Source organism: Chryseobacterium sp. YR221, assembly GCF_900176315.1.
GTDB classification, from domain to species: domain Bacteria; phylum Bacteroidota; class Bacteroidia; order Flavobacteriales; family Weeksellaceae; genus Chryseobacterium; species Chryseobacterium rhizosphaerae.
Map to the genome: position 1 here is coordinate 288357 of NZ_FWXM01000005.1, position 56984 is coordinate 345340.

At 35.5% G+C, this 56984-nt stretch carries 57 protein-coding genes and 1 tRNA gene (1 of these 58 only partly in view); 38 read left to right on the forward strand and 20 right to left on the reverse strand.

From position 1 onward, the window contains the following. Positions 1-428, forward strand: partial view of a purine-nucleoside phosphorylase gene (gene deoD / locus B8967_RS16390; protein ID WP_047489445.1) — the 3' portion only. It extends 283 nt beyond the left edge of the window; only the last 428 of its 711 coding nucleotides appear in the window; the start codon falls outside the window, past its left edge; its stop codon occupies positions 426-428. A gap of 57 nt (positions 429-485) precedes the next feature. On the opposite strand, the gene B8967_RS16395 is transcribed toward deoD, so the two are convergent. The 4 genes from B8967_RS16395 to B8967_RS16410 all read right to left on the reverse strand — a co-directional run bounded on the left by B8967_RS16395 (position 486) and on the right by B8967_RS16410 (position 3054). Then, positions 486-1271, reverse strand: coding sequence for a TatD family hydrolase (locus tag B8967_RS16395; RefSeq protein WP_084086771.1), 786 nt, complete (start codon positions 1269-1271; stop codon positions 486-488). Continuing rightward, positions 1268-1591 (reverse strand): hypothetical protein, encoded by a 324-nt coding sequence (locus B8967_RS16400; protein ID WP_084086772.1) that lies wholly within the window; start codon positions 1589-1591, stop codon positions 1268-1270. Before B8967_RS16400 ends, B8967_RS16395 begins: the two co-directional genes overlap by 4 nt. Before the next feature lie 95 nt (positions 1592-1686). Then, positions 1687-2337, reverse strand: a complete 651-nt coding sequence (locus tag B8967_RS16405) for a hypothetical protein (RefSeq protein WP_084086773.1) — start codon at positions 2335-2337, stop codon at positions 1687-1689. A gap of 3 nt (positions 2338-2340) precedes the next feature. Continuing rightward, the gene (locus B8967_RS16410) at positions 2341-3054 is read right to left on the reverse strand and encodes a DUF434 domain-containing protein (RefSeq protein WP_084086774.1); all 714 of its coding nucleotides are present in this window, start codon (positions 3052-3054) and stop codon (positions 2341-2343) included. A gap of 191 nt (positions 3055-3245) precedes the next feature. On the opposite strand from B8967_RS16410, the gene B8967_RS22685 reads away from it, so the two are divergent. Beyond that, on the forward strand, positions 3246-4106 hold the full coding sequence (locus B8967_RS22685) for a DUF4822 domain-containing protein (protein ID WP_228406233.1): 861 nt from the start codon (positions 3246-3248) through the stop codon (positions 4104-4106). 80 nt (positions 4107-4186) lie between these two features. On the opposite strand, the gene B8967_RS16420 is transcribed toward B8967_RS22685, so the two are convergent. The 9 genes from B8967_RS16420 to B8967_RS16460 form a co-directional block, all read right to left on the reverse strand. Next, positions 4187-5233 carry an MBL fold metallo-hydrolase gene (locus B8967_RS16420; RefSeq protein ID WP_084086775.1) on the reverse strand — a complete coding sequence of 349 codons (1047 nt, stop codon included), beginning with the start codon at positions 5231-5233 and terminating at the stop codon, positions 4187-4189. A 10-nt stretch (positions 5234-5243) separates the two neighbouring features. After that, positions 5244-6824, reverse strand: a complete 1581-nt coding sequence (locus B8967_RS16425; protein ID WP_084086862.1) for a Na+/H+ antiporter — start codon at positions 6822-6824, stop codon at positions 5244-5246. Between the two features lie 245 nt (positions 6825-7069). Beyond that, positions 7070-7936 carry a helix-turn-helix domain-containing protein gene (locus tag B8967_RS16430; RefSeq protein ID WP_084086776.1) on the reverse strand — a complete coding sequence of 289 codons (867 nt, stop codon included), beginning with the start codon at positions 7934-7936 and terminating at the stop codon, positions 7070-7072. 115 nt (positions 7937-8051) lie between these two features. Beyond that, on the reverse strand, positions 8052-8723 hold the full coding sequence (locus B8967_RS16435) for a hypothetical protein (RefSeq protein WP_084086777.1): 672 nt from the start codon (positions 8721-8723) through the stop codon (positions 8052-8054). Between the two features lie 124 nt (positions 8724-8847). After that, positions 8848-10605: an alkaline phosphatase D family protein gene (locus B8967_RS16440; protein WP_084086778.1), complete on the reverse strand. Its 1758-nt coding sequence runs from the start codon at positions 10603-10605 to the stop codon at positions 8848-8850. Between the two features lie 167 nt (positions 10606-10772). After that, entirely contained in the window at positions 10773-12464 is a 1692-nt protein-coding gene (locus B8967_RS16445) for a HEPN domain-containing protein (RefSeq protein ID WP_143330535.1), read from the reverse strand. A 2-nt stretch (positions 12465-12466) separates the two neighbouring features. Further along, positions 12467-13075 (reverse strand): hypothetical protein, encoded by a 609-nt coding sequence (locus B8967_RS16450; protein WP_084086780.1) that lies wholly within the window; start codon positions 13073-13075, stop codon positions 12467-12469. Then, positions 13065-13793 carry a hypothetical protein gene (locus tag B8967_RS16455; RefSeq protein ID WP_084086781.1) on the reverse strand — a complete coding sequence of 243 codons (729 nt, stop codon included), beginning with the start codon at positions 13791-13793 and terminating at the stop codon, positions 13065-13067. The genes B8967_RS16450 and B8967_RS16455 overlap by 11 nt, the downstream gene beginning before the upstream one ends. A 346-nt stretch (positions 13794-14139) precedes the next feature. Continuing rightward, a complete protein-coding gene (locus tag B8967_RS16460) occupies positions 14140-15912 on the reverse strand; it encodes a helix-turn-helix domain-containing protein (RefSeq protein ID WP_179140075.1) in 1773 nt (590 codons plus the stop codon). Between the two features lie 196 nt (positions 15913-16108). On the opposite strand from B8967_RS16460, the gene B8967_RS16465 reads away from it, so the two are divergent. The 6 genes from B8967_RS16465 (at position 16109) to B8967_RS16500 (ending at position 23277) form a co-directional block, all read left to right on the forward strand. Further along, positions 16109-16306, forward strand: a complete 198-nt coding sequence (locus B8967_RS16465) for a hypothetical protein (RefSeq protein WP_084086783.1) — start codon at positions 16109-16111, stop codon at positions 16304-16306. 6 nt (positions 16307-16312) lie between these two features. Further along, positions 16313-18514 carry a prolyl oligopeptidase family serine peptidase gene (locus B8967_RS16470; RefSeq protein WP_084086784.1) on the forward strand — a complete coding sequence of 734 codons (2202 nt, stop codon included), beginning with the start codon at positions 16313-16315 and terminating at the stop codon, positions 18512-18514. After that, complete coding sequence (locus B8967_RS16475; RefSeq protein WP_084086785.1) at positions 18515-20758, forward strand: lantibiotic dehydratase family protein; 2244 nt, start codon at positions 18515-18517, stop codon at positions 20756-20758. 43 nt (positions 20759-20801) lie between these two features. Further along, on the forward strand, positions 20802-21650 hold the full coding sequence (locus tag B8967_RS16480; protein ID WP_084086786.1) for a thiopeptide-type bacteriocin biosynthesis protein: 849 nt from the start codon (positions 20802-20804) through the stop codon (positions 21648-21650). 1165 nt (positions 21651-22815) lie between these two features. Continuing rightward, positions 22816-23064 (forward strand): hypothetical protein, encoded by a 249-nt coding sequence (locus B8967_RS16495; protein WP_143330536.1) that lies wholly within the window; start codon positions 22816-22818, stop codon positions 23062-23064. Between the two features lie 57 nt (positions 23065-23121). Continuing rightward, a complete protein-coding gene (locus B8967_RS16500; RefSeq protein WP_084086790.1) occupies positions 23122-23277 on the forward strand; it encodes a YodC family protein in 156 nt (51 codons plus the stop codon). A 13-nt stretch (positions 23278-23290) separates the two neighbouring features. Here B8967_RS16500 and B8967_RS16505 read toward each other — a convergent pair whose 3' ends face one another. Together B8967_RS16505 and B8967_RS16515 are read right to left on the reverse strand one after the other, a co-directional pair. Continuing rightward, entirely contained in the window at positions 23291-24157 is an 867-nt protein-coding gene (locus B8967_RS16505; RefSeq protein ID WP_084086791.1) for a putative phage abortive infection protein, read from the reverse strand. 518 nt (positions 24158-24675) lie between these two features. Then, on the reverse strand, positions 24676-25551 hold the full coding sequence (locus B8967_RS16515; protein WP_084086793.1) for an Abi family protein: 876 nt from the start codon (positions 25549-25551) through the stop codon (positions 24676-24678). A 518-nt stretch (positions 25552-26069) separates the two neighbouring features. On the opposite strand from B8967_RS16515, the gene B8967_RS16525 reads away from it, so the two are divergent. Continuing rightward, positions 26070-26498 (forward strand): hypothetical protein, encoded by a 429-nt coding sequence (locus tag B8967_RS16525; RefSeq protein WP_084086795.1) that lies wholly within the window; start codon positions 26070-26072, stop codon positions 26496-26498. Between the two features lie 6 nt (positions 26499-26504). On the opposite strand, the gene B8967_RS16530 is transcribed toward B8967_RS16525, so the two are convergent. After that, the gene (locus B8967_RS16530) at positions 26505-26699 is read right to left on the reverse strand and encodes a hypothetical protein (protein ID WP_179140076.1); all 195 of its coding nucleotides are present in this window, start codon (positions 26697-26699) and stop codon (positions 26505-26507) included. Between the two features lie 216 nt (positions 26700-26915). Between B8967_RS16530 and B8967_RS16535 the strand changes: the two genes are divergently transcribed. Further along, positions 26916-27458, forward strand: a complete 543-nt coding sequence (locus B8967_RS16535) for a hypothetical protein (protein ID WP_084086796.1) — start codon at positions 26916-26918, stop codon at positions 27456-27458. A gap of 22 nt (positions 27459-27480) precedes the next feature. Here the strand turns inward: B8967_RS16535 and B8967_RS16540 are convergent, their stop codons facing one another. The 3 genes from B8967_RS16540 to mce form a co-directional block, all read right to left on the reverse strand. Further along, complete coding sequence (locus B8967_RS16540; RefSeq protein ID WP_084086797.1) at positions 27481-28725, reverse strand: tyrosine-type recombinase/integrase; 1245 nt, start codon at positions 28723-28725, stop codon at positions 27481-27483. 104 nt (positions 28726-28829) lie between these two features. Next, positions 28830-28903: transfer RNA gene (locus B8967_RS16545), tRNA-Ile, on the reverse strand. Between the two features lie 62 nt (positions 28904-28965). Next, positions 28966-29364, reverse strand: coding sequence for a methylmalonyl-CoA epimerase (gene mce, locus B8967_RS16550; protein ID WP_084086798.1), 399 nt, complete (start codon positions 29362-29364; stop codon positions 28966-28968). Between the two features lie 94 nt (positions 29365-29458). Between mce and rbfA the strand changes: the two genes are divergently transcribed. The 8 genes from rbfA (at position 29459) to B8967_RS16585 (ending at position 37614) form a co-directional block, all read left to right on the forward strand. After that, positions 29459-29818, forward strand: a complete 360-nt coding sequence (gene rbfA, locus B8967_RS16555; protein WP_027373534.1) for a 30S ribosome-binding factor RbfA — start codon at positions 29459-29461, stop codon at positions 29816-29818. A 3-nt stretch (positions 29819-29821) separates the two neighbouring features. Then, entirely contained in the window at positions 29822-31027 is a 1206-nt protein-coding gene (locus B8967_RS16560) for an ABC transporter permease (RefSeq protein WP_084086799.1), read from the forward strand. A gap of 80 nt (positions 31028-31107) precedes the next feature. Next, positions 31108-32886, forward strand: a complete 1779-nt coding sequence (locus B8967_RS16565) for an endonuclease (RefSeq protein ID WP_084086800.1) — start codon at positions 31108-31110, stop codon at positions 32884-32886. Positions 32887-32947: 61 nt separating this feature from the next. After that, on the forward strand, positions 32948-33685 hold the full coding sequence (locus B8967_RS16570) for a shikimate dehydrogenase family protein (RefSeq protein ID WP_047494395.1): 738 nt from the start codon (positions 32948-32950) through the stop codon (positions 33683-33685). A gap of 77 nt (positions 33686-33762) precedes the next feature. Then, on the forward strand, positions 33763-35565 hold the full coding sequence (locus B8967_RS16575) for a DUF349 domain-containing protein (RefSeq protein ID WP_084086801.1): 1803 nt from the start codon (positions 33763-33765) through the stop codon (positions 35563-35565). A gap of 64 nt (positions 35566-35629) precedes the next feature. Continuing rightward, positions 35630-36655 (forward strand): bifunctional diaminohydroxyphosphoribosylaminopyrimidine deaminase/5-amino-6-(5-phosphoribosylamino)uracil reductase RibD, encoded by a 1026-nt coding sequence (gene ribD, locus B8967_RS16580; RefSeq protein WP_084086802.1) that lies wholly within the window; start codon positions 35630-35632, stop codon positions 36653-36655. A gap of 61 nt (positions 36656-36716) precedes the next feature. After that, positions 36717-36881: a bacteriocin-like protein gene (locus B8967_RS22555; protein WP_179140077.1), complete on the forward strand. Its 165-nt coding sequence runs from the start codon at positions 36717-36719 to the stop codon at positions 36879-36881. A 127-nt stretch (positions 36882-37008) separates the two neighbouring features. Continuing rightward, positions 37009-37614 carry an IMPACT family protein gene (locus tag B8967_RS16585; protein WP_047494386.1) on the forward strand — a complete coding sequence of 202 codons (606 nt, stop codon included), beginning with the start codon at positions 37009-37011 and terminating at the stop codon, positions 37612-37614. Here the strand turns inward: B8967_RS16585 and B8967_RS16590 are convergent. Then, complete coding sequence (locus B8967_RS16590; RefSeq protein WP_047494381.1) at positions 37611-38321, reverse strand: zinc metallopeptidase; 711 nt, start codon at positions 38319-38321, stop codon at positions 37611-37613. The two genes, B8967_RS16585 and B8967_RS16590, sit on opposite strands and share 4 nt — an antisense overlap. A gap of 105 nt (positions 38322-38426) precedes the next feature. On the opposite strand from B8967_RS16590, the gene B8967_RS16595 reads away from it, so the two are divergent. From B8967_RS16595 to B8967_RS16685, 20 genes are all read left to right on the forward strand, one after another. Continuing rightward, complete coding sequence (locus B8967_RS16595; RefSeq protein ID WP_084086803.1) at positions 38427-39560, forward strand: GTP cyclohydrolase; 1134 nt, start codon at positions 38427-38429, stop codon at positions 39558-39560. 167 nt (positions 39561-39727) lie between these two features. Continuing rightward, positions 39728-39904: a hypothetical protein gene (locus B8967_RS22560; protein WP_167449357.1), complete on the forward strand. Its 177-nt coding sequence runs from the start codon at positions 39728-39730 to the stop codon at positions 39902-39904. A gap of 122 nt (positions 39905-40026) precedes the next feature. Continuing rightward, the gene (locus tag B8967_RS16600; protein WP_047494375.1) at positions 40027-40398 is read left to right on the forward strand and encodes an NADH-quinone oxidoreductase subunit A; all 372 of its coding nucleotides are present in this window, start codon (positions 40027-40029) and stop codon (positions 40396-40398) included. Positions 40399-40497: 99 nt separating this feature from the next. Beyond that, positions 40498-41058, forward strand: a complete 561-nt coding sequence (locus tag B8967_RS16605) for an NADH-quinone oxidoreductase subunit B (protein WP_002983540.1) — start codon at positions 40498-40500, stop codon at positions 41056-41058. Positions 41059-41064: 6 nt separating this feature from the next. After that, positions 41065-41559 (forward strand): NADH-quinone oxidoreductase subunit C, encoded by a 495-nt coding sequence (locus tag B8967_RS16610; RefSeq protein WP_084086804.1) that lies wholly within the window; start codon positions 41065-41067, stop codon positions 41557-41559. 59 nt (positions 41560-41618) lie between these two features. After that, positions 41619-42842 (forward strand): NADH dehydrogenase (quinone) subunit D, encoded by a 1224-nt coding sequence (nuoD, locus tag B8967_RS16615; protein ID WP_047494369.1) that lies wholly within the window; start codon positions 41619-41621, stop codon positions 42840-42842. A 104-nt stretch (positions 42843-42946) separates the two neighbouring features. Next, positions 42947-43456 (forward strand): NADH-quinone oxidoreductase subunit NuoE family protein, encoded by a 510-nt coding sequence (gene nuoE / locus B8967_RS16620; protein ID WP_047494364.1) that lies wholly within the window; start codon positions 42947-42949, stop codon positions 43454-43456. Between the two features lie 78 nt (positions 43457-43534). After that, entirely contained in the window at positions 43535-44893 is a 1359-nt protein-coding gene (gene nuoF, locus B8967_RS16625; RefSeq protein WP_084086805.1) for an NADH-quinone oxidoreductase subunit NuoF, read from the forward strand. A 5-nt stretch (positions 44894-44898) separates the two neighbouring features. Then, complete coding sequence (locus B8967_RS16630; protein ID WP_047494358.1) at positions 44899-45783, forward strand: hypothetical protein; 885 nt, start codon at positions 44899-44901, stop codon at positions 45781-45783. 41 nt (positions 45784-45824) lie between these two features. Further along, complete coding sequence (locus tag B8967_RS16635) at positions 45825-46823, forward strand: NADH-quinone oxidoreductase subunit G (RefSeq protein WP_084086806.1); 999 nt, start codon at positions 45825-45827, stop codon at positions 46821-46823. Positions 46824-46907: 84 nt separating this feature from the next. Beyond that, on the forward strand, positions 46908-47972 hold the full coding sequence (gene nuoH, locus B8967_RS16640) for an NADH-quinone oxidoreductase subunit NuoH (RefSeq protein ID WP_047494352.1): 1065 nt from the start codon (positions 46908-46910) through the stop codon (positions 47970-47972). Positions 47973-48122: 150 nt separating this feature from the next. Beyond that, the gene (locus tag B8967_RS16645; protein ID WP_040996950.1) at positions 48123-48680 is read left to right on the forward strand and encodes a NuoI/complex I 23 kDa subunit family protein; all 558 of its coding nucleotides are present in this window, start codon (positions 48123-48125) and stop codon (positions 48678-48680) included. Next, entirely contained in the window at positions 48680-49177 is a 498-nt protein-coding gene (locus B8967_RS16650) for an NADH-quinone oxidoreductase subunit J family protein (protein ID WP_047494349.1), read from the forward strand. The genes B8967_RS16645 and B8967_RS16650 overlap by 1 nt, the downstream gene beginning before the upstream one ends. Positions 49178-49180: 3 nt before the next feature. Beyond that, positions 49181-49510 carry an NADH-quinone oxidoreductase subunit NuoK gene (gene nuoK / locus B8967_RS16655; RefSeq protein WP_047494345.1) on the forward strand — a complete coding sequence of 110 codons (330 nt, stop codon included), beginning with the start codon at positions 49181-49183 and terminating at the stop codon, positions 49508-49510. A gap of 2 nt (positions 49511-49512) precedes the next feature. Beyond that, positions 49513-51426 (forward strand): NADH-quinone oxidoreductase subunit L, encoded by a 1914-nt coding sequence (nuoL, locus tag B8967_RS16660; protein ID WP_084086807.1) that lies wholly within the window; start codon positions 49513-49515, stop codon positions 51424-51426. A 2-nt stretch (positions 51427-51428) separates the two neighbouring features. After that, complete coding sequence (locus B8967_RS16665) at positions 51429-52922, forward strand: complex I subunit 4 family protein (protein WP_047494340.1); 1494 nt, start codon at positions 51429-51431, stop codon at positions 52920-52922. Between the two features lie 151 nt (positions 52923-53073). Beyond that, positions 53074-54453 carry an NADH-quinone oxidoreductase subunit N gene (locus B8967_RS16670; protein ID WP_047494337.1) on the forward strand — a complete coding sequence of 460 codons (1380 nt, stop codon included), beginning with the start codon at positions 53074-53076 and terminating at the stop codon, positions 54451-54453. A gap of 143 nt (positions 54454-54596) precedes the next feature. Beyond that, positions 54597-55676 carry a hypothetical protein gene (locus tag B8967_RS16675; protein WP_143330537.1) on the forward strand — a complete coding sequence of 360 codons (1080 nt, stop codon included), beginning with the start codon at positions 54597-54599 and terminating at the stop codon, positions 55674-55676. A 39-nt stretch (positions 55677-55715) separates the two neighbouring features. Further along, on the forward strand, positions 55716-56219 hold the full coding sequence (locus B8967_RS16680; RefSeq protein WP_047494331.1) for a DUF4280 domain-containing protein: 504 nt from the start codon (positions 55716-55718) through the stop codon (positions 56217-56219). Positions 56220-56236: 17 nt separating this feature from the next. After that, a partial coding sequence (locus B8967_RS16685; protein ID WP_228406235.1) for a hypothetical protein occupies positions 56237-56984 on the forward strand: 748 nt, incomplete at its 3' end.

Genomic DNA, 56984 nt, shown 5'->3' on the forward strand with positions numbered 1-56984 from the left:
ATACAGATCTTAAGCTTTTCGATATTTTGAATATTGAAAATGCAGCCAGCGAAAGTACATATGCTAAATATGCATGGGGAATTGAAGATGAGATTCTTCCTCACCAGGGAAATATCTTCAACACCATTAATGAAACTTCTAAAGAATTATCATTACACGCAAAAGCAATCAATATACACAGTAGTGATATTTTCTACAGAAAAGATCCTGAAACTCCTGCTATTGCTACAAAATACAATTGTCCTGCAGTAGAAATGGAAGCTTTCGGATTGTTTGCGAATGCTCAGCATTTAGGAAAAAATGCTGCTACTATCCTTACGGTAACTGACATTATCCCAACGCATGAAAAAATTTCTGCTGACGAAAGAGAGAAAGCCCTGAATCCAATGATGGAGCTGGCTTTGGAATCAGCATTGAAAAGTCTATAAAAGCGAATTCGCTTAAGAAATAAAAAAAGAGCTTTACTGTATCAGTAGAGCTCTTTTTTATAGCCTGAAAAACTTCCTGGCAACTTCTGTGGTTTCATCTGCAACTTCGGAAATACTCATCTTCTTCAGATAGGCAATGGATTTCGCAACATACGGTAAAAATGACGGTTCGTTCCGCCTGTTCTGAATTCTCGGCATATTCTTCGGAAGCATGAAAGGAGCATCTGTTTCAATCATCATCCTGTCTAAAGGTGTGTATCTGATGACATCTTCCAGGTGTTTAAATCGTTTTTCATCACTGATCGCTCCGGTAAAGCCTAAGTAAAATCCTTTATCGAGATATATTTTTGCTTCATCCAGTGTTCCGGTAAAGCAATGAACTACTGCTTCCGGTAATTGGGAAAGATATTCGTCTGTAATATCATTAAACCTTTTAAATGCTGATCTTTCATGAAGGAAAAGAGGTTTATTCACGTCTATGGCCAACTCAAGCTGAGCCTTATAGCATTTTTCCTGAACGGGTCTTGGGGAGAAATCACGGTCAAAATCCAGCCCGCATTCTCCTACTGAGATCACATGTTCCTGTTGTAAAAGTTTTCTAAGTTCGCTGATGCTTTCGTTATTAAAAGATTTAGCATCATGAGGATGGATTCCTGCTGTAGAAAATAAAATGTCCGGATAGTCTTCTGCTATTTCTGCAGATTCTTTACTTCCACGTACGCTTGTTCCTGTGAGAATCATACGCTCTACTCCGTTATCCAGAGCACGGTTAATAATTTCGTCATGTTCGTTATAGAACTGTTTATTGGTAAGATTTATGCCAATATCAATGTATGTGTTCATTTCTTTTTTGTTTTATTATTTTTCATATAAAAATATCTTGTTACATATTGGATTTTCACAGCATCTTTCAATTCTTTTTCTGTATAAAACCTTTTATAAACAGAGCGCTTCAATCCGTTAATTTCTTTTGTTATTTTGACCCATATGGTTTTTCTACGGGCTTTTTTAGTCTTCAGGAAACGTACTTCTTCTTTCAACTGATCTTCGATAGCAGATTTTTCGGTCCTCCGCCATTTTTTATTCCCATATTTCTGTAATTCACAGGAAATCTTACCCTCTTCTCCAGCTCTGAAATCTCCTTTGTTGTAAATATTCCTCATGGTTATTGAATAAAAATGATCATCAATAGGTATAATCGCTATTTAATTTCCGCAAAATTATCCGTTAACAGCGCAACCTTTTTACGCAGTAAAAATTATTCATTGATAAATTTTTCCAGAAAACCTATCAGTTTTGTTCCGCCGTGGCTCCATCGTATTCCGTGGCCTTCTTTTTCCCTGACTTCAAAGACCAAACCGTGTTTATAATGAAAAAATACATTCCACCAGGTTTGGTTTTCGAGAATATAGCAGATCTTCTTCATTACCTTCTCCTGCTTCTGTTGGTTATTGCCTTTGACTTCGCCCCAAAAATGATCATCCATTCTTCCGGTATGTTTTTCCCAGGCTCTCTGGGCAATGGTTATTTCATTGTTGAATGGTTCTTCGCATGCATTAATTAATACATGCTGAAGAGGAGGAATAGCATTCTCATCACGGATACTTGCCGGGGTAAGCCTTTGCCCCAATACAATAAGCCAATCTTCAAAGGAAGTTTCTTCTAATTTTATTGCTTTAACCTCATCAGAATTATTGCTTTCCAATAAGCGAATAATCCTATCAAAAATGTCATGGCGGTTTATTTTTATTTCTTCAGTAAAATAAGGCAAATCCCAATCCAGCCTATTTTCTTTATAGGCCCGGATATTTCCCTCCAGATTTTTCACATATTCTTTTTCTAAAATAGCCTGGTGTTTTTCTTTCCAGGAATCAGAAATAAAGGGAATATACTTTTCAAAGCCATCCATTCTTCACAATGTTTTTATAAGATTGACGGAAAGAGACTCTTCTTGAATCAGATATCCAATAAGATTAAACCATTGTTTACAGTGATCCAAAATCCATGCATCGGAAGAAATAATAATTTCTGAACTTTCTGCCAGAAATTTATCTGGATTAAGCTGGAGCTCACTCTCCCAATTCAGGTTGTTTTCTGAAGCAAATGCAAGGACCATCTGTTTTACTCTTCCACTGTTGGAAACCGGTTGGTCAAAAACCCAGACCAGCTTTTGAACTTTATTTTTTTGAAAGAAAGAAGCTACCAGTTCTACAGCTTTCAACGTCTGATTAACTCTTTTATAAGTTCCGTGAATTCCGGAAAGGTCGCGAAAACAACCGTCTGCACCTTCAAAAATATAAGCTTCGGAAAGCAGACTTTCCAACAAAATCAATACATTAAAACCATCAAGATAAATTATTCTGTCTTTTAATTCTGAACTCTTCAGTTGTTTTAAATTTCTCTCATGGATCTGCATATCGGAAGCTGATGCACCGCGTAAAGCCTGTATTTGTCTGGTCTTTAATCTATATCTGTTACCTACAAGTTCTGATCCTGCTTTTTCCGCATAACCTCTTGTCAGCAAATACTGCATATCCTGAACAGCCAGTTTCAGCTTACCGAGTTGCTTTTCTGAACCGAACAAGTTATCATCACCTGTATTTTTTCCACGGTTTCTGTTATTCATACTCAAAAATAGAATTTTTAAAGGTTTTTTACCTATAAACTTTTCCAAAAGAATCTTTTGCAACACCACAATAATATCATTTTGTTTACTTTATCATCCATCTGTTATATTTCCTACAACAAAAGAGATACTTTATACAATGTTTTGGTGTTGATTAGGAATAAGTTTGCAAAGACTTAAAAAATACCCTTATGAATACACTGAAAAAACTATGTTATCTGTGTGCAGCTATGCTTTTAACAGCATCTTTTGTATCATGTTCTGATAATGATGACGAAATTATTATAGAACAGCAGACTCCCTCACAGGTACTGTCTTCTACTCCATGGGAAACTACAGGAGCTAAAGATAAAAATGGAAATAATATAGCATTAACTGATGCCAGCGTAGCCGGATATGTAGGTTTTGCTTACTTCAAAGCAGATGGAAAATTTGCTATTTACGGGCTGGATGATATCTTAAGATCAAGAGGAACCTGGTCTGTAGATGCGCAAGGTAAAAAAAGAACTATTGCAGCACTTAATCCGGACGGCTCTACTATTTTCACCCGTGATGTTGATATTCTTGTCCTTAATAAGAATGAATTCACCTATAGAATCTATCCTAGTTCAGCGGATCCATCGCTTTATTATGACATCATTCATACAAGAACTTCTCATGCCGAACCGGGCAACGGACAGCTTACTTTAGCTTCTACTCCGTGGGAAACTACCGGTGCTAAAGATAAAGACGGAAATAATGTAGCATTAACCAATGCCAGCGTAGCCGGATATGTAGGATACTCTTATTTCAGAGCCAATGGAACATTCAAAATTGTAGGATTGGATGATGTTTTCAGATCTCAGGGGAAATGGTCTATTTCTGCTGACGGAAAGAAGAGAACTCTTATTGGGATCAACCCTGCTACCGGAGCAGTTACTTTTACAAGAGTAGTAGATATTCTTATCCTGAATGAGACTACTTTTACCTACAGAATTATTCCTGATGCAGCTAATCCGGCAGTATTCTATGACATTATACACACTAAGGTTACCCATAGTGAACCTCAGTAGTGATTATTTTTTTGATAATTAAGGAAGAACCTGCTCAATATGGGCAGGTTTTTATTTTAATTAATGATGTACAGAAAAGATCAGACATAGTTTTCCCACCATTTCTTCCAATCTGTTTTATCCAGGTTGTTTAAATTCACTTTCTCACCCATAGCAGGTAGGGTAATAGGCTGCCGGTTTTCTTCTGCATATTTTGAAACCTGCTCAAGTGGTTCATACCAGGCATGCTGTGCTAATTTAAATTTTGAATTATGAACAGGAATGAAGTTTTTTGCTTTCAGCTCTTTCACTTCTGTAATAATCTGTTCGGGTAAAGAGTGAATATAAGGCCATTTTTCATTGTACTGTCCACATTCCATTACTGCTAAATCGAATGGTCCATATTTTTCTCCAATTTCTGTAAAATGGTTGCCATAGCCACTGTCTCCTCCTAAAAACAGGTTCATAGTCGGGGTTTTTAATACAAAGGAAGTCCAGAGTGAGATATTCCTGTTCAGCAGTCTTCCGGAGAAATGCCTTGCCGGAGTGAGAGTAATCCTGAAGCCTTCCGCCATATCAATACTTTCCCACCAGTTTTTTTCCACAATTTTCTCCGGTGCCCAACCCCAATATTCAAAATGCTGGCCGGTTCCCAAACCACAGATTACCTTTCCTACTTTATTTTTTAAAGCCTGAACCGTTTTATAATCCAGGTGATCCCAATGATCATGGGAAATAATAAGGAAGTCTATATTCGGCATATGTTCCGGTTTATAATAATCTGCTCCCGGAAATGCTTTTATCGATCCGGGCATGGGAGAAGCATTTCCACTGAAAACAGGATCTATCAAAAACTTTTTGCCATCAATCTGTAAGAAATAAGAACTGTGTCCAAACCACACGAGAATATTTTCGTCAGGTTGAAGATTTTTAAGATCTGTTACTACAAACGGAAGCGCAGTTCCGGGTGATGTATTTTCTATTTTACACAGGCTTCCCAGAAGTGCTTTGGTCATACTTTCCCCTTCTAACAAAGCCGGTGTTACCAGTATATTTTGAAACTTCCCATGGGTATAATTGGAAAGTGTACTGAAATATTCTTTTCTTTTTTCATCAGGGAATTGCCCCAGTTGTTTTACTAAATTCATTGTATTTTTTTTACATCCTAAGTCTCTCCTCTTCCATATCCAATCTTGTCAGATAATGTCTTATATATTCTTCGTCAATATTCGGGTTACGTCTGTTTTCTTCCCGAAGCCAAATTCGCTGTTGTTCTAAAGTCTCAAAATAGATTTCTTTAGCTTCCCCGGAAAGCTTATGAACAGAATCTTCTTTGTCTTCCTGTTCCCAACGGTCCATCAGTTTGTTGAAGTATTCATTTTCATTTCTCCTCTCTTTATAGTTTTCATCCAGATACCTGAAAGCAACCCTACGCATTTCTTTTTTCAAAAAACGTTCTGATTCGTCTTCAGACATATATCCTCCATTGGAGTCGGATAAATTCAGTTTCTTTATCAATGCCGGCAAGGTCAATCCCTGAAGGATCAAAGTAACTAAAATGACCACAAATGTAATAAACAGGATAAGGTCACGATGAGGAAAAGGCTGCCCGTTCTCCATGACAACGGGAATAGATAATGCCGCCGCCAGTGAAACCACCCCCCGCATACCAGTCCAGCCCATTAGAAATGGGGCTTTCATACCGGGGTCCCGGTCTGCTACATTGATGAAATTCCGCATAATCAATGTTGTAAATACAGCACCAAAAGAAGCCAGAAAACGGACAATAATCAGTACTGCTGTAACCAACAATCCATAGCTTACTGCTTCGGACAGGCTTATTCCTTCTTTGTTCAGTCCTATCATAATTTCGGGAAGATCCAGCCCTATCAGCAAAAAAACAATTCCGTTGATCAGGAATACAAAGCTTTCCCATACGTTGGAGCCTCTCAGTCTGGATTCTGAAGTTCTGAAAATTTCATGCCTTCTTACGGAAAGAAAGAGTCCGCCACTTACGACTGCCAGCACACCGGAAGAATGAACTTCTTCAGCAGCAATATACATGACATAAGGTGCTACTAAACTGAGTATGGCATCCATATTAACATCGGTGGGGAATATTTTTTCAATTTTAAGAAAGATAAAAGCCAGTACAACACCTATTCCAAGGCCTCCAAACACCATCCATCCAAAACTTAGTACGGCATCCTGCCAGATAAACTGTCCTGTCGCTACGGCTACCATGGCAAATCTAAAAATAATCAGAGAGGAAGCGTCGTTGAATAAACTTTCGCCTTCTAAAACAGTGGATACATTTTTAGGAACCTTTACAAATTTTAAAATAGCTCCTGCACTTACGGCATCAGGTGGTGACACTATTCCTCCCAACACAAAACCCAGGGCTAATGAAAATCCCGGAATATAGGAATTGGCTACAAAAGCCACAGATATTGCAGTAAGGAAAACAACAATAAAGGCAAAACTGGTAATGATGCGCCGCAGTTTCCATATTTCCTTCCACGAAACCGCAAACGCAGCTTCATATAAAAGCGGAGGTAGAAAAATTATAAATATAAGCTCCGGATCAATCTTTATAGCAGGCAATCCGGGAATGAAACTGATCAGCAATCCTGCAATCACCAATATAATAGGATAGGCAACTTTTAAACGATTGGCCAGCATTATCGAACCGATAATCACCAGAACCAATCCTAAGTAATAAATAAAATCTTCCACCATTGTTTTTGAATTATTTGTAAACCAAATTATATCATTTCTGAAAAAGAAAATGTCTCCAATTTGATTTTTAAAATAAATATAAGCATTCAATGTGGAAATTTCATACTGCTATATAAAGAAATGTACAGCAGTATTTTTTTTAAACCAGTTTTTCCTTAAAGAACGGAATCAGTTGTCCTACAGCTTCATTTGCATAATTTCCTCTGTCGTATAAGGACATATTCCCCTTAACATTAATATAATTTTTATTGGTTTCTGAATACTTTGGGTGACAATCCTGTTTTTTTACGGAAGAATCTGGCAAAATAATTGGGATAGTCGAAGCCAAGGCTATAAGATATTTCACTTACAGAAAGTGTCGTATTTTTTAATTTGTCTTTAGCCAGTTTTACTACATGGTCATGGATGTGATCTAATGGAGATTTACCGGTAAAATGTTTAATGAGATCGCCGAAATAATTGGGTGAAAGATTACTTTTTTGGGCAAAAAAAGCGACAGAAGGCAGTCCTGCTATATTTTCGTTTTCTCGGAAATAGTTTTCCAGGTTTTTATAAAACTCGTCTATGACTTTGTGATAGATAGTGCTTCTGGTATCAAACTGCCTGTCGTAAAAATCTTTAACATAGGTCAGTATTAAATTAACATAGGAGATGATTACTGTTCTTGAATAATGTTCTTTTTGAAATTCATTGTTTGCTTTTCTGAAAAGATCCCATAAAATTGTTTCCTCATCTTTGGTGAGAAAAAGAGCTTCGTGATTATTATAATGAACAAAACTGTAGTCCTTTGCATATCTTTCAAGGTATTTAGCATTTATCATAATGCAAAGTCCTGAAAACGGAGGGGCAATTTCCCATTCCAATGTATTCTGAGGGCAGTCTACATACATATAAGAAGAGTCTGACTGATCTTCCAGCAATGGATAGGAAACAAACTTAACCTCCATAGGCGGTTTGATTGCTAAGAGATAAAAATCTATTGTAACAGGGTCAGACTTTAGCCTGATATCTTTTTTATCCTGAAAATCCACAATATGAAGCTCATCACTTTTTAACCCGTCAACATTCAGGTAACGGCTAAACTCCGGTATGCTAAGTATTTTTGTTTTCATTTTTACAGGGCTTCAATAATGGGGTAAAATTAGATTTTTTAGGCTATCCCATCAGGATACAAATTCAGGAAAAACGGATACATTTTACTGTTTCTCTATGTAGAATAGTTATTTTTTAAGTTGCTAATTTATAGAGTACCAAACCAGATATCAGACATACAAGCATCAATACACCTCCCACTTTGAGCATGGAAGTCCAATACTCCTTTCTATCGAATGTAAAATCTACAGGATTGATACTGTATACAGAATAAATCCAGGGATTTATACGCAAGTCCGGTCTGAAGTGTGCAATTCCCTGTAAATACCTTCTCCGCAAAGCTTTCAGATTTTTTATATAGTAAGTATAGCCGGCATCCATTCCTTCAAAATCAACATCTACTACATATCCTCTGTCATTCACCTGCAACATATATTGTTTGTTTCTGGGGCTGAGACCTACATCATATTCATCTGAAAAACAGTATTTTTCTAAATTAGCATACAAAACCTCATCTACACTGCCGTCAAACCTTTCATAATGAACTCCTTTGTCATCAACCACAATTTTCTTCACCTCTCTCTTTCTTATTTTTTTCTGATAGCGAAAAAAACGGTAAAGCAGAAACGCTACAACAGGATAATAAAGTATTCCCACTGCTACCAACATCATTACGTGATTACAGAGTATAGCAGGCAATGCCAGAATTGCCAGAAACACGATCAGTAATATAAGTACCCCAAAAATTCTGGTCAGCCAGGTCATGAACCACGAAGGTTTAGAAATAAGGGGTGAAAATTCTTTCATTATATCCTCTTGCATCTGTTCAAGATACAAAAAAATATTAATATAAAAGAGCCACAGTAGCGTGCTGCAGCTCTTAATACAAAATTGAAAATAAGATTTGTTCTACTAAAAACTATGATTAAAATTATACGATTGTATATGTTTTTTCTGTAACGGTATTATAAGTATCGGAAATTATATTGTCTACAAATCTCCATTCTGCCAGAGAACTTCCGGAAGTAAATTTCACATGCAGATATCCTCTTTTATAAAGGTTGGCATAATCCAAATCGTCGATCAACATTGAAAATGCCTGAGCCAATTCTATAGCTTTCGTAGGGTCGGATGAAATTCCCAGATATCCTTCAAGTCCCGGAGAAGATACGGAACTGCAGGCAAGCTCTGTCCCGATGTGATTTCCCTGAACATCTTTCAGTGTTCCCAGCCATGCATTATGAGTATCCCCTGCCAGTACCACTACTTTTTTCCCGGCAAGAAGAGAATATAAGTGTTCCCTTTCCATAAAATAACCATCCCAGGCATCTAAGTTATAAGGTAATGTTGTCGTAATTCTTGCAATTTCCTGTGGGGTAAGGGTTGGATCCTGTTGTTTGTATCTTGTTTTCAGAACAATCAATTGGGTAATGGTCGTCTGAAGTGCCAGCATGGTAGCCGGCTGTGCACTTCCGTGCTGTTTTATTTCTGCAAGAATCTGATTAAGCAACATCAGGAGTTCAGCAGGGACCATCATTTTTGTCATAAGGATCTGCTGTCCCAAGACCTGCCATTTTGCATTGCTCCCATTGATCTGAGAGCTCAGCCATGACATCTGCTCGCTTCCGATCAGTTTTCTGTTGGTGCTCAAAAAATCTGCTGTAAACTGTGCCTGATTAAAGTTTCCGGCGTTATCCAGATAATCTGAATATTCCATTTGTTTATCTCTTGCAATCACCCTTGTATCCATCATGTGAAGGGAAACAATATTACCGAACTGAAAACTTCTGTAGATCTTCAGATCTTTTCCTGTTTTCAAAGGGATATATTCACTATAAGCCTGGAAGGCAGCCATCTTTCTGGCCTGGAAATCTCCTTCATTAGGCTGATGATTTTCCGCTCCGGATTTGTAGGTATCATTCGCAAATTCATGATCATCCCATACGCAGATAAAAGGTTTTTTCTGGTGAAGAAGCTGAAGGTTTTTATCTCCTCTGTACTGTCTGTATCTTTCCCTGTAATCATTAAGACTAAGGATTTCCTTAGCTGGTTTATGGGCTCTGCCAAGTTGGTTGGTATAAGGGTTTGTTCCATATTGTCCCGGAGCGTATTCATAGATATAATCTCCAAGGTGTACCACTACATCGGCTTCAGATTGGGCAATAGCACCATATACATTAAAAAGCCCTGCAGGAAAGTTAGAACAGGAAACCACAGCCATTCTCACTTCGTTTACGGTATCTGTTTTTGAGGGTAATGTAAGGGTCTCTCCAACAACAGAGGCTTCTTTGGTGGTAATATTATAAAATCTATAGTAGAATTTAGTATTTGATGGAATATTCTGTACATCAACAGCTACGGTAAAATCATTAACAGATGTAGCTGCTGCCTTGCCTCTTCTCAATACTTCTGAGAAATTGCTGTTTTTACTTATCTCCCAGGTAATTTCAGCATCAATACCTGTAGAGTATCTCGTCCAGATAATAATTCCCCCTGCTGTAGGATCGAAACTCGCTACCCCGGATTCAAAACCTGCATTTTTAAGGTCAGAGGGAGCATTTTCATTAGCATCATTAAAATCATTATCTGTACAGCTTTCAATTAAAGGAGCAATAAAAATCCCTCCTGCTGCCAGTAGTGAATTTTTAAGAAATCTCCTTCTGTTAATCGGGTTGTTGTTTTCCATCATTATTTTTTCTGCAAAACAACGTTATCTGATCAAGAAGGCTGTTAACTTAATTTTAATTATTCTTTATGCTTCTTTAAACATTTGTTTAATTCGAATTTTACCTGTTTCCGGAAACGATATTATCTCGAACATTATTTTTCCACACCTATAATTGAAAATAGGATTATTTAAGATTTTGTCAGTTTTAATTGGATCTGAAATTCATTAACCATTTTATCAAATACAATTTCCAATGAGCCTATCTGAAGATTCGAGGTATTTTTTATGATAATCAATGGATTTTTACGATCATCAACAGTAGAAGTATATTTTAGATCTTCATTATGGTCAATCTCCTTAATTATGTTCTGCAGGTACTTCTTCACTACACTTATATCAGCATCCGAATAGAGCGTAATTTTAAAAATAGATTTTGCAGGATACACCAGCATTTCGAAGGGCCTTCCCCTCAAAAACACACCATAAGAAATATAATCCTGATCTGCATACTGAAAGCCTATACCATTGATAAAGTCTTCCGGCTCTCCATTCTCAATTCTGTCATGAATCACTGCAAGATTGGCTATCAGGTCTTCAACAGACTGGTCACATTTGTAGCAGTCTGTTACTTCATTTTCCTTCCTGTCGACATAATATTCTTTAGAATTTTTAGTATTCAATAGTGCAGTATAATACAAAGAACCTATCTGTCCGGGAAAAACAATCTGATTCTGAAATTCCTCTTTTACCTCCTGAAATATTTCTATCATACCTATGTCCAATGATTCTGATATAAGCTTTGTTTCTCCCGGTTTTAATCTTACCATCGAGTTTACCGCACCAAAAATTATAAAACTCACATAGTCTTTAGGCTTAGATTTAAATAAGACTGAATAATTAACTAAAATGGAATCTTTTGTATTGGAATTGGTTATACTCGTTTTATAATTAACTTTATGATTCTTAACATCTTCAGAAGACTCAATAAGTTTAAAATGGATATATTTATTAAGTTCTTTGGAAAAATTTAAAATTTTACGGGCAGTCCAAAAACTCCAACTATCATAAAAATAATCCAATTTTTTTGATTCTACATAGGCAAAATCGATATCGTTTCGCAATTTAGAAATGACCTGATCATAGGATTCTTTTTCTATATCAGAAAGAGGTCCATGGTTTTTTAAATAAGTAACTAATCGGTTAATATAAGCTGCCTTCATTCCCATTTCAATGGCAATTGTCCTTTGGTAGGAATTAGCACCCCTTGCCAGATAATTTCCATTTTCCCCTAATGAAAAAAAAAGTTTCAGTGCATTTATTTCATTATTTTTTAACTGCTGATCAAAATTTATGTCTTTTTCAGTGAATTCAGATATACTGTCAAATCCATTTATTGAAACTTTTCTCACAATATTGAAAAAAATTTCAATATCCTTATAATTGTTTACATCCATAGCATTGTAACCCGCCACTAGATCGGCCTGGGTCTCATCTACTAAGAGCTGTTCCTTAGAAACAAGCGAAGAGTATCGTTTAAAGGTTTCTTTTCCCCATTTAAAATACTGTTTTGCATGCATTTTTTCATGAGCAATAATCAGACGTATTAGAAATCTTTTGTCAACATGATCGAAATTTTTAATTTTTTCCAGAATTTCATTTTTGTTGATAATAACTCCATAATCGTAATCATATTGAATGCCGCTGATATCACTTATCCAGATATCTGTTTTGTACAGCGTTTCGTTCAGTTTAGCATTTTCCTGAAATACCAACATTTCAAAATCATCTTTTACGTTGGGTTTTCTAATTTTACCGGGGTCTATCTGTCCGAACACAAAATTCTCACAGAATAGTAAAAAAAGAATACAGAAAAGTTTCATGGCTATTCATTTTTCATATTTTTACATTTAAGGGCTTGCAATCCGCATATTAAGGCAATACTTGCAAGGGAAATCAAAATGCAATATCCAATATTTAAAACCTGCATATTCTTTTTAATTTCCTTTTCAGGCCATATTTTATATAACTGAGTGACATCAGTAATATTTTCACAACTCTTAATAATCTCAAGATCCGGGATATCAGGATTCTTTTTTCTGATCGATTCGGCACAACCTCTTATCGCAACAGCAAATTGATCCCCTTTTACAAATCTGGAAGCCTCTACCCCATCTGAAGAAAAGATGACTGTCTTTTTTTCTATCAGATGATTATAATAAAAGAAACTCCCGATAAAAAGAATACCGAATACAATAAACATTATAAACCAGTTTCGGGCAAATATCCCTTTTGAGTAGGTATACCCCAGAAATAAAAAAATGATTGAAATAAAGATCAGAATGAAGTTGTAGATATTTCCACCGGCAAACAACTCAGTTTCTCCCTGATAATTAAATATACCAGGTTTTAAAACAAAAAGTCCAATGATCTGGAGTAATACTGCCGCAAACTGGACAATATTTTCTAATGTAGTTTTAAATTCAGTTGTCATAAATCAGGTATTTTTTGTCCAGTACAATAGGAAGTATACAAATATCATTGGCCGATCTCCCGGCCGTCAGAATAAATTCTTTGCGGTATTTCTTTTCTTCAAAAAATATTTCAATGATATTCTTTCCATACGAACCACTTAATGACAATTCTCTAACATCATCACAGGGAAAAGAATTAAACTCTGTTTCACTAAGCTTTCTATTTTGGAATCCCACTTTCGTATATTTCAAAACAGCACATTTCAACGTATCTATTTTATTATTTTCTGATTTTAAAACAATAAATTTAACTTTACGGGAAATCGCACATTTAGGACATGGTTCCAAACCTTTTATGCTCTTTAACGAATCTAAATTGGCATTGTAGATCTCAAAATCATTTACCGTGCCTTTAATATATCCGGAAACATATGCCTTGTTAATATAATTAGCTTTCAGCATTGATAATTCTTTTGTTTCTTCAGCCATGATCCGTTTTCTTTCTACCGTATCTTTAATCTGAGAAATGAATTCGTATTCGTTTTGCTTTAAAGCAATTACATTCTTTAGATCATAATTCGAAATGGTATTGTCTTTTAGGATATCTGATTTCTTTCCAATAAGAAAGCCTATATGATCATAATACATTTTCTTTAGCTGCTTATTGGATATAGTGTCGGTTTGGGCAAGGCTGGGAAGAGAAACTCCCAACATGATCATTATTATAAGAGTTTTCATCGGTTTTATTTTAGTTTTTAGTTTTTTCAAAAGTGATTCTGTAATCACAACATGATACTCTAATTTACACTTTTTTGTATATATAAAACAATAACCCTTTGATTTTTAATGAAATAATTTCATAGAAAGAAACAGAAAACTGCCCTATTGGTTGGATGCTTACATAAAAAGCAAATAACAAAGCACTCACATTATTCTGTAAGTGCTTATTTCTTTGGGTTAGTTCTTCAATATATATTCCCCGGAAAAGTGTACTCTGTAAACTCTAGACCGTGGTCTACTGTATTTATAGGAAATATTGCATAGCCGTACAATTGAACAAGTACATGCCAGTTACATCCATACCTTATAATACTTCCGGATTATCGTTCGCTGCGCTTACTGTCTTTTCAATTTCCTTCAAGTAGATGGAAAGAGGAGTTCCCGTTCTTTTTTTGAAAGCCAGTGTGAAAGCCTGCTCATTATTGTATCCTAATTCTTCTGCAATAAAAGGTATTTTATAAGACCGGAATCTTCTATCCCTCGCCAATCTGCTGATCGCATAGTCAATACGAAGATCATTGAGATAAGCTGCAAAGTTTTTCCCTTTATGGGTATTGATTACTTCTGACAAATATTTAGAATTTGTTTTTACTTTTTTCGCCAGAGTTCCCAATGTAATTCCCCTGTTTAAAAACTGTTCTTTATTTTCAAAAGCATCAAGCTCCTTCAAAATACTTTGCGTTATATCTTCCGAAATCGTTTTCGTTGCTTTATCTTCTGTGTTTTCTATATTTTGAGGTAAGACAATATCCGGTACTACTTCTTCTTTTTGTATTTCAACCTCTGGTTCCTTCTTATTTTCATTAACAGACTGAATTAAGTCCTGAGCAATTTTTCGGTATTTTTTTTCAGCGTTTTTATATTTAAAATAAAAATTTATAAACAATAAAAGAACTATTAGTAAGGCTCCCAGCACTATATAAAGGAATATCTTTCGTTGTTTGAGCTCTTTGGTAATGCTCTCTTTTTCCTGTAACAGATTAGGAGTGTCATACCTTCTCGGTAACTCTCTCGATATATACCTGAAACGGGTATCCAATACTTTATCGATATCTAAAAATCTTTCAACATAATAAAGCTGTTTTTCTTTATCTTTTTTCTCTTTATAGTAATCAATAAGGTAAGTATATACTTCTCTGAGCTCAGGAAAAACATAATTTGTTTTGAGCACCATAGAATCTATTTTAGCAAAATTCTCTATGGCTTTATCACTTTCCTGTAATCCCGCATAAGCCTTTCCTAAATTTAAAAGAGTATAATTTTGATTTCTTTTGCTTGGATAACTTGCCGTGAAAAAGAAGTTTTTACACTTCTGTAAATTTTCAATAGCTACATTATATTTTTTTAATTTTAAATTATAATAGCCCAATAATCCCAAATTCTGATGGTAAGCATATACGTTTTTGCTTTTCTTAGCAGCCAGTAATCCATCCTGGATCAATATATATGCAGAATCCATTTTATTGATTTCTATATAAGCATCTGCTAAATTTAGTTTAAGAATAGTATGCTCACTCTCATTCATATAATCAGCATTATACAAATAATATCTAAGAGTTTTAGCTGTTTCGGCATGCTTTCCAATATAATTCTTCAAATAGGCAATACTGATCTCAGCCATCGCAATCTGTCTTTTATATCCCTTCTCTTTCGCATACTTCAGACCCAGTACATAATTATTCAATGCGGCCTGAAGATTGTCAGATTTAAAATATAAATTCCCTCTTAATAAATAGGTCCGGGCGGGATAATAAATTTCTTTGGAATTTTTGGTAATAGTCTGTAAACTGTCCAGATACTTTAATGCATTGGGTAAAGATTCATCAACGTGGAGCATGACATACGCCTCCGCAATCTGAACTTCATCTTTTTCTTCTTTCGCTTTTTGGAGATAGTATTTTGCGATATCTCTTTTACTTTTTACATCTTCAGGTTTAGTTTCATAGAATTTTTTCTCCAATTCCTGATAGGTATACTCTTTTAAAACACTCTTCTGAATATTTTCTACATTACGTTTCTGTGCATACAATAGATTACACACTACACTTAACAATAAAAGCAGCTTTATTTTCAACATCTGCATCTCATTTTTTACAAAAATATTATTTAAAAACGAGAGTCTTATAAAAATTTAAAAAATTCATCATAAAACACTACATATCAGTTAATTAAAATAAGCATAAAAATTATAAATTCATGAATTTATGCATACTTTTTCCCAAGATAGAGAAAAAATAGCTTTATTTGTAAACAGCTACTTAAAACATTTTAAAATGAAAAATAAGAACGAAACAAAAAAGAAACTATCTTTAAAAAAATTACAGATGGCAAAAATTGACAATCTCAACAAGGTACACGGCGGCGGTGGCGGCGGCAAGCACATGCAATACATTGATGGTTGTGTAAATGGCGATGATGGAAGCATCATTGATGATAGCCTGGGGATACCACCACCTGTTCTTACTAAATAATTTCTTATGCAGTATAAAATATTTCTCACTTCTATTCTTTTAACAGCATCTTTCAAAGCACAATTAAGTAATCTGGCTCCTTCTGTTCCTGCTACGGATCATTATTTTGGCACCAAAATAATAGATGAATACAGGAATTTAGAAAATTTACAGGATCCTAAAGTAATTAACTGGATGAAGTCCCAGTCGGATTTCACGGCTTCAGTATTAAGCTCTATTCCTAATAGAAATTATTATTTAAATAAAAGGTTAGAGTTTGATAAGAGAGAAGGATATTCCTTATATGATTTAAAAGTAACTGAAAATGATAAATATTTTTATTTAAAAAGAAATGTTGGAGAAAAAACCGCTAAGGTTTATTACAGAAATGGATTTAACGGGAAAGAAAATTTACTTTACGACCCTGCCAATTTTGTATCCTCCAAGAAAACAACAGATACTCCCAAAACCGGCAATTTTATAATCAATCTTGTAAGTCCCAGTGGGGATGGAAGTAAAGTGGCCATTTCTTTAACCCAGGGAGGGAAAGAATTATCTGAAGTTATTGTGATGGATGTGGATAAAAAAAGTATTTATCCACAAACCATCATTAATACCAATCCTGCCTCTATCGGAGGTATAAAATGGCTTGATGACAACAGTGGTTTTTTCTATACCTATTATCCGGTTGTAGATCTGCAGGCTAAAGAGTTCAGGAAAAACACCCGCGCTATGCTTTATAGAATAGGAGAAGATCCTAAAAAGCTTAATGATGTTTTTTCAAGTACCCATAATCCTGATCTGAAAATAAGCAACACAGATTATCCTGCCATTCTGGCTTTCAACCCTGAAGATCAACACTACATCGGAATATTGGTAGATGCGGAGAACTTCAGAAAAACTTTTTTTATTGAAAAGAAAGAACTATTAGAGGGGAAAAATAACTGGAAACCTTTGTATGATAAGGAAAGCAAAGCGTTTTCCATAAGGTTGTCAGGAAATGACATTTATTTTTTATCAGGATATAACTCATCCAATTATAAGTTATGCAAAACCAATATGACCACCAGAGATTTTAAAAATCCTGAAATACTGGTTCCTGAAAAAAAAGATGAAGTTATAAAGCAATACACCATAACAAAAGACGGGATCTATTATGTGACTGCCAAAAACGGTGTGGAAGCTAAATTATATTTATATCAAAACGGGAAAGATATTCCCATCAAACTACCTTATGTTTCCGGCAGCATAGATTTACAATCAAAAGGAAAGAACTTTTCTGATATATGGATCAGTTGTTCGGGATGGGCCAATGAAGAAGAGCGTTTTAGATATACTTTATCTACCAACACTTTCACCCAGGAAAATCTTGTCCCAAACATTGATTTCCCGGAATTTAAAGATATTACTGTAGAAGAAGTTTCTATACAATCTTACGATGGAACAGAAGTTCCTTTATCCTTAATTTATAATAAAAACACTAAGAAAAACGGTAAAAATCCAGTACTTATGGATTGCTATGGGGCCTTTGGAGAATCTTCAATACCATTTTTCGCTAAGAGTTATCTACTATGGGTCAACCAGGGAGGTATTGTGGCTATTCCCCATGTAAGAGGAGGTGGAGAAAAAGGAGCACAATGGCATACTGACGGACAGAAAGATAAAAAACCTAATACCTGGAAGGATCTAATTGCCAGTGCAGAATATCTTATTGATCAGAAGTTCACGTCACCGGAAAAAATCGCGATCTGGGGAGCCAGTGCGGGAGGTATTGCAATAGGAAGAGCAATGACCGAAAGGCCAGAGCTATTCAAGGCTGCAATTATAGAATCCGGGGTATTAAATACAATCCGTTTCGAGAACAATGGGATTCAGGCAACCAGCATCAAAGAATATGGAAATCCGAGTGATCCGGCTGAGTTTAAAGGATTATTAGAAATGGACTCTTATGAACATATTAAAAAGGGGAAAAAATATCCTGCTGTTTTACTTTGTGCCGGAATTAATGATCCAAGAGTTTCACCGTGGCAATCTACAAAATTCGCATCGAAACTATTAGCGAGCAGTACTTCAAAAAGACCTGTTTTATTGAATATCGATTATGAAGGTGGCCATGGGGCAAATATTCCGGTAGCCCAACGGTATTCTAATCTGTCAGATATCTTTGCATTTGCATTCTGGCAATTGGGACATCCCGATTACCAGCCTCAAAAAGATAATAAGAAATAGATGTCTCGTTTTCCTTACCATTTTTTTGATGAGTATGTTTTTCGTACTCCCCTGTTTTCACGGAAGCAATTCCATGAAATGACAGGTAATGATGAAATTCAAAAAACGGCACTGAAGTCCATATATGCAGATCCTGTTTTTCAGGAAGCTATTTATTTGGCATCTCCTTATCTCCACAAAAAACTGAATGACTGGCTCAATCTCAGTCTCCATGGATCGAAGAAAGAAAATCAGAAACTGGAAAACAGTTTTCTAAAATATTACAGCCGTATGAGCACCCGGTCTATTCCTTTTGGTTTGTTTACTGAAGTGGGAGTAGGAAAATTTGGGACAGCTCCAAATCCATTTTTCGGGAAAGAGAAATTTACCCATGAGCATCTTGTGAGGGAAACTCAACTGGATATGCACTTTCTGGTTGGTCTATCCAATCATTTGGTAAAAACTCCTGAGATAAGAAATAAATTATTATTTTATCCTAATAACAGTATTTATACGGTCAGGAATAGAATCCGCTACGTTGAATACCAATATACCCAAGGGCAAAGAGAATATATCATCTCATCAGCTCCGCTTTCTGAAGAATTACAAAACATCTTAGATTTTTCAAAAAAAGGGAAAACCATACAGCAGCTTTCAGCTCTCCTGATTGATGAAGAGATCACCCGGGAAGAAGCTACCGAATTCATCAATGAATTAATAGACAATCAAGTTCTCGTAAGTGAACTGGAACCTAATGTATCCGGAAAAGACTTCTTAGATATTATCATCGAATCTTTACAAAAAACAGGAATCAGCAATGAATCTGAAATCCTGACTTCTATAAAAACCAAACTGGACACCATAGATACCACTATTGGAAATCCTGTTTCTTTATATGCTGAAATTGAGGATTTAATTACATTATTCAATACAGAATATGATCAGAAATACCTGTTTCAAACTGATCTTTATTTCAAAGAAAAATTCATTTTACCTCCGTACTGGAAAAAAGAATTAAAAGAAGCGGTAAGCTTTTTAAATAAAATTACACTTCCTCAAAAGGATAACCACCTGGAGAGGTTTAAAAAAGCATTTCACGAAAGGTTTGAAAAGCAGGAAATGCCACTGGCTTATGTATTGGATACAGAAATAGGAATTGGCTACAGACAAGATATTCCTACCAAAGGGCTGCATCCTTATATTGAAACCCTGGATTATTCATCATCTCATCATCAATCAACCCTAAGAATTGAACTGGATCCTATCCAGCAAATTCTCAATGAAAAAGTGCAGGAAGCCTTAATCGACAATCAGTACAAAATAAAGCTGTATGAAAAGGATTTTGAAGAATTTGAGGAAAACTGGAATGATCTGCCGGATACTATTTCTTTTGTCTCGGAAATTATCTCTGAAAATAATGAGGAAAAGCTTTCTCTAAGCAGCGGAGGCGGAGGCAGTGCAGCCAATATTCTGGCAAGATTTTGTTCTGAGAAATCTGAGGTCCAAAATTTAACAAAATGCATTGCACAAAAAGAACAGGAACTTAATACCGGTTATATTTCGGCGGAAATTATCCATCTTCCTGAAGCAAGAATAGGAAATGTTATCAGAAGACCTACGCTGCGCACTTATGAGATCCCTTTTCTGGCACAATCCATTCTGCCGGAAGAAAATCAGATAAGTATTGATGATTTATACATTTCCCTAAAAAATAATAGAATTGTTTTACGTTCTAAAAAACTGGACAAAGAGATTAAACCTTACCTGACCAACTCACATAATTATTCCGCCAATCCGTTGCCGGTGTATCATTTCTTATGTGATCTTAATCGTCAAAATATCAGACCGTTCATTAATTTTAACTGGCGAGATTTACAAAACATCTATCAGTTTTTACCAAGAGTGGAATATAAAAATTTAATTCTTTCAAAAGCCTGGTGGAAAATTACAGAAAAAGAGCTTACTCAGTTTTCAATATTGAGCAGCTATGAAGCAGGGAATAAAGAACAGTTATTATCCGGTATACAATCCTGGAGAAATAAAAGACAAATCCCATCGTGGATTCAGTGGGTCCAGTTTGATAATAAACTCACTATTAATCTGGATAACTATGATCTGGTGAACGTTTTTATTGATACCGTAAAAAAGTTAAAATCAATCGTCATTGAGGAGTTCCTGTATAACGAAAATACTGACTTTATGCACCAGTTTATTTTTTCAATGTATAGAGAGGTTGAGGGGCAAGAACCAAGAGTTAAGAGTTAAGAGTTAAGAGTTAAGAGCAAAGGTAAAATATGCAAGATAAGGGATGATGGTAAAAAGAAAGTTTGTTCCGGGAAGTGAATGGCTGTATTTTAAAATATATACAGGAATAAAGACTGCAGACATTATTTTGGAGGAGTCTATTGAACCGCTAGTGGCCTACTTCAAAGAAAATAATTTAATTTCACAATGGTTTTTTATCCGTTATAGTGATCCAAATCCTCATCTCAGGCTTAGGTTTAAGCTTACGCAAACAGAAAACTATACTGACGTTCTCCAAAAGGTCAATACTCCCCTCACTGAATATACGAACAGTGGAGAAATTTCAAATATCCTTATCGACATTTATAACCGGGAAATTGAAAGATATGGCAGCAATACGATAGAAGAAGCCGAAACCTTATTCTGGAACAACAGTGAGTTTACATTACAATGCCTGCATTATACCGATGAGGAGAAACTCATGATCAGTCTTTTTTATATTGATGAACTCCTAAATCAGCTCAATCTTCCGATTCAGGAAAAACTGAACTGGATAAAAGATTTCAATGAAGTATTTAAAAAGGAATTTAATGCCGATAAAAAACTTAACAGTCAGCTGGATAAGAAATATCGGGAATTTAATCCCCAATTATTAGATTTTATCCAATCTGAAGAATTTTCTGAGGAAAGAAATACCATAATTTCCACCATCAATGAAAGTGCTTCTGTATTACAAACGATCCTCAACCATCATGAAAATGAGTCTTCAGAATCCTCACCACAAACATTCTTTCAAAGTATTTTTCATATGAATATCAACAGGATGTTTATCTCCAACCAACGCCTCTTTGAAATGATTGTTTATGATTATTTATTCAGATATTATAAAACGGTTGCGTTCCAGGCTTTGTAGGAGAACTGATTTGTAGTTTGACTCATGCCCCTTTTCAATACCTCCCTGAACTTTTAAACATGGGATGTAGTATATCTTCTTTTCTCTTTTTTTTAGTTGATATTGTAATCACTGTTTTTGATTTTTGAATTGATAAAGCATAAGGTTCATGAGGAGACATAGTACACCAGCTATCACCTTGATTGTATTACTGCCTGCGAAATTTTTCTTTCTATTCTTACTGGTGGAGCGGGTACTTCCCTGCTGAGAACTCGTGGGGTTGATTTAATAACAGTTGATGAGCTTTACGAAGCTATAGAGTATTATAAGCCTGTAGAATTAACAAATGATTGGTTAGATAAATTGGGGTTTGAAAAATGCTCAAATAGTTGGTATAAATACCTAAGACTTACAGACTCACTCTATATACTTATTGATCGAGAAAACAATACATGGATAACACAATATCCGTCTATCGATCATTATGCTATTCAAATCACCTCGCTTGAATATGTGCATCAATTGCAGAATCTACATTTCTTTATGGTTAATAATGAACTTGATTTCTCCCGATGAATAAACATAACATTATAACTAATGAATTAATGAAGCGGAATTTCTTTATTTCAAAAGCTGATCGTGAAAAGATAATTGCTATGGGGCAGAAAGCAATGGATGAATACAAAAAAGTATTACCAATACTAAATGTGATTGGTTGTTATTATATTAAACGCAATACAAAACTTCTGGACAAATTAACTATCCAATATTATATTATAAATTTGAATTGATTATGGAAGCAAAAGAATTGAGAATAGGGAACTTAATTAAATTCCCATTTAATGAAAAACCAATTATAGTAAGTTGATCCGTTATTAAATATTGCTTTGATGACGATAAATTGTATGATCCTATTCCTTTAACTGATGAATGGCTGCTGAAATTTGGATTCTCAGTAAATAATGAAATTTCTTTTAGGAAAGATAATTTACTTATTTACCTAGGCCAATTCAATAAGAATATTATTTACATGTCTAATGAATCTGGCGATGATATAGAGATTGGCATTGTAAATTACGTCCACCAGCTCCAAAACCTTTTCTTCGCACTTAAAGGAAAAGAGTTAATTTTTAAAAACTAATGTATGGTGCAAATAGACTACGAAAAACACGCAGAATTATTCTTTATGAATATTGATATTGAATCAGCAAACTGCAACGAAACAAACCTTTATGATTCAGCATTAGAATATGTTGTAAAAGAAAGTGATTTTAAAGAGAAAGATCCGGTTGAAGTAGGATCTCTTCTTTCTGTATTACAAGATAAAGGATTCATACAATTTAAAGGAACAATAAAATTTCCAAATAAACCTGGAATTTTAAAGTATTTAATTACAAAAAAGGGAGAATACTATATTACGGATAACCGTAAATAACCATTAAATAAATGAGTTACATTTGTATTTATTTTTATTAACCATAAATCAATAAACATGATTAAAAAAGGAGATGTTGTAAAATTAAAATCAGGAGGACCTAAAATGACAGTAAAAGGACAGGGCGGTCCTTATTGGGTTTGTTCTTGGTTTGATGATCTAGAACTTAAAGAAGGAGTGTTTTCTGCCGAACAGCTCGAAATATTAAATTAAAACAAAGCCCCAATTAAGGGGCTGTTTTGTTAGTAGTTAAATAATGAAAAACCATTTTAAAATTATCATTATACAAATAGTCTTCGTTAAGATGTTCAATTAAGTTATATTTTATTACGAGTTTAACAAACTCTTTGTTAGCATATCCACTCATGCATTCATAAAATATAATATTCAATTCCTCGTTGGATAAGTGTGACTTAATTATTTCACTGTAAAGGCTTTTCTCTAAAACTTCAGAATTATCAATCAATCGTAGTAGAGAATAAAGACTTAAAAAATAAGGATTTAAAACATTTTTAAACCTTTTATTTGTTGCATTATATATATTAATCCATGTGTTAATATCAAGTGTTGCATATTCATTATTAATTTCATTTTCGTAATTATCTAGCCTCGTATGATCTATTCCCAATATAATTTTTAATTCCTCTCTTAAATTATTTAAGTGCTGATTATTAATGTAATTGAAAACATCTTTTCCTCTTATTTCATTTGAATAATTAAATGCAGACATATCATTTAATCTATTGTGAAATAAATTAAGCAGTTGAAAGAATGTATTTTCGAACTGTTGCAATTTCATTGTAAAGTTTTGTGTAACAAATTCATCACGTGTTTGCTTCATTTCATTTCGAGTCAATTCTAATTCATTACGCTGAAGTTTTAGTTCTTGTCGTTGAAGAAGTATTGCTATAATAACACCCACAAATGAAAGTCCGGTAAATAATGCGTTGGATGCTCCAAACATATCACCAAATAAACCCTGTCTTTCAATTCCTAATTTTACTGCATACTTGTAGTTAAAGTATAATGTAATACCCATAAAAATAACAGAGCTAATTCCAAAAATCCAAAATACCCAATTACCATTTTTCATTTATTGTTAGTTTTTAGCAAATGTAACAAAAAGCCCTCTCAAAGAGAAGGCTAGTATCTAGTTAATTTTAGTTAAGAATATACAGTCTTTGGTAATTTTATACCGTAATCTATAACTCAAGGATTCACCTTTAACCATCTCCATGAAATCTTCCCTATCTATAGCAAATTTTTCATTAATTTCTTCATAAGAAATTCCCCTACACTCACTTTGGTTGATTACTTTTAAAATGTAATCAAATACTATCTGCTTCATTTTATTTCTAGAGCTATAGTGCTCATTATCTCTAATATAATGAATTTATTATACTTATGAAAGCATGCAATAAAATAGTTTAGGAAAATATCACAAATATATTTTTAATTGTAAATTCTACAACATAATTCACATTAAAAACAAAAAACCTAGCACATAATATGTACTAGGTCCAAATTTGTATTTATTTTAAAGTGCTCGGCATATAACTCTAATGTATAGCGGGGCACTATGTTTCTTTTGCAAATATAATCACAAATATTTTACAACGCAAATTTAATTTCATTTTTTATAATTTCAGCAAGCTTACTATTTTTAGAAGCTTCATCCATTAAATCTTTAATTTTCGTTGTTAGTTCAATCTCCCTACTTTTAGATATTTTCTCTAGAATAAAAAGAACTAGCAAAAATGATGAATTCAAACAAGTAGCATCTCTATTTTTAAAAGCATATTTTTGCCCTTTCATTTTAAAAATACCTGTTGGTTGATTAAAGTCATAAAGAGTTCCATTATGTGAACAAATATTTCTCAACTTTATAAGGGCTTCCAAATAGTTCTCCAAGTATTTGTAATCTGATAATCCATACACTTTTGCAATATCGTTTTTCAAATTTACATCACGTAAATTTTGGTAAAACATAAAAACTGAACCAAAAGTCAAGAATTCAAAAGTTTTCCAAGCTGGAGCAGGAATAGAGGGATCATATAAGTGATGATTTTTAAGAGTTGGAATATCAATCATCATATTTTGATACTTACTATCAAATTTACGAAACATCCAACTTTTCACATATTTTCTATTTCTATACCATTTATTGTTACGGCTGTATTTATTCGAAGCTAAATAAACCAATTGAGTTCTAAAATGGACTTCAATGCGATATAAATATTTAGATAATAAATATTTCAAATCGAAATCAAAATAATAAAGCTTTACTATATCTTCAAATTCAATTCCCGGTTTAAAATCATGTGTCTTTTTTTTAGGATTTAATTGATAATAATGCCAATAAAATCCAAGACGATAATATCCTATATCAAGAAGAGTCTCTTCTGCTTTAGGTTCATCTTTAATAATTAATCCTCTTGATTTTAAAATATTTATTTGGTCAACTACAGTTGTAGCTACATTTCCCATGTTTAATAATATTGATTAATAGTTTACTTAGTATATTTAATAAATTCTGATCTAAATCTAACCTCAGGAGTGTTTTCTACGATCTCTTTCCAGTAAGCAATGTTTTTAGATTCATATTCTGACTGGCCTGAATGCGCTCACGGCTCACGGAGTACAATAAGAGTGTTCGCCACGTTGTCTGATAATATTTTATGATACTGGACTTGGTCCAATAACTTAACATGGAATTCACAAAGACTTTCATACTGTCTTTTAGTGTAAGAATACGAATGGAAATGATAACAGATAAATGGGAATTCATCATGAATTTCACCAGTCAGATTACAATGTTCAACCATTTCAAGTAACTGATCAGGCAAAGGACTGAAATTGCAAAATTCCGTTAATTCATCATATAGTTTTCGTTCTTGGCTGGAGATCATCCAGTAAAGTTACGGAAAAGTATGAAAAAAATTATTGATTATATTTTGAGTTTACTTTGTACCTTAGTATAAACTAACAGCCTAAAAACCAGCATCATGAAAACTATTATAATTTTCAGTTTCCTGTTTATTCCTTTCAGCTTTAAAGCCCAAATAGAAATAATAGACAACTATGACGCTATGGAAGTTTTCCAGGAAGCCGATATTACGAAAGATCTATTCTATTCTTGGATAAAAAACGGGGAATATTATTACATGAATTTTCCAATTTCCGTCACAGGGCTACAAAATTTAAAAGACAAAGCGGAATACATAGCACAATTATCAAATATGGATGATTATACTTGGGATAAAAGCGTGGTTTCGGATCACTATAGAAACGAAGAAAATCCATATACTATTTTTCAAGCAATCAGAAATGGAACAATAATTATTAATGTTGGTTATATCATAGGTGATAAAGAAATGATCTGCTTAGGCAATAGTTCTTCATTCAAACTATATATTAGAAACAGAACTGATTAACTAGCACTAAATAAATCTCTTATTATCCACCATAAAAGATGGTTTAGTTTTCCATCCGTCCATTTTATCTCTGTTTTGTTCCATGTAAGATTTGAATTGTTCCGGAACATCGGAAACGTAGTTTTCTGAGCTTGATGGTGGCAGGTTATTTCCTTTATTTATTTCGTCAATAATTTCTTTGTCCGTTTTTCGGATATTCACTCCTTAATTCATGAAGGCACCAACTGCAGACGCAACAGCGCGATTAATTACGGGTTACTAACTATAGATAACAAGCCAGATAAATCCAAAGATGTTTTCTTAAGGAAAGGACGTGGCAAGACATAAAAGATAAGACAAATGAAAGAATTAAATTAATAATTTCTGATCTTAAATCATCAATGAACAAACCACACGAATCAAGTAAAGATTGGTAAAATGAAAATATTAATTTTAATACTTTTGGGTTTTGCAAATTTATTTAAAAGTCAGACGATAGAAGAATTCAATAAAATATCTTTAGGAATTGATTCTTCTTTTACTGACTTTGAATTAAAGATTGGTAAATCAAGTGTAGATAGAGAAACAAACTTTGGTTTAGAAAAGAGAGTTTACGACTATAATACTTTTAATTTGATTGTCTATGAAAAAGATGACTCTGCAGGAATAGATGAAATAGTATTTTTATCAAAGAAACAGTTTGAAAATAAAGAATCATGGTATAATATATGTAAGGTTTTAAACGTTGACCCTAGTTTTGTTAAAATTGATTCCATGATTAGCAGCCCCGAAGATGGCATTTATAAAACCAATTTAAAGTTTGAAACAATTGTTTCTTTATTAAGAGAAGCTAATGATTTATCTGACTACATGTATTATATAGTATTCAAAAAAGGTATTCTCTATTATGAAATGAATATGATAAATACATCTCTACTACTTAGGATTAGCAAAAACTTTGAATCTCCTCATAAAAAATAAAAGCCCCAACCGGGGCTTTTATTTATGTGATAATTAAGTTTTTTAGATCGTTATTTTTCCGTCCAGTCCTGCCTGTTGTATAAATACTTGTAGTGTCGTCTGAGTCGTGATTCGCCATTCTTTGAGCTACGTTTTGAAGCTCTTGAATATTTAGCACCCTGCTAGAATTTATTTCATCGAGAATATCCAGAAATAAGTGTTTTAAAGTATAAAAATCTGCTGTCACTTTCAAAATATTCCCCTCATCATCTTTTATATCATTGGTATCTTTTACATGTCTTTTCCAGCGTCGCGAAATCTGTTTTGGGCTTATAGACTTCTCTCCAGGTACTAATCCTTCTGAAAATAGATAATCATCATCGTCTTGACATTCTGATAAAACTTCTTTCCAAAAAGGAATTGAAGAACGAATAATTACTTTTTTAACCCAGGTATATTGTTTCTTTTTCTTTATCAATACTTTATATTCCTGTTTTTTTATATCAACATGCTTTTTTTGGACACTCATTAATTCAGTTGATCTACCTGCTGCATAAAAAAATATTTGAGCATATTGATAGAATGTATAATGCTTATCCTGAAGAAATTTTAAAACAAACCGCAAGTCTTCTTTTGTAATTACTTCTCTTATTTTAATTTCCTCTACTTTTCGCGTAATACTGTTCACTGGATTATCAGTTGCACACCCATATTGTGTAAGCTCTTTAAACAATGCCATTAAATAACTTATAGAGTGATTATAAACACTATTCGTCAACTCAAGTCCATCAAGAATAGTTTTAATATGCCATGTTTTAATGTCACTAATTAATAGCTTGTCAAATTCTAATTCATATTTTATCTTTTCAATATGATCAATGCACCTATTAACCTCTTTTGCATGATTTGGCGACCAATCCGATTTTAATTTTTTATGAGCGCTCCTGAGAGCTTCAACAAATGGTATATATGGGTGAATCTTAACAACTCGTTCAGTCATATAAGTTTCAGTAATAGGATTATACTTTTTATTATCAAGTAAATCCTCCATCTCTTCAACATATATTTTAGCAGTTAATTTTAGAATGTCCAAATTACTGCTTGAAAACCTTCTACGATATGGAAATCCATTTGGATATTTATCCTTGTGTTTTGGGTCATGAAATCGACACTCGATGAACCATTTGGTCTTGAAGTTTGATTTTGTAAATTCTAAGTATTCCTTTGGGGAAATGAAAATTTCGGTTCTAGAACAACCGTTTGTAAGTTTGATAAGTTTTTTTCTCATAGTAGATTAATGTTGACGTTCATATTGACATCAGGCTTATCTACCATTATTGAAGCTTTAAATAAAACTCGGAAAACCTAGTGTGGCAAAGGCTTTCCGAGTAGTGGTCCCACCTGGGCTCGAACCAGGGACCACCTGATTATGAGTCAGGTGCTCTAACCAACTGAGCTATAGGACCTCAAAACTTGGTTAAATTTTGTGTTTGCAAAAATAGTAAAAATTCTTTCACTACAAAATTTTTTATTGCTTTTCTTGACAAAGTTCTACCAGCACGCCGTTTGTAGACTTTGGATGGAGGAATACAACTAATTTGTTATCAGCACCTTCTTTCGGTTCTTCAGAGATAAACTGAAATCCTTCTTTTTTTAATCTTTTTACTTCTTCCAGGATATTTTCAACACCAAATGCCAGGTGATGGATGCCTTCGCCCTTTTTTTCGAGGAATTTTGAGATGGGACTTTCAGGATTACTGGCTTCCAGCAGCTCAATTTTACTTTCTCCTGTTTCGTAGAAAGAAGTAACGACACCCTCCCTTTCCACAGTTTCTTTTTTATAGGATTCCTTTCCTAATAGTTTAGTAAAAAGCTCGTCAGAGATTCCTAAAGATTTTACGGCAATACCGATATGTTCTAGCTTCATAAATACAAATAAAATATAATTAAATCGTAAATTTGATACTGTAGCTGAATTTGAAAGTATCAATTCAAACAAAAGTACTAAATTTGCATAAATTATGGAAAGTAACAGACAAAGAAAAGTAGCACAGATTATTCAGGAAGACTTCGCAGAGCTTTTCCGCAAACAGGCTTCAGAAAGCAAGCAAAGTATATTGGTATCCGTATCAGATGTAAAGGTAACTGCTGACTTAGGAATTGCTAAAATTTATTTAAGCATTTTCCCTCAGGAATTCCGTACTGCAGTAATGAAGGAGATTGAAGAAAATAAACCTCAATACAGAAACTTCATTGGCCAGAAAATGGCAAAACAGGTACGTATCATTCCACAGCTTAACTTTTATCTGGACACCGCTCTTGATGATGTTGAAAAATTGGAAAGAGAATTAAGAGGCGAAGGCGACAATCCTGTTTTATAGATCTTGAAGAATATTGCATTTTACATAGCATCCAGATACCTTTTGGCTAAAAAAGGAAGTACTGCCGTTACGTTTATTACGTGGCTTTCGGCAGGGGCTATGACGGTTGCGGTAACTGCAATGTTCGTCATTATTTCTGTTTTTTCGGGCCTTGAAGACCTGAATAAAGATCTTATTTCCAATCTCCATGCTGATCTCACCTTAAAAAGTGTTTCAGGAAAGACTATTAAAAACCTTGATAAGGTTAATAAGACATTAAGCAGTAATAAGGAAATCAGCAGCTTTTCCCGTGTTATTGAAGAAAAAATATACATCAGTTTCAATGGAAAAGGCGATATCGCTTACTTAAGAGGGGTTGATTCCGCTTATGTAAAAGTTAATCCGATCAATAAAGATGTTTTCTACGGAACTTATCCTAGTTTCAAGTATTCCAATGAGGTATTAATGGAAAACAGTTTGGACAACAGGCTTTCCATTCCGGTAGATTCATCCAATCATTATGCAACGGTATTTATGCCGAAGCCGGGAACGGGGATCATCAATAAGGAAGAAGATATTTATAATAAAAAAGACATTCTGGTAACGGGAGTTTTTCCTGGAAAAGATCAACTGGACAATTATATTATTTCTCCTATTGAACTTACTGAGGAACTGCTTAGCCTGCCTAAAAAATCTGCGTACCAAATTGTTATTAAGCTAAAAAATCCGGAAAATGCAGATGCCGTAAAGCAAAATCTTCTTTCTGCTCTCGGAAAAAGTATTGAAATAAAAACCAAAGAAGAAGAAAATGCAGCCTTCTGGAAGATGATCAACACGGAAAAAATGTTCATCTATTTAATTTTCGCACTGGTTATTTTCATTACCACCTTTAATCTTGCAGGGGCCATTATTATCCTGCAGCTTGATAAAAAAGAACAGGCAAAATCATTAATATCACTGGGCTTTCCTTTAAGCCATTTAAGAAGAACTTATTTCTACACTGGAATTCTCATTGTCCTTTCAGGGGTCTTCACCGGATTGATCGTTGGAACAGCACTTTGCTATTTCCAGCTTTATACAGAATTCTTCAGAGCCAATGAAGTACTTCCTTTCCCGGTGAAAATTGTAGGAAAGAATTATTTCATCGTAGCACTTACCGCTTCCCTCTTTGGAATTGCTATTTCGTGGTTTTTCTCAAAAATCAGCAAAGAGTATATTACTAAAAATTAATATATTAAGTCTACAAATTTAATAACACCAATCTTTTCGGATTTCATTTTTTCATACCTTTACGCCCCAATTTAAAAAAAATGAAACGAATTCTATCTTTTTTTCTGTTAAGCCTGGTATTCATCAGCGCTCTAGCACAACCACCTGCCAATTATTACAATGCAGCGGCAGGTTTAACAGGGCCAGCTCTTAAAACAGCACTCAAAAATATTATCGAAAACGGCCACGTAGACCATGGATATGGAGGGCTATGGACAGCTTATCTTACTACAGATAGAGATTATTTCTATGAAAATGACGGAACTATTCTGGATATCTACTCCGAAAGACCTAATGCCGCAGATCCATACAATTATACACCGGTTACCAATCAATGTGGTACTTATTCCGTAGAAGGAAATTGTTACAACAGAGAACATATTATCCCTCAAAGCTTATTTAATGAAGCTTCACCCATGGTAGCGGATGTTCATTTTATCCGTGCTACCGACGGAAAGGTAAATGGTATGAGATCAAATTACCCATTTGGAAAAGTAGGAAACTCCGTTTCATTCCTTTCTCAAAATGGATCTAAATTAGGAACTTCAGTTTCTCAAGGCTATTCGGGAATAGTATTCGAACCTATTGATGCCTTCAAAGGAGATGTAGCCAGAATGATTTTATATTTTATCACAAGATATGAGGCTAAACTTCAGAACTTTTCTTCGGGTGGCATGCTTGGGAATACAGCTTTTCCAGGTTTACAGCCTTGGGCATTGACTCAATACCTTGCATGGAATGCTATGGATCCGGTATCCGCTGAAGAAACGGCACGAAATAATGCATCATATGCATATCAGGGAAATAGAAATCCTTTTATTGACAATCCTGCCTATGCCGATTTAATTTGGGGAACTCCTGTTGCAGATACGGAAGCCCCTACCACTCCTACTAACTTAGCAGCAAGCAATCCAACATCCAATACAGTCGCTTTAAACTGGACAGCCTCAACAGACAATATCGGAGTAATCGGTTACGATATTTACGCCAATGGAGTTCTTAAAACAACTGTATCCGGCACCTCTACAACTGTTACAGGATTGTCTCCGCTTACAGCATACAATTTCTATGTAGTTGCTAAAGATGCTTTTGGAAATACTTCTCCACAAAGTAATATTGCTTCTGCCACTACTCTTGATGGCCCTGTAGGTACCGGAGGTTGTGGAACTGAAGATTTCAACAGCATTACGGGAACAGATAATAGTTATACAACAAGAACATGGACTAACAATAGTATCAGTTGGACTTCAACTAATACCAAAATAGATGAAAAAATTAATACCTCAAGAGCTATTACCATTAGAAGTGGAGAACTTACAAGTACTACAATTGCGGGAGGTATCCAAGCCTTAACATTAACAACCCAAAGAAAATTCTCAGGTTCAAACGGTAACTTAAACGTTCTTGTTAATGGAAATAACGTGGGTACTATTCCATTTAGTGATGTAGAAACCACAACAACTATTAATGTAAATATAAGTGGAGATGTGATCATCAAAATTGTAAATCCAAGCTCCAACAGAGCAACTATGGATGACTTAAGCTGGACATGCTTCAATACTTTGGCAACTTCTGAAATCAAAAAAGACAAGTCAGAATTCACCATCTACCCTAACCCGGTAAGAAATAACGAATTATTTGTAAAAGGAGAAAATCTTACTAAAATTTCAAAAGTTGAAATTTATGATCTTTCAGGAAAACTGATTGAAACGATTGTAAGTCCTTTCAAAAATTCAAATAAGATCAATCTTAAAGGATTGATAAAAGGAAATTACATTCTGAAAACAGATCATTTTACCACAAAATTCATAGTAGAATAAATATTAAAAATATTTCAAATCAAAGGCTGGATTTATCCGGTCTTTTTTTTATTTTTGATCAATGGATTCCAATAAAAAATTAGGATTGATAGGACGGAATATTTCCTATTCTTTTTCTAAAAAATTCTTCGAAAACAAGTTCCAAAAGCTTATGCTTAAAGGCTTTACTTACGACATATTTGATCTGAACGAAATTGATGAAGTAGAACATCTTTTTTCTTCTCCTGAACTTTTAGGATTCAACGTTACGATTCCTTACAAAGAAAAAATCATCGATTATCTGGATGAACTCAGTGATGAAGCCGAGAAAATTGGAGCAGTAAACTGTGTTCTTATTCGGGACGGAAAAAAGACAGGTTACAATACCGATGCTTTTGGTTTCGAAAAAACCCTTTTCCTACATAAGCAACCTACCCAGGATAAAGCTTTAATTTTAGGAAACGGAGGGGCTGCCAAAGCTGTCAAATACATCCTTGATAAAAACAATATTCCTTCCAAAATAATCTCCCGAAATACAGAAATTAATTTTGAAAACCTGGATCAGGAAACGGTTAAGGAACACAAAATTATCATTCAATGCACTCCTGTAGGTACATTTCCCAATGTTGAAGACTGCCTGAGCTTTCCATTTGATGCAATCTCTTCGGATCACCTGGTAATCGATTTAATATATAATCCGAATTATACGAAGTTTATTATCAATGCCGCAGAAAAAGGAGCAAAAACAGTCAACGGTTATTATATGCTTGAACAACAAGCAGAAAAAGCCTGGGAAATTTGGAATTTTCAAAAAAAATAACATAAATTAGTGCTTTAATTGGCTTTATAGCTATATTCAAAGGATATTATTAACGCCACTCACATAAAAGATTTGCTATGACTACAGAAAACAATCTTTCTGAAAACGAAGAAAAGAAAAGTCCGAACGAAGTATCTCAGGAAACATCAGAAAATAAAGATTCTCATGATGTAATTCCCCATGAGGATGATGCTGAGCACCTGGAGGACCATGATGCTGTTGAAATTTCCCTGACAGACGCTCTGAAGGAAATGGAAAAAATCATCAACACTCCCAATGCCGGTGAAAACTTCAAAAGATTCAATCTGCTGAAGGAAAAAGCAAGTCATTACATTCATGATGAAGTGGAAGATAAAAAACATGAATACACAGAAGGTGGAAATCCCTCTGAAAATTTCAGTTACGAACACCCTTCACAAGCTAAATTCTCTGCTTTAGTCAATATTTTCAGAGAAAAGCATGATGATTTCCAAAAAGGACAGGAAGAAGAGCAGAAGAAAAATCTGGAACACCGTCAGAATATTATTGAAAGACTTAAAAATCTCTATACCAATTCTGAACCGGGAGTTAATCTTTTCAAATCCATCCGCGAGATCAAGGAAGAATGGACGAAGGCAGGCCAGGTTGCAAAATCTGAGTTTAAAATCCTTAACAACAATTATTTCCACCATTTAAACCAGTTTTATCAAATGCTGGATCTTAATAAGGAATTTTTGGAGCAGGAATACAGCCATAATTTAGAAAAGAGACAACACATCATTGCCCGTGCTCAGGAGCTTGAAAATGAACCTGTCATTCAGAAAGCTTTAAATGAGCTGCAGTATCTTCATAAGCTTTGGAAAGAAGAAGCAGAACCTGTAGCAGAAGAATTCCGTGAAAAAACATGGGAAGAATTCAAAGAAATCTCCAATAAAATTCACGAAAGAAAATCTGAACTTTCCGCAGTGATCGAACAGGAACAAAATGTTAATCTTGAAAAGAAAAATCAGATTATTGCTGAAATCAAGAAACTGTCTGAACCTGCTGAAACCCCTAATCACAACTATTGGCAAAACTCTATCAAAAGAGTGGAAGATCTTCGTTCTGATTTCTTAAAAACAGGAAGTGTTCCAAGGAAACTTTCCAACCAGAACTGGAATGATTTCAAAACCATACTGAGAGGTTTCAATACAACAAAAAACAACTATTATAAGTCTTTAAAAGGTTCTCAACAGGCTAATCTTGAAGAAAAATTAAAACTGATACAGACCGCCAAAGACAATATGAATAATGAGGAATGGGATATTGTAGTTCCATTATTCAAAAAACTTCAGGAAGACTGGAAAAAAGTAGGCCATGTTCCTAAAAGCATGACCAATAAGATCTGGGATGAATTCCGTGATGCATGTAATGCTTTCTTTAATAATTACAGAGAAAAAAGCAATACTTCTACAGACAACTGGAAGGAAAATTATAAAAATAAAAAAGCTCTTCTTGATGAACTGAAAATGGTGACTGATGAAGACGGAAGTATTGAGAAAATAGAGCAGATCAAAACGTCATGGAATAATATCGGAAAAGTACCGAGAGATAAAATTTCAATCAACTCTGAATTCAACAAGACCTTAAGAGAGAAATTAAAAATCAATAAGATCAATGAGCTTGAGTTGAAAGAAGAAGGATTATCTGAAAACCAGCTTACCGACAAAGCAAGAAAGATCAAAAATCAGATTTCAGATCTTGAAGGAGAAATCGTTAAACTGGAAAACAACCTTGCCTTCTTTACTAAGCCATCAAGAGAGAACCCTCTTTTAAGAGATACGTACAATACGATTGATGAAAAGAAAGCTCATCTGGAAACATTAAAACAAAATCTCCACAACATCATTACAGGAGATTAAATTCTAATACAATACATAAAGGCGGAGCAAAGTAATTTGTCTTCGCCTTTTCTTTTCTACACCTATGAATAAAGACGAACTTTATATTAAGAGATGCATTGAACTGGCACAAAAAGCACTGGGTAAAACCTATCCTAACCCCTTGGTGGGAAGTGTCATTGTTCACAATGGTGAAATTATTGGTGAAGGCTACCATCATAAAGCAGGAGAAAACCATGCTGAGATCAATGCAATCAATGCGGTTAAAAATAAAGACCTTATTCCGGAATCTACCATTTATGTTTCCCTGGAACCTTGTGCCCATTACGGAAAAACACCTCCCTGTGCTTTAAAGATTAAAGAATTGGGCTTTAAAAAGGTAGTTATCGGTGCTATGGATTCCCATGATAAAGTCAACGGAAAAGGAAAGAAGATTATTCAGGATGCCGGCATCGAAGCCGTTTCAGGAATTCTGGAAAAAGAATGCATTGACCTGAATAAAAGATTTTTCACATATCATGAAAAGAAAAGACCCTACATTATTTTAAAATGGGCAGAATCGGGTGATGGTTTTCTGGATAAAGACTTCAAACCGACTGCTGTTTCAAATTCTTTAGTGAATCAGTTTGTCCATCAGCTGAGAGCTGATGAACATGCCATCCTGGTAGGAACCCAAACAGCATTAAATGACAACCCCAGCCTTACGGTAAGGAATACAGAAGGTATAAATCCTGTAAGAATATTAATTGATTTTGATCTGAAAGTTCCGGATACCTTCAAAATTTACAATAAGGAAGCCAGAACATTGGTTTTAAATTCTATTAAAGAAGGAACTGAAGAGCATATTCAATTCATCAGAATTGAAAAAGAGAATTTCCTACAGGAACTCATGGAGAAACTCTACAAAGAACAGATCCAATCTGTTATTATAGAAGGAGGGCGTTTTACTTTACAACAGTTCATTGATGCCAATCTTTGGGATGAATCCATTGTGATTAAAAATGAGAATTTGAAATTAGAAAACGGGACTAAGGCACCGATCTTTAATCATACAGCCACTAGAATTGAGAATTATAGAGATAATACAATTTCTTTTTTTGAATTAAAATAAAGTATTTTATCACGTAGAAATGAAATAATTCCTTATATTAGTTTCTACAAATAAATATTATATGAAAAATTTAAAGAAAATCTCAAGACAGAGTTTGAAAAAACTAGCGGGAGGTAACGCACCTGAATGTTGCTCTTATTATCCGCCTTCATTACAACATTGTTGCCCTACTCCTTCCAGCATGAGTTGTCCACCACCATGGCTTGACGGATCTTTCCCATGCTAGAATACGGAAACAATATATAAGATTAAAAGAGCGGAAACGCTCTTTTTTCATTTATTAAATTTTTCGTTGATATTACATACATAGTGAATTTTAAAGTTTTAAATTTGCACCAGCAATTGTTGAGAGGATGACGTTTGAATACAAAACCATAGAAAAACCCATAGAAAACACTTTAATAAAAGAGAAAGGAAGTAAATTCATAGGATTTGCATACCCTGTAAATAATGAAAGTGAACTGAAAACTGCATTGGAAAAAGTTAGGGAAGAACACCCAAAAGCAACCCACCATTGCTATGCATTCAGAATGGGTATGAATGGAGAAAATTATCGGGCCAATGATGATGGTGAGCCTTCAGGAAGTGCAGGATTACCTATTTACAATCAGCTATTAGCCCACGAAATCACCAACGTACTTGTTATTGTCGTGCGCTACTATGGAGGAACCAAGCTGGGGGTGTCCGGATTGGTGAAAACTTATAAAGAGTCAGCCAAGATGACTTTAGAAGAAGCCAGTATTATCACCAAGGAACTGGAAACTCAGATCGAGATTCAATTTAATTTTAATCAGCAAAATACCATATTCACCCTGCTTTCAAGATTTGATGCTAAAGTGTTGAACTTTGATGCTAATGAAAACTGTATCCTTACTGCTTCGTTGAAACTCATTCAAAAAGAAAACATCTCGGAAAAACTATCCGAGATGCAATATGTTACATTTGAATTTAAAGATTAATCCCTTCTTCCACCAAGAAGTAAGGAGCCCCAATAAAGAAGCTGCGCCAGGGAACCTAAAGCAGCCACTACATAAGTTCTTGCTGCCCATTTCAAACTGTCCTGCACCCCAACGAATTCTTCCGTGGTTACAGTTCCCGTATCTTTAAGCCATTTCATAGCTCTGTTACTCGCATCATATTCCACAGGGAGTGTTACAAAAGCAAAAAGCGTTGTCATGGCAAACATAGCCACACCAATCGCCAAAACTGTCGTATTTCCGTTTGGATTCTCAATACTTCTTGATGCTGCCATTACCGCAATACCTGCAATAAGTACAAACTGCATCAGATTAGAACTTATATTAACGATAGGAACAAGCTTTGAACGTAAATTCAACATTGAATATCCTACAGCATGCTGCACGGCATGTCCACATTCGTGAGCGGCTACTGCCGCAGCCGCAGCATTTCTCTGCATATAAACCCCTTCAGAGAGGTTTACGGTTTTATCTGCCGGATTATAGTGGTCCGTCAACTGCCCGGGAACAGATATTACCTGAACATCATTAATCCCGTTATCTCTCAACATTTTTTCCGCTACTTCTTTCCCCGAAAGACCATTTCGAAGATGTACATTGGAATAATATTCAAATTTAGATTTCAACCTTGAGGAAACCCACCAGCTCACCAACATTGAAATACCAATAATGATATAATAACCCGTCATTTTATATAGATTTTGTGTTTAATTTTTATTCATAATGATATAAAAACTGTGCCAAAGTATACGATATTATTATTTATATTTGTCCTTAAATTACCATCAAAAATTATGTCTAAGGTTTCAATTATTGAAGTAAAAACAGCCGGTCAACTCAAGCAATTCGTAAGATTTCCTATGGATCTGTACAAAAATAATCCGTACTATGTTCCATCCTTTATTAAAGACGAAATGAAAATCTGGGATGCAAAAGAAAATCCGGCCTTACAATATTCAGAATCCAAACAATTTCTCGCAGTAAAGGATAGCAAAGTGGTTGGAAGAATTGCTGTAATGATTAATCATAAAGAAGAAAAAGAATTAGGCATTAAAAAAGTACGTTTTGGATGGATAGATTTCATTGACGACACTGAAGTTTCAAAAGCTTTAATTCAGACGGCTACCGATTACGCCAGAGAACATAGGATTGATATGATCGAAGGACCAATGGGCTTCACCAATCTTGACAAAGCAGGAATGCTGACCATGGGATTTGATAAACTGGCGACAATGATTGGAATTTATAATCATGCCTACTATCCGAAACACCTTGAAAACCTTGGATTAACTAAGGAAAAGGAATGGGTAGAGTACGAAATGAACTTCCCGAAAGTACTTCCTGAAAAAGTAGAAAAATTCAGTGGTTTAATTGCTCAGAAATACAAACTTAGTGTTCTTAATTTCAAATCAAAAGAAGAAATTCTTCCTTATGTGGAACCTATGTTTAAACTATTAGATGAAACCTATAAACATCTATCCACCTATACTCCGATTTCGGATGAGCAGATTAAAACATATAAAGAAAAATACTTCCCCTTTATCGATAAAAACTACGTAATCTGCGTAGTAGATGAAAATAAACAACTGGTTTCTTTTGCCATTACAATGCCTTCCTATTCAAAAGCTTTACAAAAGTCAAAAGGGAAACTGTTTCCTTTCGGATGGTGGCATTTCTTACAGGCCGGCAAAAAAAATGACCGTGCCAACTTTTATCTTATCGGAATTCACCCTGAATATCAGAGACGCGGTGTAACGGCAATTATCTTCAAAGAAATTTTTGTACGATTTACAAGCATGGGAATTAATTTTGCAGAAACCAATCCTGAGTTGGAAGAAAATAAAAGCGTTCAGCTTCTTTGGCAGGATTACAACCCGGTCAATCATAAAAGGAGAAGAACCTATTCTCTACAGGTAAATAATGAGTAATACGATGCAAAAAGTATACTGTATCAACCATTTATAAGTATTGAGTCTGAAGGGTAGAATTATGATAACTCTATCCTTTCACTCATTTATCCCCAAACTCTCCCACCCTCAAACCAGCCCTCCTCAAAAATCCGGAACTTCCTAACTAATTTTCTTATCTTTATCCTATGAAACCGCAACTTATTATTTTTGCTATTCTCATCTCCGGCTTTATTGCTTACAACTTCTTTTTCCAGTCGCAGGATGACAGAACAAACACAATAATTAATATCGTGTTTGCCAGCGTTCTTTTTGGATATATTTCATTCATGGCATATGCTCTTCTTAAAAAAATGAAGAAATAACTCCTTATTTTTATTGATTCTAAATTGTATTTTTTCTCCATTTTAATCCGACTTTTAAGCTGATTAATTTCATGCTTTCTTGTTTATTCGCTAAATTTGCAAATTGAGATAATAATGCAAAAATGAATTTACCTGAAAGTTATATTCCAATCCTTATCCAGGCAGGTGTAGCAGTAGCATTCGTAGCTGTTTCCTTACTTGGAGCACATTTCTTAGGTCCAAAACAGAAAAAAGGAGATTCTGTGAAAAACCAAAGCTGGGAATGTGGAGTTCCTAGTGAGGGAAATGCGAGAACACCGTTTTCTATCAAGTACTTCCTGACTGCGGTATTGTTCGTACTATTCGATATTGAAATCGTATTCTTTTATCCTTATGCAGTAAACTTCAGAGAATTCGGCTTAGAAGGATTCTTGGCTGTACTTACATTCGTTGCGATTTTCTTCGTGGCGTTTTTCTATGTTTGGAAGCGTGGTGCACTAGATTGGGATAAATAAATTTTAACATTAAAAGGTTGAGTGGTTTAATCATCAAAAAAATCAGGAATGATTTTAAATTTTTAAATGCTTTAATCTTTAAATATTTAATCAAAGAAAATGTCAGATAAAAAACCAGTAATAAGAACAGATGCACCTGCTCCCGAAGGATATGAAGGAGAAGGGTTTTTCGCAACAAAACTGAGCAGTGTAATCGGTATGGCTAGAAAGTTTTCACTTTGGCCGTTACCATTTGCAACCTCTTGTTGTGGTATCGAGTTTATGGCTACCCTGAACCCTACTTATGATGCTTCAAGATTTGGTATGGAAAGAAACTCTTTCTCTCCAAGACAAGCAGATATGCTGATGGTTTGTGGAACTATATCAAAGAAATTAGGACCAGTCCTAAAAGAAGTATATACTCAGATGGCTGAGCCTAAATGGGTAGTGGCAGTGGGAGCTTGCGCTTCCAGCGGTGGTATTTTTGATACGTATTCCGTGCTTCAGGGAATTGATAAAATTATTCCGGTTGACGTTTATGTTCCTGGATGTCCTCCAAGACCAGAACAGATTATTGAAGGGGTAATGCAGGTACAGGCTCTTGCAGAAAGCGAAAGCATCAGAAGAAGAGACATGCCTGAATATCAGAAATTATTAGATTCTTACAACATAAGCAACTAAACGGAAATGACAAACGAATTTGTATTAGAAGCGATCACCAGAGAATTTCCGGAATCTGTTATTTCAAGTTCAGAGCCGTATGGAATGCTGACCATTGAGGTAAAGAAAGAAGATATCAAGAAGATTATCCACTATCTTAAAGATTCATCATTAGAAATTAACTTCCTTACTGATATCTGTGGAATTCATTATCCTGAATTCCCGGACAAGGAAATAGGTGTCGTATATCATTTACATAATATGATGGCCAACTTCAGATTACGTCTGAAAATCTTCATGTCCAGAGAAAATATCGAAGTGGATTCTCTTGTAGAATTATATGCCGGAGCTAACTGGATGGAAAGAGAAACTTTTGATTTCTATGGAATTAAATTTAAAGGACATCCTGATCTTAGACCTATCCTGAATATGGAAGATCTTGGATACCACCCCATGTTGAAAGAATATCGACTTGAAGATGGTACAAGAACCGACAAGGACGATAATATGTTTGGAAGATAAAAAGCGAATGGCCAATGGCATCCAGCCATAGCCTGAGCAAATAGCTAAAAGCAATCATTATGAAAGATAACTCATTATCTAATATACTAAACCAGTACGAAAGTAAGGAACAAATTGACGGACAACTGTATACCCTCAATTTAGGACCTACCCACCCTGCGACTCACGGGATTTTTCAGAATATCCTAACAATGGATGGAGAAAGAATTCTTCATGCTGAGCAAACGGTAGGTTATATCCACAGGGCATTTGAGAAAATTTCTGAAAGAAGAAACTATTCTCAGATTACAACCCTTACTGACCGTATGAATTACTGTTCTGCCCCTATCAATAATTTAGGTTGGCACATGACAGTAGAGAAGCTGATTGGTGTAGAAGTTCCAAAGCGTGTAGACTATATGCGTGTTATCCTAATGGAATTAGCCAGAATCGGTGATCACCTGATTTGTAATGGGGTAACCGGAATGGACTCCGGAGCTATTACAGGTCTTACGTATATGTTCATCGAAAGAGAACGTATTTACGATATGTACGAGCAGATCTGTGGAGCAAGGATGACTACCAACATGGGAAGAATCGGAGGATTTGAAAGAGATTTCACTCCAAAATTCCATGAGCTATTACAGGATTTCTTAAAAACCTTCCCGGCAAGATTCAAAGAATTCGGTACTTTATTAGAAAGAAACAGAATTTTCATGGACAGAACCATCGGTACAGGAGCTATTTCTGCTGAGAGAGCTTTAAGCTACGGTTTCACAGGTCCAAACTTACGTGCAGCAGGTGTAGATTATGATGTAAGAGTTGCACAACCTTATTCTTCCTACGAAGATTTCGACTTTATTATTCCTGTAGGAACTTCAGGAGATACTTACGACCGTTTCATGGTTCGTCAGCAGGAAATCTGGGAATCCCTTAAAATTATCAAACAAGCATACGAAAATCTTCCTGAAGGGCCATTCCATGCGGATGTTCCTGATTTTTATCTTCCGGAAAAGGCAGATGTATATCAAAAGATGGAAGCATTGATCTACCACTTCAAAATCGTAATGGGAGAAACTGATGTACCGAAAGGAGAAGTTTACCACGCTGTAGAAGGTGGAAACGGAGAATTAGGGTTCTATCTTGTAAGTGACGGAGGAAGAAGCCCTTACAGACTTCACTTTAGAAGACCATGTTTCATCTACTATCAGGCATATCCTGAAATGATTACAGGTTCTGTAATTTCAGATGCCATTGTAACGATGTGTAGTATGAATATTATTGCGGGAGAATTAGACGCATAAAATTGTAAAAAGTACAATGTAGGATGTACAATGTACTTGAAAAAAAATAAACAGTTAATAAATACTTTGTACTTTGTACAATGTACATTTTACAACCAAATAAAATGAGCGAAACAATAGCTTTTAAACCGGAAAGTTTAGCACAGGTACATAAAATTATCGCAAGATATCCTGAAGGAAGACAGAAATCTGCTCTTCTTCCTGTACTTCACTTAGCACAGAAAGAATTCGGAGGATGGTTAGATGTTCCTGTGATGGATTATGTTGCCGAACTATTAAGTATCCAACCGATTGAAGTATATGAAGTGGCTACTTTCTATACCATGTTTAATATGAAGCCGGTAGGTAAATATGTTTTGGAAGTTTGCAGAACCGGACCTTGCATGGTTTGTGGAAGCGAAAAAATCCTTGATCATATCAGAACCAAACTGAATATTAAGGATGGAGAAACTACCGAAGATGGTATGTTTACATTAAAGCCTGCTGAATGTCTTGGAGCATGTGGATATGCACCAATGTTACAACTGGGGAAATTCTTTCATGAAAATTTAACGATAGAAAAAGTAGATGAAATCCTTGATCTTTGCAGACAGGGACAGGTTGCTTTAGACTAAATAAATTTTAACAAATTAAAAATAGCCATAAGCTAAAAGCCATAGGCCAATAGCTGACCGCTAAAAGCATAATAAACAATGAGTAAAAAACTTTTACTTAAAGACGCACATATAGAAGGTATTCGCTACTTTGAAACATACCGTAAACAGAGAGGTTACACGGCAGCTGAAAAAGCCTTGAAGATGACTCCTGACGAAATTCTTGAAGAAGTAAAAGCTTCAGGATTAAGAGGACGTGGTGGAGCTGGATTCCCAACAGGAATGAAATGGAGCTTTTTGGCAAAACCTGAAGGTGTTCCAAGACACCTTGTTGTGAATGCGGATGAATCTGAACCTGGAACATTCAAGGACAGATATTTAATGGAGTTTCTTCCTCATCTATTGATTGAGGGAATGTTGATTTCATCTTACTGTTTGGGTTCCAATGTTTCTTATATCTACATCCGTGGAGAGTATTCATGGATTCCTGATATTTTAGAAGAAGCTATTGAAGAAGCTAAAGCAGCAGGATTTTTAGGTAAAAACATCCTGGGAACAGGTTTCGATTGTGAAATTTATGTTCAAAGAGGTGGTGGAGCATACATCTGTGGTGAAGAAACTGCATTGCTTGAATCTCTTGAAGGAAAAAGAGGTAACCCAAGACTAAAACCACCTTTCCCGGCTGTAAAAGGACTTTGGGAAAGACCAACAGTGGTAAACAACGTTGAGTCTATTGCAGCTATCGTTCCAATCATTGATATTACAGGTGCTGAATATGCTAAAATTGGAGTGGGAAGATCTACGGGTACGAAACTGATTTCAGCTTGTGGAAATATCAATAAACCTGGTGTATACGAAATAGATATGACGATTACAGTAGAAGAATTCATCTACTCTGACGAATATTGTGGAGGTATAGCCAACGGAAAAAAATTAAAAGCATGTATCCCTGGGGGAAGCTCTGTTCCGATTGTTCCTGCTAATTTATTACTGAGAACAGTAAACGGAGAACCAAGATATATGAACTATGAATCATTGGCAGATGGTGGCTTTGCTACCGGAACGATGATGGGTTCAGGAGGTTTCATCGTTTTGGATGAAGACCAGTGTATTGTAGATCACACCATGACTTTGGCAAGATTCTACAACCACGAAAGCTGTGGACAATGTACGCCTTGCCGTGAAGGAACGGGATGGATGTACAAGATTTTGAAGAAAATCGAGAAAGGAGAAGGAAAAATGGAAGACATCGATCTTCTTTGGGATATCCAGAGAAAAATCGAAGGAAACACAATCTGTCCATTGGGTGATGCAGCAGCTTGGCCGGTTGCAGCAGCAATCCGTCATTTCCGAGATGAATTTGAGTGGCACGTGAAAAACCCTGAATTGTCTCAGACACAAAATTATGGATTGGCACATTATGCAGATCCTATTCCGGCTGTAGAAAAAAATGCATAGTTAAAATGAAGAAGTTATTAGTTGTTGGTTTAATGATGTCGGGACTTGCTTTTGGGCAGGTTAAAAAAGATACATTAGAGAAAGAATATAAACTGGAAATAGCTCCTGCTGATCAAGTAGAAAAAAAACAGAAGCCTAATCCATTAAGTAAGAAAGGTCAGGTTTTCGTTTTTTATGGTTGGAACAGAGGCGCGTTCAGTAATTCTGACATCCATTTTACGGGAAACGGGTACGATTTTCAATTGAATAACGTATCAGCACAAGACAGACCTACAAAATTTGGAATTGTTTATTTTGATCCAAGTTGGTTTACCGTAACGCAGTATAATTTCAGAATAGGATATTTTATTAAAGATAACTTAGCACTTGTTTTAGGGATTGACCACATGAAATATGTGATGGATCAAAATCAAACTGTTAACTTTAAAGGACATATTTCAGATCCTGAATATGCAGCAATGGTGCAAAACGGACAGGTAAATCTGGCAGATGAGAAGTTCCTTACTTTTGAACATACAGACGGATTAAATTATGAAAATTTAGGTCTTGAGAAATACAAAAATCTTATTCATAAGAAAAATATAGATTTAGTATGGTCTTATGGTGCCGGGATTGGGTTTATGTTTCCTAAAAGTAATGTCAAACTTTTTGGAAATGAAAGAAGTGACCGTTTTCACGTTGCAGGTATGGGAACCGATATCAGATCCAGTCTTAACTTAGTTTTCTGGAAAAACTGGATGCTAAGAGTAGAAGGAAAAGCCGGTTATATTAATATGTGGGATATCAAAACTACATTAAATAATAAACCTGACAAGGCACGACAGGATTTTGTTTTCGGACAGGTCCTTGCGGGAATTGGATATACATTTAATACGAAAAAATATAAATAACAAAGCCTATTGCTGAATGCATAAAGCTTAAAGCATACAATATGAGCGAAGAAGTTAAAAAATTCACAATAACTATAGACGGACAAACTACTGAAGTTTTGCCTGGTACTTCTATTTTGGAAGCTGCAAGACAAATCGGTGGAAAATCTGTACCTCCAGCGATGTGTTATTACAGCAAACTGGAAACCAGCGGAGGGAGATGCAGAACTTGTCTTGTGGAAGTATCTAAAGGATCTGAAGCCGATCCTCGTCCTATGCCAAAATTAGTGGCGAGCTGCAGAACCAATGTAATGGACGGTATGGAAGTAAAAAACCTTACTTCTGAGAAAGCTCAGGAAGGAAGAAAAGCGGTTACTGAATTCCTATTGGTTAATCACCCGCTGGACTGCCCTATCTGTGACCAGGCAGGAGAATGTCACCTTCAGGACTTAGGTTATGAACATGGTGTAGACAGTACAAGAACAGAATTCGAAAGAAATACTTACGAAGCGGATGATCTTGGACCCAACATCAAGCTGAACATGAACCGTTGTATTCTTTGTGCCCGATGTGTGCTTACAGCAAACCAGCTTACAGAAACAAGAGAACACGGTATTCTTTTCAGAGGAGATCACGCTGAAATTTCTACCTATTTAAATAAAGCCTTAGACAATGACTTCATAGGAAACGTTATCGACGTATGTCCTGTAGGAGCATTAACAGACAGAACAGCCCGTTTTGCAAGCAGAGTATGGTTTACAAAACCAATGAACGCTTCTTGTAAATGTGATAAATGTTCAGGAAAAGCTGTTGTATGGATGAAAGGTGACGAAATTGTAAGAGTAACAGCAAGAAAAGACCAGTGGGGAGAAGTTGAAGAATTTATCTGTGATACCTGCCGTTTCGAAAGAAAAGCATTATCAGACTGGAACATCGAAGGTCCTAGACATATCGACAGACACTCCGTAATTTCATTGAACCACTACGAAAAGCCTAAAGATGAGCTGAGAGTTTTAGACAATCCAATGGCTAAAGAAATCAGTGAAAAGGACGAAAAATAATTTTAATTAAAAGACATCAGATTCAGATTCCATACTTCAGACCATCTGATATATAGCATCTGACATCTAAATATCTAAATAAAAATGGATTTAATAACATTTAAACTTATACTTGTACTAGCGCTTTTCCTGCTATCGCTAACGATTGCAGCCTACTCTACATGGGCAGAAAGAAAAGTTGCCTCTATCATGCAGGATAGAATTGGTCCTAACAGAGCCGGACCTTTCGGACTATTACAGCCTCTTGCTGACGGTGGAAAGTTTTTCTTTAAGGAAGACTTTACTCCGGCCAATGCAGAAAGATTCCTTTTCGTATTGGGACCTGCCTTGGTAATGTTTATTTCATTAATCACGGGAGCTGTTATTCCTTGGGGTAAAAGTTTAAATATTGCAGGTACTTCTTTTGATCTTCAGGTAGCCAACATCGATGTGGGGGTACTTTTCATCATCGGAATGGCCTCAATTGGTGTTTACGGAATTATGATCGGAGGTTGGGCTTCGAATAACAAATATTCATTATTAGGTGCTATCCGTGCTTCTTCTCAGATGATTTCTTATGAATTGGCAATGGGATTAGCACTTCTTTCCATCATTATGATGTCAGGAAGTTTAGATCTTAAAGAAATTACTGAAAGTCAAACTACTGGAAAATTATGGGGAATAATTCCTTGGGGTTCTGGTATGAACTGGAATATTTTCTACCAGCCAATTGCCTTCCTTGTTTTCTTTGTAGCAGCCTTAGCAGAAACCAACAGACACCCGTTCGATTTACCTGAGTGTGAATCTGAATTGGTAACAGGATACTCTACAGAATACTCTTCCATGAAGTTAGGATTATATATGTTCGGAGAATATGTGAACATGTTTATCTCCAATGCTTTCATGGTGGTTCTTTTCTTCGGAGGTTATAACTATCCTGGTATTGAATGGGTAACTCAGAACTGGGGTGAAAACATTGCAGGTATCTTGAGTATCGTAGCATTCTTAACGAAGACTGTAATTGGAATTCTGATCTTTATGTGGATCAGATGGACACTTCCAAGATTCAGATATGACCAGTTAATGCACTTAGGGTGGAAAACATTGATCCCAATGGCATTAGTAAACCTATTGATTACAGGAGCTGTAATTTTAGCATTTGCAAACTAAGAAATTTGAAAATGAGCTGATTTGAAAATTTGATAATGAAATCAAAGCTTTATCTTTAGCGTATCATATTAATCATCAATATTAAATAATTAAGATAACAGACAAGATTAGTCTAAAATCTAATGTCTAACATCTAATATCTATAATTAAATGAAACTTACAAACAGATCAAAAGTTGTTTCCAATAAAGAAATGACCCTTGCTGAAAAAATCTACCTTCCTGCTATTTTTACAGGAATGGGGATTACATTTAAGCATGCTGTAAGAACCGTGATAAAGGGTGCTCCCGCAGTATATTCGTATCCGGAAGTACAGAAGCCAAGAACTACCATCTGGAGAGGTCAGCACGTTTTGAAAAGAGACGAGGAAGGCAGAGAAAGATGTACAGCCTGTGGACTTTGTGCGGTAGCCTGTCCTGCAGAAGCCATTACAATGACTGCTGCTGAAAGAACCAAAGAAGAAAAAGGCCTTTACAGAGAAGAAAAATATGCTTCAGTATATGAAATCAATATGCTGAGATGTATCTTCTGTGGAATGTGTGAAGAGGCTTGTCCTAAATCTGCCATCTATCTTACAGACAGATTGGTAGACGTGGAAACCAACAGAGGTTCTTTTATCTATGGAAAGGATAAATTAGTTGAAAAAATAAATGAAAGGATTGACATCACAACAAGACAATCCGAGAAACAAAAAAATGCGGTAAAATAATGGATCAGTTTTTATTTTTCTTGGTGGCGTTTTTAGCAGTGGCAAGTGCTGTTTATTTTGTATTTGCAAGGAATCCTTTATATGCTATTTTGTCATTAATCGTCACGATGTTTTCAATTGCAGGAATGTACATTCTTTTGAATGCACAGTTCTTAGCTATTATCCAGATTATAGTGTACGCAGGTGCCATTATGGTACTTTTCCTTTACATCCTAATGATGCTTAACCTTAATAAAGGAGACGAAAGTAAGAAGAACAATACTTTAAAATTTGTTGGAGTTTTTACAGCAGGTCTTCTTTTAGTGGGAGTATTAGGGGTTTTCAGAGGAGTACAAGACAACCACATTGTGGTGGAAAATGTAGACAGAGGAGTGGGTCTTACTAAAAATCTGGGTAGACTTTTGTTTAATGAATATGTTTTACCGTTTGAGCTTGCTTCCATCCTAATTTTGGCAGGTATTGTAGGCGCGGTATTAATCGGTAAAAAAGATTTATAAATTATGGGAGAAGTAAATACATTTATACAAAGCATCCCTTTGGAGTACTTCATCATCCTTTCTTCGGTATTGTTCTGCCTGGGAGTGATGGGAGTATTACTAAGAAAAAATGCTATTGTGATTCTGGGCTGTGTAGAGCTTATGCTGAATTCTGTAAACCTTTTGTTGGCAGCTTTTTCAGCATATAAAGGCAACGGCGACGGACAGCTTTTAGTTTTCTTCATTATGGTAGTGGCTGCTGCTGAAGTAGCAGTAGGTTTGGCAATTATTGCTATGCTGTATAGAAATACCCGTTCTGTAGATGTGAGTATATTTAATAAATTAAGAGGATAAGAATGGAGAATTTAGTATATGCAATAGTACTTTTACCACTTTTAGGGTTTCTTATTAACGGTTTATTCGGGAAAAATCTTCCCAAAATATTGGTTGGATCTTTGGCCACTGCAGCAGTGTTCGGATCTTTCTGTATTGCTGTAAGTCTTTTCATGAATTTCAATTCTGAAAGCCAGCCTGTAATCGTAAAAGCTTTTGAATGGTTTAGAGTAAATGGGGTACAAATTAATTTTGGATTCCAGATTGATCAGCTTTCTTTAATGATGGTGATGATCATCACGGGTATCGGATCCCTGATCCACCTATACTCTATCGGATATATGAGTCATGATAAAGGATTCTATAAGTTCTTTACTTACCTGAATCTTTTCATCTTCTCGATGTTACTTTTAGTAATGGGAAGCAACTACCTTATCCTATTCATCGGATGGGAAGGTGTAGGTCTTTGTTCTTATCTGTTGATCGGATTCTGGTATACCAACGAAGAATACGGTAAAGCAGCAAGAAAAGCTTTCATTATGAACAGAATTGGTGACCTTGCATTATTGATCGGTATCTTTATGATTGCTGCTCAGACCAATGCTGTAGATTACCTTTCCGTAGCAGAAAATGCTTCAAAATTTGAATTAGACGGAACAGTGATTATCTTTATCACCGCCAGTTTATTTATCGGTGCTACCGGTAAATCTGCTCAGGTTCCTTTATATACATGGTTACCGGACGCAATGGCCGGTCCTACTCCTGTATCAGCGTTGATCCACGCGGCAACGATGGTTACGGCAGGGATCTATTTGGTAGTAAGATCAAACTTCTTATTTACTTTAGCTCCTACTGTACAGGGAGGAATTTTATTAATCGGATTCTTAACGGCAGCTTTAGCAGGATTCTATGCACTTCGTCAGAACGATATTAAAAAAGTATTGGCATACTCTACAGTTTCACAGCTTGGATTTATGTTTATTGCTTTAGGTCTTGGAGCTTATACAACAGCTATGTTCCACGTAATGACGCACGCATTCTTTAAAGCTTTACTGTTCTTAGGGGCAGGTTCTGTAATCCATGCTATGAGTAACGAGCAGGATATGCGTTTCATGGGAGGTCTTAAAAAATACATTCCTCTTACACATGCTACCTTCCTTATCGGAACATTAGCCATCTCAGGTTTCCCTTTATTATCAGGGATGATTTCCAAAGACGAAATTTTAGTAGCAGCTTTCGCTAAAAATCCGGTTTACTGGGTAATTTTATTTGTTTTAGCGGCAATGACTGCAACCTATATGTTCAGATTATACTATTTGACATTCCACGGAGAGTTCAGAGGTACTGAAGAGCAAAAACACCACTTACACGAAAGCCCGTCAAATATGACATTACCATTGATCGTATTGGCTATTCTTTCTGTAATCGGAGGTTTTATCAACCTGCCACACTTCATCGGTCACGGTCATTATGCTAAACTGATGGAATGGTTGAAGCCGGTTCTTACGGAACAGAGCTACAACCAGATGGAAGCTACTCTTTCAGGAGTACCTTTTAATACTGAAATGATCTTACTGGCAGCTACAGTGGTGATGTTCTTTACTGTATGGTTCATCGTTAGAAATACTTATGTAAGTAAGAAAAAGATGGCTGTTGCAGAGGAAAACTATACCGGATGGGAAAAGCTTTCTGCTAAGAAATTATACGTTGACGAACTTTACAACGCATTGATTGTAAAAACTGTTGAAGGATTAGGACGCGGAGGAAAGATGTTTGATAAGGGTATCTTAGACCGTTTTGTAAACTTTGTAGGTGATGGTGCTGAAGACAGCGGAAAAGCTATGAAGCGTGTTCAAAACGGAAATGTAGAGACGTATATTCTTATCATGTCTTTAGCTGTGGGAATTATATTAATTGTTAACTTTTTATTACAATAATAATGTCTTGTTTATTATTAACATTATTACTTTTACCTCTAGTAGGTTCGGGATTAGTTTTTGCATGGAAGAGTAATTCCAGCAAATATTTGGCACTGGGAATTGCATTGGTACAAATGCTTCTTACATTTTATATACTTTCGGATTTCGATTTTACTCCGACAGTAGATAGTGTATTGCAGCATGAAATCAATTATCCCTGGTCACAATTTATGAAGAGCTCTCTTCACTTCGGTATCGATGGGATGAGTATGCTTCTGCTATTGCTGACTAATATTTTAGCGCCAATTATCATTTTATCTTCTTTCAATGAAAGTGTAAACTACAGAAATACATTCTACGGTTTGATTCTGTTGATGCAATTTGGTCTTGTAGGAGTTTTTACTTCTTTAGACGGATTGTTGTTCTACATTTTCTGGGAAGTAACATTGATTCCAATTTGGTTTATCGCCGGACTTTGGGGACAGGAAAATAAAAGGTTCGAATTCACTACGAAGTTTTTCGTATATACATTCGTTGGATCTTTGTTTATGCTGGCTGGATTGATCTATGTGTACAACCACTCTGCATCATTCGCCCTAACAGATCTATACAATGCACAACTTAACGAAGTACAGCAGACTGTGGTATTCTGGTTCATTTTCTTTGCATTTGCAGTGAAATTACCGGTATTCCCTTTCCATACATGGCAGCCTGATACCTATACCTACTCTCCTACTCAAGGATCCATGTTGTTATCAGGGATCATGCTTAAGATGGCAGTGTACGGGGTAATGCGTTATTTACTTCCAATTACTCCACTTCCTATTGCTGGAATTTCAGGACAGATTGTGATCATTCTTGCTATTGTAGGTATTGTTCATGGAGCTCTGATTGCTATCATCCAGACGGATATGAAGAGAATCATTGCGTATTCCTCTTTTTCTCACGTAGGATTAATGGTGGCAGGGATCTTTGCTTCAGCAGTGGTTACTTTAAGAGGAAACTTCAATGTTGAAGGTGCTGAAGGAGCTTTGGTACAGACTTTTGCTCACGGTATCAACGTGGTAGGATTATTCTACTGTTGTGATATTTTATACAAGAGATTTAAATCAAGAGATATCAGACAGATGGGAGGTTTAGCAAAAGTAGCTCCTAAATTTGCAGTGTTATTCTTGATCATTATATTAGGTTCAATGGGAGTTCCATTAACCAATGGATTTATCGGAGAATTTATTCTATTGAAATCAGTATATGATTTTAACGGAACAGCAGCGGTAATTGCTGGTCTTACGGTAATTCTTTGTGCTGTATATTTATTGAGGTTCTACGGAAAAGCAATGTTTGGAGAAGGAGATGAAGCAGTTCTAAGCACAGCAAAAGATTTATCAGGTGTAGAGTTTTCTGTATTGGCAAGTTTAGCGGTTTTTGTGATTTTACTTGGTATTTTCCCACAACCGGTAATAGACATGGTGAGCAGTTCAGTGAAGTTTATCTACACGGCGATGGCCAACTAAAAATTAAAAGATTTAAAAATTAAAAAATTAGGAGATTAGAAGAGCGTAAGAGGCAGGAGACTGAGAGATTAGAGACAGGATATCAAACCTTGAACCTTATCCCTTACATCTTGAATTTTAAACTTCAAATCTCACATCTCAAATCTATATTATGAGTGTTTTAATTATTGTTTTCCTAACGGCAGTTATTGCGTTATTTTCAGGAGTTTTTGAACAAGGAAAATTCGCAAGATACATTGGGATTTTGGGATTAATCATTGCATTGTACGTAAGTTTTATGCCGGAATGTTCGTTCTTCGACCATTACAAGCATATGTATGAGTACAGTGCCAATACAGCATTATTCACAAAAATATCCATTGTAACAACCTTATTGTTATTCTTCCTTGGAGGTTTTGCATTCAGCAATCACAGAAGCCACCAGTCAGAATTATATGCTTTGATGCTATTTGCATTATGTGGAGGGATCATCCTTTTCGGATACCAAAACCTGGTGACCATGTTCCTGGGTGTGGAGATTCTTTCTATACCACTCTATGTAATGGCCGGAGCCAACAAAACTGATTTAAGATCAAACGAAGCTTCAATCAAATATTTCTTAATGGGTGCATTCGCGACAGGTTTCTTACTTTTCGGAATTGCGTTCATCTATGGAAGTGCAGGAAGTTTTGATCTCTATAAAATCCATGATTTTGGAGTAGCAAACACTGGAAATGTAATGTTCATCTTAGGGGTATTACTCATCCTTTGTGCATTGGCATTCAAAGTCGCTTTGGCACCTTTCCATATGTGGAGCCCTGATGTATATGCAGGTTCTCCTTCATTAATCACGGCTTTCATGGCAAGTGTAGTAAAAATCTCAGGATTCTTCGCACTATTCAGATTAATGACCATTGGTTTTGCTGGGGTTACCCACGAATGGATCAATGTTTTAGGAGTATTCTTAATTATTACTTTGCTTTTGGCAAACGTTATGGGTCTTGCCCAGACCAATGCCAAAAGAATGCTGGCTTACTCTTCAGTTTCTCACGCCGGATACATCGGATTGGTATTCTTCGGAATGACCAGCCTTTCTACTTATAATTTAGCATTTTATTTATTTGCGTACTCATTATCTACAGTAGGAGTTTTTATGTGTTTAATCTGGGTAGAGAAATTAAAGAGAGAAACTTCTTTCGGAGCATTCAAGGGATTGGCAAAAACAGAACCTTTATTGGCTACTGCAGCAGCAATCTCTATGCTTTCCATGGCAGGGGTTCCATTAACAGCTGGTTTCATGGGAAAATTTGCTTTATTCTCCCAGGCTATGAACGGTGCGGCTTTCCTTGTATTGGTAGCAGTACTAGGTTCTGCCCTGTCTATCGCTTATTATTTAAGACTGATTGTAGCCATGTTCTTCTTTAAAGAATCAACATTCAAGTCATCAGAGAAAGTAACACTTACTTATAATATCATTGCAGTAGTTGTTATTGCATTGATTATCGTTTTGGGAATTTTCCCGGATCTGTTTGCAAGAATATTCGGACTGTAAAAAGTTATCCACATTATATTAAAAACCTTCCAGAGATCTGGAAGGTTTTTTTTGTCAAAATTTTTATAAATTTCATACAGTAAAATAAATTTTATTCTCTATTATTATAACCATCATCACACATTATTAAACACACCAATCACATGATCACGTATATGACTCTTCCAGGCGATACTCTAGAGAAAATTGCGTCTGACCTGAAAGTAGAAAACCCCAACTATATCAAAGAGGTACATAATAAATACTGTGCCCTGCAAAACAGACTGGTAGAACCTGTACAACTGAAACCCGGAACACTCCTTCATATTCCGTTTGGGGATGAAATAAAGGATCTCAATACTAAAATTAATGAAAATGGGGACAGTTTCTACTATCATCCACCCCATGGAAAGATTCCGTTTCAGATCCCTTTATTGGATGGCAGCTATAAGATTAGGCATCAGAAATATCAGGATCTCAACATGGAGGCAGATTATCAGTATCAAGTGGAACTTAAATATCTGAGAACGGAAAATGACCAGCACTTTTTTTTAATGCAGGTATTGGGTTCCCAAAAAGACGGCCAAGAATCAGACAGCAAAATTTCCAGCCTGGCGAAAGCCTGCGCAGCAATCATATATCCCTTGCAAATCAAAATAGATACAACAGCCAAACTTTTAAGTGCAGAGTTTATGCATGCTGAAACAATCATTAAAGAGGAACTGGAAGCGCTGAAAAACTATTTTACAGACGAACTTTCAGCTTCTTATATCGATCAAATGAAAAAAAAGGCAGGAGATGAAAAACAGATCCTTGGAGCTATAAAGCATACACTTCCTATACAGTTTTTGTTTGGATCCTTTTACAGAGCCCAATATGGAGACTGGACCGACTCCAAAATCTATCATGAGTTTCTTCCTTGGATTGCCAATGCTTCGCCCATACGTTTTGAGCTTTATAACCGGATCTTACCGAAAGATTCTGTTACAGATAATGAAGTTCTGAAAATCATTCAGACTGGCAGTTGCTGTGACTACCGGAATCTCAATCAGCTTTATGATAAAAACTATATTTATCTTGAACAAACTCCCATTAATGAAAATTCTGTAAGCTGCCGCCATGAAGCAGAATATATCTTTACCCGGAATGACCTGGCGGTTCAAAAAATATCCGGAAGTTTTGAAATTCAGATTGGTGATGTAGCAGAAAAAGATGTTTTTGTGATCGAAAAGCAATTAAAATAAATTAGTATCTTTGAGACAACACCATCAAAAACGCAAAATATGTCCGAATCCGCATCACCACATGACGGAAAACACTTTGTCATACAGAAAGGAAAAGCCCAGTGTAATCAGGGTGATCTCTTTCCACAATTTAAAGTCACTTCCCACCAGAAACATTACTGGAATAATGAAGAAGGTAAGGCAGATTATCTGGCCGTTACCGAAGATGATCTTCAGTTTAATCCTCAAGGCCCAAGTTTCGGAAAATGTAAACTGAAACCTACCCCCGGAGGATATCTTCCCTGCGCATATGCTCCTGCAGGAAAATGGCAAAAAACTTACGAAAAAGTAAAGGTAATGGGTAAAAGCTGCGTTACAGAAATCTCAGAACTTATGTGCTCTACAGGTGGAAAGATTACCATCATGGAACATGGACAGACTGCTGCTATGACTCAGCAGAATGTTAAAAATGCAGACCCTCAGGAACAGCATCATATTAATCCTTTTGTTGATTTCAAAGAATTCCAGAAGGAAACGGATGCCAATGAAGTAGATGCCTATTAACCATACACTTTTCGGCCATGTCAAAACAAGGAATTTATAAAATATCGGGAAATACAAAACCAAAGGTTGGCGAACAGGTTACCTACAAAATTGATGAATGGTATCCTGCCACTCCCACAGAAAAAAGGAATCCGGCGCTCGTTACCTGGCATCTGTTCAAAAAGGTGAACGGTAAATTTGTTCCCACCACCATTAAGAAAAAAGGAATAGGCAGCTTTACCTTTAATACAACAGCCTATAAAGATACTTTCAGGATTGAAGCCTATCTTCATAATCCGGAAGGAAAAACACCTATGGCGCTTGAGATACAGCCCCAGCCCAGCGATGTTCCCCGGATCAACAAAGTTGAACTAAAATATATAGACGATACTCCCGGAACAGTTTTCAGCTTCACAGAAAAACTCGTGGCCGAAGCCAAATGCATGAATCTGGAAGCCCAGTACCTGCAATTCACTCTTTGGGAAGATGATTCCAGAGATTCAGGACATAATGCTCAAAATACCCCTATAGATACTAAAAAAGAAAAGGTAAAAAACGGAACTGCCAGGGCAGAATTTATGCTGACAAAAGCGCTTATTCGAAAAGCAATGCAAGGCGAAACAAACCCTCAGCAGCTTGAATTCTATGTAACCGTAGAATACTATGCCCATAAAAAGCATGCAACAGATAATGTAAATATCAATACCCCTCCAGAGTTACGCCCTGCATCGGGTCAACAACAACAACAACAACAACAACAACAACAACAACAACAACAACAACAAC

What these genes read in the sequence shown, in the direction of transcription:
- B8967_RS22685 (WP_228406233.1), top strand. Translation starts at nt 3,246, where the DNA reads ATGAATACACTGAAAAAACTATGTTATCTGTGTGCAGCTATGCTTTTA.
- B8967_RS16500 (WP_084086790.1), top strand. Translation starts at nt 23,122, where the DNA reads ATGATTAAAAAAGGAGATGTTGTAAAATTAAAATCAGGAGGACCTAAA.
- B8967_RS16645 (WP_040996950.1), top strand. Translation starts at nt 48,123, where the DNA reads ATGAAACTTACAAACAGATCAAAAGTTGTTTCCAATAAAGAAATGACC.
- B8967_RS16610 (WP_084086804.1), top strand. Translation starts at nt 41,065, where the DNA reads ATGACAAACGAATTTGTATTAGAAGCGATCACCAGAGAATTTCCGGAA.
- B8967_RS16435 (WP_084086777.1), bottom strand. Translation starts at nt 8,723, where the DNA reads ATGAAAGAATTTTCACCCCTTATTTCTAAACCTTCGTGGTTCATGACC.
- B8967_RS16465 (WP_084086783.1), top strand. Translation starts at nt 16,109, where the DNA reads ATGAAAAATAAGAACGAAACAAAAAAGAAACTATCTTTAAAAAAATTA.
- B8967_RS16440 (WP_084086778.1), bottom strand. Translation starts at nt 10,605, where the DNA reads ATGATGGAAAACAACAACCCGATTAACAGAAGGAGATTTCTTAAAAAT.
- B8967_RS16650 (WP_047494349.1), top strand. Translation starts at nt 48,680, where the DNA reads ATGGATCAGTTTTTATTTTTCTTGGTGGCGTTTTTAGCAGTGGCAAGT.
- nuoH (WP_047494352.1), top strand. Translation starts at nt 46,908, where the DNA reads ATGGATTTAATAACATTTAAACTTATACTTGTACTAGCGCTTTTCCTG.
- nuoE (WP_047494364.1), top strand. Translation starts at nt 42,947, where the DNA reads ATGAGCGAAACAATAGCTTTTAAACCGGAAAGTTTAGCACAGGTACAT.
- B8967_RS16535 (WP_084086796.1), top strand. Translation starts at nt 26,916, where the DNA reads ATGAAAATATTAATTTTAATACTTTTGGGTTTTGCAAATTTATTTAAA.
- nuoK (WP_047494345.1), top strand. Translation starts at nt 49,181, where the DNA reads ATGGGAGAAGTAAATACATTTATACAAAGCATCCCTTTGGAGTACTTC.
- B8967_RS16680 (WP_047494331.1), top strand. Translation starts at nt 55,716, where the DNA reads ATGTCCGAATCCGCATCACCACATGACGGAAAACACTTTGTCATACAG.
- B8967_RS16480 (WP_084086786.1), top strand. Translation starts at nt 20,802, where the DNA reads ATGATGGTAAAAAGAAAGTTTGTTCCGGGAAGTGAATGGCTGTATTTT.
- B8967_RS16585 (WP_047494386.1), top strand. Translation starts at nt 37,009, where the DNA reads ATGACGTTTGAATACAAAACCATAGAAAAACCCATAGAAAACACTTTA.
- B8967_RS16630 (WP_047494358.1), top strand. Translation starts at nt 44,899, where the DNA reads ATGAAGAAGTTATTAGTTGTTGGTTTAATGATGTCGGGACTTGCTTTT.
- B8967_RS16495 (WP_143330536.1), top strand. Translation starts at nt 22,816, where the DNA reads ATGAATATTGATATTGAATCAGCAAACTGCAACGAAACAAACCTTTAT.
- B8967_RS16565 (WP_084086800.1), top strand. Translation starts at nt 31,108, where the DNA reads ATGAAACGAATTCTATCTTTTTTTCTGTTAAGCCTGGTATTCATCAGC.
- B8967_RS16675 (WP_143330537.1), top strand. Translation starts at nt 54,597, where the DNA reads ATGATCACGTATATGACTCTTCCAGGCGATACTCTAGAGAAAATTGCG.
- B8967_RS16540 (WP_084086797.1), bottom strand. Translation starts at nt 28,725, where the DNA reads ATGAGAAAAAAACTTATCAAACTTACAAACGGTTGTTCTAGAACCGAA.
- B8967_RS16525 (WP_084086795.1), top strand. Translation starts at nt 26,070, where the DNA reads ATGAAAACTATTATAATTTTCAGTTTCCTGTTTATTCCTTTCAGCTTT.
- B8967_RS16635 (WP_084086806.1), top strand. Translation starts at nt 45,825, where the DNA reads ATGAGCGAAGAAGTTAAAAAATTCACAATAACTATAGACGGACAAACT.
- B8967_RS16425 (WP_084086862.1), bottom strand. Translation starts at nt 6,824, where the DNA reads ATGGTGGAAGATTTTATTTATTACTTAGGATTGGTTCTGGTGATTATC.
- nuoL (WP_084086807.1), top strand. Translation starts at nt 49,513, where the DNA reads ATGGAGAATTTAGTATATGCAATAGTACTTTTACCACTTTTAGGGTTT.
- B8967_RS16475 (WP_084086785.1), top strand. Translation starts at nt 18,515, where the DNA reads ATGTCTCGTTTTCCTTACCATTTTTTTGATGAGTATGTTTTTCGTACT.
- B8967_RS16395 (WP_084086771.1), bottom strand. Translation starts at nt 1,271, where the DNA reads ATGAACACATACATTGATATTGGCATAAATCTTACCAATAAACAGTTC.
- B8967_RS16430 (WP_084086776.1), bottom strand. Translation starts at nt 7,936, where the DNA reads ATGAAAACAAAAATACTTAGCATACCGGAGTTTAGCCGTTACCTGAAT.
- B8967_RS16455 (WP_084086781.1), bottom strand. Translation starts at nt 13,793, where the DNA reads ATGAAAACTCTTATAATAATGATCATGTTGGGAGTTTCTCTTCCCAGC.
- ribD (WP_084086802.1), top strand. Translation starts at nt 35,630, where the DNA reads ATGAATAAAGACGAACTTTATATTAAGAGATGCATTGAACTGGCACAA.
- B8967_RS16445 (WP_143330535.1), bottom strand. Translation starts at nt 12,464, where the DNA reads ATGAAACTTTTCTGTATTCTTTTTTTACTATTCTGTGAGAATTTTGTG.
- B8967_RS16590 (WP_047494381.1), bottom strand. Translation starts at nt 38,321, where the DNA reads ATGACGGGTTATTATATCATTATTGGTATTTCAATGTTGGTGAGCTGG.
- B8967_RS16410 (WP_084086774.1), bottom strand. Translation starts at nt 3,054, where the DNA reads ATGAATAACAGAAACCGTGGAAAAAATACAGGTGATGATAACTTGTTC.
- B8967_RS16600 (WP_047494375.1), top strand. Translation starts at nt 40,027, where the DNA reads ATGAATTTACCTGAAAGTTATATTCCAATCCTTATCCAGGCAGGTGTA.
- nuoF (WP_084086805.1), top strand. Translation starts at nt 43,535, where the DNA reads ATGAGTAAAAAACTTTTACTTAAAGACGCACATATAGAAGGTATTCGC.
- B8967_RS16670 (WP_047494337.1), top strand. Translation starts at nt 53,074, where the DNA reads ATGAGTGTTTTAATTATTGTTTTCCTAACGGCAGTTATTGCGTTATTT.
- B8967_RS16605 (WP_002983540.1), top strand. Translation starts at nt 40,498, where the DNA reads ATGTCAGATAAAAAACCAGTAATAAGAACAGATGCACCTGCTCCCGAA.
- B8967_RS16570 (WP_047494395.1), top strand. Translation starts at nt 32,948, where the DNA reads ATGGATTCCAATAAAAAATTAGGATTGATAGGACGGAATATTTCCTAT.
- B8967_RS16405 (WP_084086773.1), bottom strand. Translation starts at nt 2,337, where the DNA reads ATGGATGGCTTTGAAAAGTATATTCCCTTTATTTCTGATTCCTGGAAA.
- B8967_RS16505 (WP_084086791.1), bottom strand. Translation starts at nt 24,157, where the DNA reads ATGAAAAATGGTAATTGGGTATTTTGGATTTTTGGAATTAGCTCTGTT.
- B8967_RS16450 (WP_084086780.1), bottom strand. Translation starts at nt 13,075, where the DNA reads ATGACAACTGAATTTAAAACTACATTAGAAAATATTGTCCAGTTTGCG.
- rbfA (WP_027373534.1), top strand. Translation starts at nt 29,459, where the DNA reads ATGGAAAGTAACAGACAAAGAAAAGTAGCACAGATTATTCAGGAAGAC.
- nuoD (WP_047494369.1), top strand. Translation starts at nt 41,619, where the DNA reads ATGAAAGATAACTCATTATCTAATATACTAAACCAGTACGAAAGTAAG.
- B8967_RS16595 (WP_084086803.1), top strand. Translation starts at nt 38,427, where the DNA reads ATGTCTAAGGTTTCAATTATTGAAGTAAAAACAGCCGGTCAACTCAAG.
- B8967_RS16400 (WP_084086772.1), bottom strand. Translation starts at nt 1,591, where the DNA reads ATGAGGAATATTTACAACAAAGGAGATTTCAGAGCTGGAGAAGAGGGT.
- B8967_RS16460 (WP_179140075.1), bottom strand. Translation starts at nt 15,912, where the DNA reads ATGTTGAAAATAAAGCTGCTTTTATTGTTAAGTGTAGTGTGTAATCTA.
- B8967_RS16575 (WP_084086801.1), top strand. Translation starts at nt 33,763, where the DNA reads ATGACTACAGAAAACAATCTTTCTGAAAACGAAGAAAAGAAAAGTCCG.
- mce (WP_084086798.1), bottom strand. Translation starts at nt 29,364, where the DNA reads ATGAAGCTAGAACATATCGGTATTGCCGTAAAATCTTTAGGAATCTCT.
- B8967_RS22555 (WP_179140077.1), top strand. Translation starts at nt 36,717, where the DNA reads ATGAAAAATTTAAAGAAAATCTCAAGACAGAGTTTGAAAAAACTAGCG.
- B8967_RS16420 (WP_084086775.1), bottom strand. Translation starts at nt 5,233, where the DNA reads ATGAATTTAGTAAAACAACTGGGGCAATTCCCTGATGAAAAAAGAAAA.
- B8967_RS22560 (WP_167449357.1), top strand. Translation starts at nt 39,728, where the DNA reads ATGAAACCGCAACTTATTATTTTTGCTATTCTCATCTCCGGCTTTATT.
- B8967_RS16470 (WP_084086784.1), top strand. Translation starts at nt 16,313, where the DNA reads ATGCAGTATAAAATATTTCTCACTTCTATTCTTTTAACAGCATCTTTC.
- B8967_RS16515 (WP_084086793.1), bottom strand. Translation starts at nt 25,551, where the DNA reads ATGGGAAATGTAGCTACAACTGTAGTTGACCAAATAAATATTTTAAAA.
- B8967_RS16665 (WP_047494340.1), top strand. Translation starts at nt 51,429, where the DNA reads ATGTCTTGTTTATTATTAACATTATTACTTTTACCTCTAGTAGGTTCG.